The sequence below is a fragment of the Olsenella sp. DNF00959 genome (assembly GCF_001553055.1).
Classification (GTDB): Bacteria; Actinomycetota; Coriobacteriia; order Coriobacteriales; family Atopobiaceae; genus Olsenella_I; species Olsenella_I phocaeensis.
In genome coordinates this window covers 256548-312955 of record NZ_KQ960133.1, presented here as the reverse complement: position 1 = coordinate 312955, position 56408 = coordinate 256548, and the positions used below count along the sequence as shown (strand labels likewise).

Genomic DNA, 56408 nt, shown 5'->3' with positions numbered 1-56408 from the left:
CGGGTAAAAGGAGTCCTGACGCGTTTTTCGACCCGCTCGGACGAGGGAGGTGGAGCGATGGTCCACGCTCGCGAAGGCGAGAGGGACGCTGCGGACACGGCCCGCAAGGTCGAGCTCATCCGTCAGGAGATCCGCGACGACCCCCAGAACGCGGACTACACGAGACGTGGGATCGACCCGCTCTTCGTCGTCGGGGCCGACGCGCGCATCGTGATCGTGGGGCAGGCGCCCGGCGTGCGCGCGCAGGACAGCGGCATGCCATGGAACGACCGCAGCGGGCAGCGCCTGCGCTCCTGGATGGGCGTCGACGACGAGACCTTCTACGACTCCGGCAAGATCGCCATCATGAACATGGACTTCTACTTCCCGGGGACGGGGCGCTCGGGAGACCTGCCGCCTCGCGCCGGCTTCGCCCAGAAGTGGCACCCTCGCCTGCTCGAGTTCATGCCACGCGCGGAGCTCATGCTGCTGGTGGGAGGCTACGCGATGCGCAGGTACCTGGGACTCCCCTCGTCCGCCCGGCTGGGCGACGTGGTACGGGACTTCCGCCGCTATGCGCCGGGGCGGTTCCCGCTGGTGCACCCGTCGCCGCGCAACCAGCTGTGGATGGGCAGGAACCCATGGTTCGAGGAGGACGTCGTCCCGGCGCTACGCAGGCGCGTGGCGGAGGCCTTGCGGGATTAGCGCGCCGTCAGCCCCCGCTCCTGCCGCGCCGAGCGCGAAGGCTACCCCTCGTGCGCGGCGACGAACTTCTCCATGTAGACCATGTCATACCAACGGTCGAACTTGCGTGCGCACTTGTTGAAGCGCCCCACAAGACGGTACCCCATGCGCTCGTGGAAGCGCACGCTCGCCTGGGTGAGGTATTCGTCCTCGGGTTCCACGTAGGCGATGCAGGCGTAGAGGTTGGTGATGCCGCGCGCGGCGCAGGCGACCTCGAGGTCCTGGTAGAGCCTGCGGCCCACGCCTTTGCCACGCTGGTCGCGCCTCAGGTAGATGGCCGTCTCGACGCTGCAGGCGTAGGCCTCGCGCGCGTGGAACTCGCCCACGTAGGCATACCCCACGGGCTCGCCGCCGGCCTCGGCCACCAGATAGGGATAGCGCGCGCCGATGGCCTCGATGCGTCGGCGGAACTCGTCCAGGCTGGGTGGCTCGAGCTCGAAGGTGATGGCCGTGTCGCTGACGTAGGGGGCATAGATGGCGAGAAGGGCCTCCGCGTCGTCTGGTACCGCGCTGCGAATCGTGATGTCCATGCGCCTCTCCCCCAGACGATTGCGTGCGCCCGGCACGTCTGGCGCACCAGATGCGCCCGGCACGTCTGGCGCACCGGATTAGTGTACACAAACTCAGCATTTTGCCAGGATAAGCTCGATATGGGTGGTTTTTGAAGCTCTCCGACGAGTCCATGTACACTAATTTGCCGTGAGGGGCATGCGAACGCCGCCATGCAACCGGGGGCGAGGCCGTCGCTCGGGGTCCCTTCACCCAGGTCCCGTCACTCTGGCCAGAACAGCTCGTCCAGGCTCCGGCCCAGCCTCTTGCATATTGCGACGCAGAGCCTGATGGTGGGGTTGTAGTCTCCCCTCTCCACCGCGTTGATGGTCTGACGCGACACTCCCACGGCATCGGCAAGCTCCTGCTGCGACAGCCCCGCCTCGGCGCGCGCCCGCTTCATGGGGAGGTTGTTCATGCCTCCCTGGCCTCCCGGCGCCCCTCTTCCCGCAGGCGCCAGACGCGCGCCAACGCGACCAGGGACTCGAGCACCCAGCACACGTTGATCAGCAGCGTGCCGTCGCCAAAATCGAGCCTGGCTCCGGCGGCGAGCTTGGACATGAGGCCCGGTAGCCCGAGCGCCAGGGCGATGACGCCCAGAACGAGCAGGAGCACGACCCCCGGCAGGTAGTTCCTGCGCATCCCAAAGTAGGCGTCGTGCCAGATCGCATAGGTGGCAAACGCACAGAGGTCCACGCACAGTACCAGCACCATGAGGAAGCCGGAATCGAAGGGGGCGTCCTTCCAGGACTCGGCCACGAACGCCGCAAGGAGGAGGAGCACGGAGTTGAGGATGAAGCCGACCTTGTATGCCTTCCCCATAACCGCGGTCTGGCGCTCGTCATAGCTCCTATCGCCCTTCTCGTTGGCGACGCACAGCATGACCGCGACCATCGAAACCACAAGAAGGATCATTCCCAGGGCGAGCATGCGAGCCTCCCTACCTCAGGTGGGAAAATGTCGTATATATTTGACTCGATTGTACGACAGCAAGCACATTTGTCAAATAAACACGACATCCCCGAGAAGGGCTAAGTGCCCTCCACGGCAGCTCGGCATGGCCCCGTACCCTACGCCGGAAGCTGGAGCCCGTCGTAATGGCAGCGCAGCTTGTGGCCCGGCGAGACCTCGCGCATCTTGGGGAACTCCTTGACGCAGCGCTCCGTGCAGTGCGGGCAGCGGGTGTGGAAGGGGCAGCCCGTTGGCGGGTTCATGGGGCTGGGCAGGTCTCCCTCGATGAGCACGTGGCGGCGCTTGGACTTGGGGTCGGGCACCGGCACGGCCGAGAGCAGCGCCTGCGTGTAGGGGTGGCACGGCCTCGCGTACAGCTCCTCGTTGGGCGCCATCTCCATGATGGTCCCCAGGTACATGACGGCGATGCGGTCCGAGATCATCTCGACCACCGACAGGTCATGCGAGATGAAGAGGTAGGTGAGCTCGTAGCGCTCCTGCAGGTCGCGCAGGAGGTTGAGCACCTGGGCCTGGATGGACACGTCGAGCGCCGAGACGGGCTCGTCGGCGATGATCAGCTTGGGCTGCACCGAGAGGGCGCGGGCGATGCCGATGCGCTGGCGCTGGCCGCCGCTGAACTCATGCGGGTAGCGCTCGCCATGGGCGGGCGAGAGGCCCACCGTGCCAAGGAGCTCGTGCACCCTCTTGAGCCGCTCGCCTGCGGACATCCTGGTGTGCACCAAGAGTGGCTCGCCGATGATGTCCTGCACCTTCATGCGGGGGTTGAGCGAGCCGTAGGGGTCCTGGAAGACCATCTGCATCTTGGCGCGCAGGGGGCGCATCTGGCGCTCGCTCAGCGCCGTTACCTCGTCGCCGTCGAAGAATATCCGCCCCTCGTCGGGCGTGATCAGGTGGTCTATCAGGCGGCTCGTGGTGGACTTGCCGCAACCGGACTCGCCCACGAGCGAGAAGGTCTCGCCCGGCATGACGTCGAACGAGACGTCGTTCACGGCATGGACGTAGCCGGTTGGGCGGCCGAGGAGGCTCTTGCCCACCGGGAAGCGCTTCGAGACGTCCTGCACGGAAAGCAGCGGCTCACTCATGCGTGGGAACCCCCTTCGCGTCTTGTGCCGACACATCACCGGCGACCACCGACGCAGCGACAGTGGCATCGGCCGCGCCGGCGCCGTCAGCCAGACCGCCGATCCCGGCCGCGTACTCCACGCTGGCACCGGCCGCGGCGTATGGGCAGGCGCAGCGATGGCCCTCCCCCACCTGCACGAGCGCGGGCACCTTGGCCTCGCAGGCCGGGCGCGCCATGGGGCAGCGCGGGGCGAAGCGACAGCCCGCGGGCATGGCCGCGAGGTCGGGAACGCTGCCGGGAATGGACGGCAGGCGGTGCACGCGTCGGCCAAGCCGGGGCACGGAAGCGATGAGCCCCTTGGTGTAGGGGTGGCGCGGACGCTCGAAGAGCTCCTCGACCGGTGCCTCCTCCACGATGCCGCCGGCGTACATCACGATGACGCGGCTGCAGGTCTCGGCCACGACACCCAGGTCGTGGGTGATCAAGAGGATGCCGGTGTTACGCTCGGCGCGGATGCGCTCCATCAGCGCCAGAATCTGGGCCTGGATGGTCACGTCGAGCGCCGTGGTGGGCTCGTCGGCGATGAGCAGCTTGGGCTCGCAGGACATGGCCATGGCTATCATGACGCGCTGGCACATGCCGCCCGAGAGCTCGTGCGGATAGTTGCGTAGCGTCACTTCGGGCTCGGGGATGCCCACCAACCGCAACGCCTCGACCGAGCGCGCGTGGATCTCCTCGCGGCTCAGGTCGTTGTGCAGCCGCAGGGCCTCAGCGAGCTGCTCGCCTATGCGCATGATGGGGTTGAGCGAGCTCATGGGCTCCTGGAAGATCATCGAGAAGTCGTTGCCGCGTGCGTCTCGCATCTCCCGGTCGCTCAGCTCGAGGATGCTGCGGCCGTCCATGACCACCGAACCCGAGGTGCGGCTGGTGTCCTTGCTCAGGAGGCGCATCACGGCCAGCGAGGTGACCGACTTGCCGCAGCCGGACTCCCCCACCAGGCCCACGATCTCTCCGGCGTGGATGGAGAACGACACGCCGCTCACGGCGGTGATCCATGACTTTCGGTCGCGCTTGAACTCGACCTTGAGGTCCCTGACCTCAAGCAGGGCGTCTTGCATCTGCGCCTCCTATTTGAGCTTGGGATCGAGGGTGTCGCGCAGGCCATCGCCGAAGAGGTTGAACGCGAGCACGGTGAGGAAGATCAGGAGACCTGGGAACAGCACCAGGTGAGGTGCCGTGGCCAGGTAGTTGCGGCTCTGCGAGAGCATGGCGCCCCACTCGGGCTGGGTCACGCTGGCGCCGAAGCCAAGGAACGACAGACTCGAGGCCGAGAGGATCGCGCCGCCCACGTTCATTGTGAAGTTGACGATGAGCGCCTGCATGGTGCCGGGCAGGATGTGGACGAACATGATCCGTCTGGACGAGCAGCCCACCGAGCGCGCCGCCTCGACGTAGAGCTCGCTCCTGACCTCGAGCACGGCGCCGCGGATGATGCGTGCGAACGACGGCACGGTGAACACGGCCACGCCAATCATCACGTTGGTGAGGCCGGGACCGATGATCGCGACGACAGCGATGGCCAGCAGGATGCCGGGAAAGGCGAACATCACGTCGCAGACGCGCATGATGAACGCGTCCACGAGCCCACCGCAGAAGCCCGCGATGAGGCCGAAGACCACGCCTGCGGCAGTGCCGATCACCGACGCCGTGAGGGCCGTCCCCAGCGAGAGCTGGGTGCCCGCGACGAGGCGGCTGAACACGTCGCGCCCAAACTCGTCCGTGCCCCAAATGTGGGCGGCCGTGGGGCCCGAGAGCAGGGCCGAGTAGTCGTACTGGTTGGGGTCGTAGGGCACCACGGAGGGGCCGATGACGGCTATGACCAACATGAGCACGATGAAGACGAACCCCGCCACGGCGGTCTTGCGACGCAGGAACTTCTTGAGGAACTGCCTGGCCGGACTCTGCGCGCGGGGGAGCTCCTCACCGCGGGCGAACTCCGAAGCGCCCGCCCCTGCGGTCGCGGCGGTCGCGTCCCCTTCGCCCGGGGCCCCCTTCAGCTTGGTCTTTTCTGCCATGTCGCACGTCCTCCTAGTCGAAGCGGACGCGGGGGTTGATGACCCCGTACAGCACGTCCGCCAAGAGGTTGATGACCATGTACTCGAGCGAGAAGAACATGATGAGCGCCTGCACCACCTGGTAGTCGCGGTAGTTGATCGAGTCGACCAGGAGGCGTCCCATCCCCGGGATCGAGAAGACGGTCTCGATGACCACGGAGCCCGCGATGAGGGCGCCGATCTGCAGGGCGGCCACCGTGACCACGTCGATGGAGGAGTTCTTGAAGGCATGGCGCATGATGACCTTGGACTCGGGCAGGCCCTTGGCGCGGGCGGTGCGGATGTAGTCCTTGCCCAGGTTCTCGATCATCGAGGAGCGGGTGACGCGCGCCAAGATGGCCATGATGCCGGCGCCCATTGCCAGCGACGGCATGATGTAGCCGCGCCAGTCGTCCACGCCGCCTGTGGGAAGCCACCCCAGGGCGACGGAGAAGAGCTGCATGAGCTCGAGGCCCAGCCAGAAGCTGGGGATGGAGAGGCCCGAGATGGCCACGACCATGCCCACGAGGTCCAGGGCCTTGCCACGATTGATGGCAGACACGACGCCCAGGAAGATGCCGATGAGCGCCGACCAGGTGATCGAGCAGATGGTGAGGTAGATGGTTATGGGGAAGCGCGGGACGAGCAGCGACCAGACGGTCTGGCTGTTCTTGTACGACATCCCCAGGTTTCCGGTGAAGAGGCCACCCATGTAGTCCAGGTACTGCCGGAGCAGGGGCTTGTCCAGGCCGAGCTGCTGGCGGATGAGCTCTATGTCCCCACCCGTCGCGTTCTTGCCGGCGATCATGCGTGCCGCGTCACCCGGGATCAGGTGGATGAACAGGAACACGACGATCGAGATGACGAAGAACAGGGGGATCATCGAAAGCATGCGCTTCAGGAAGTAGCGCCCCATCTTCCGCCTCCTCATTTGCTCCAAAAGGGCTTGCCGGCCTTCGGGGGCCGGCAAGCCCGATCCGTTTCCTGACGTGTGAGCCGGGACGCGCCCGGCCCCGCGCCCGCGCTAGCGCTCGAGCGTCGCGTGGGTGGCGTCGATGCCCATGGGGATCATGCGGACGCCCTTGAGGTACTCCTTGTACGAGAAGAGCGAGTCGTCCGTGGCAAGGAAGAGCCAGGGGCAGTTCTCCCAGGCAATCTTCTGGCACTCGCGATAGTACTTGTCCTGCTCGTCCTGGGTCGGTGCGGCGTTGCCCTTCTCCAGGTTGGCGTCGAACTCGTCGTCCTTCCAGAAGGCGGTGTTGTAGCCCGTGGGGGGCACCATGCCGCTGGAGAGCAGCGAGCGCAGGAAGCCGTCGGCGTCGTTCTGGGACCAGTTGACGTACCACATCTGGAGCTCGGTCTCGTCGGCGGGGAGGGCAGTCTTGTCGGCCACGGTGGCGGGCTCCATGGGCTGGACGTCCACGGTGATGCCAATCTGGGCCATCTGCTGCATGACGAAGGTCATGCCCTTGGTCTCCTGCGTGGAGTTGTCGCCCCAGAGGGTGAGCTTGAAGCCATCGGGGTAGCCGGCCTCCTTGAGGAGGGACTTGGCCTTGTCGAGGTCCACGTCGTAGGGCGTCTGCGCCTCGTAGGAGTGGAGCTTCTCGGGCAGGACGGAGGTCGCGGGGTCCGCGAAGCCGGAATAGAGGACCTCGGCGTACGCCTTCTGGTCGAAGGCGTAGTTCATGGCCTGGCGCACGCGCACGTCAGAGAGCTCCTTCACGTTGGTGTTGAGCGTGACGTAGCGCATGGTGGTTGACTTCTGCGCCTTGAGGTTGATGTCGCCCGCGCCCTTGATGGTGGCAATCTGGTCGGACGGGGTGGGATACACGAAGTCGGCCTCGCCGGTCTGGAGCATGGCGATGCGCGCGCCCGCCTCGGGCACCTCGCGGAAGGTCACGGAGTCGACCGTGGGCTTCTCTCCCCAATAGCTGGGGTTGGGCACCATGGTGGTGTGGTCGCCGTTGACCCACTCCTTGAGGGTGAAGGCACCGGTGCCGGCAGACTGTGCCAGGTAGTTGTAGTTGGGGTCCACGGCGGCGCTGGGGTTGATGAGGTAGAACTGCGAGATGCTGTTCATGAACGGCGAGTAAGGCGCGGACAGGGTGAAGACCACGGTGTTGGCGTCGGGCGCCTCGACCTTGGCCACGCGGTAGTTCTCGCTCCCGTCGTCCAGGGTCTGCACGAAGGTACGGCGACGACGCCAGCCGTTCTCCTTCTTGACCGCCTCGTTGTAGTTGGTGACGACGACCGAGGAGTCGAAGGGGGTGCCGTCACTGAAGGTGACGCCGCTGCGCAGGTGGAAGGTGTAGGTGAGGGCGTCATCCGAGACGTCCCAGCTCTCGGCCAGCATGGGGACGAAGTTGTAGTCCTCGTCGTGGGCGACCATGGTCTCGTACATGTAGTAGCAGACGTTGCCGGAGTTGCCGTCCGACCAGTTCATGGGGTGCAGGTTCTGGATGGTGCCCTCGATGGCGATCACGAGGTCGTTGTCCGCGGACTTGCCGTCGGTCTTGGTGGCCTTGACGACGAAGCCGTCAGCGTCGACCTCCGCGGCGGCAGTATCGGAGCCGGACTCGACGGGCGTGGTGGCATCGCTCCCCTTCTTGCCGCAGCCGGCAAGGGAAGCGCCCAGCAGGCCGGCGCCGATGGCGCCATAGCCCAGGAACGAACGACGGCTCATTCCCTTCTCCGAAGCGGAAACCTCGTGATTCTGAAGCATGCGACTTCCTCCTTGTGGACGACGCGCCCGGCCCACCCCGACGGGACGGGCCCCTCCTGACCTGTCCCCGTCCGCGGTCGCGAGGCAGGGCCGTGCAAGATGACCGAGGGGAGACGAACCTCTGCGCGCTCTCCGGGAACTTTCACCTTCTGGGCGACGGACCCATGCGGCACTGCCCCCTCATGACTCATATAGATTCATACTCGGAACCGGCTTCGCTTGGCAACAGTTCGCCCAACGGCAACCCGCCGGAGGGGAGAGGTTTTCGCCAAGCGTGATGATGCGCGTGACGAGGGGAGCACGGTTGTACGAGTTCGACAGGGAGCGCTACGACAGGCGCATGGCATGGTGGCTCCACGACCGCTTCGGCATGTTCATACACTGGGGCCTCTACGCCATCCCCGCGCGCGGCGAGTGGGTGCGCAGCACGGAGGAGATGGACGGCGCCTCCTACCGGCCCTACTTCGACGAGTTTGACCCTCGCGAGCTCGACGCGCGCGCCTGGGCCCGCGCCGCGCGCGAGGCGGGCATGCGCTACGTGGTCATGACCGCAAAACACCACGACGGCTTCTGCCTCTTCGACACGGCACAGACCGACTACAGCTCCGTACACGCACCGCTCGGCCGCGACGTCGTGGCCGAGTTCGTCGAGGCCGTGCGCGCCGAGGGCCTGAGGGTGGGGCTGTACTTCTCGCTCATAGACTGGCACCACCCGGACTTCCCGCAGCACGGCGACCGCCAGGCACCGCTGCGCAACCATCCCGAATGCGGCAACGAGGGTCGCGACTGGGGGCGCTACCTGCGCTTCATGCACGCCCAGGTGAGGGAGCTCTGCAGCAACTACGGCAGGCTCGACCTGCTGTGGTTCGACTTCTCGTACGACGACATGCGCGGCGAGCGCTGGGGCGCCACCGAGCTCATGCGCATGGTGCGCGAGCTCCAGCCCGACGTAATCGTGAACAACCGCCTCGAGGTGAGCGGCGAGGGCATGGGCTCCCTTGCCGAATGCGCGCCCACCCCCTACCACGGCGACTTCGTGACGCCGGAGCGCATCATCCCGCCCTGGCGGCTCACGGACGCCGAGGGTCGCCCCCTGGCCTGGGAGTCCTGCCTGACCATGAACGACAGCTGGGGCTACACCGCCCGCGACAACAACTGGAAGTCACCGCGCACGCTGGTGCGCTCGCTCGTGGAGTGTGTGTCGAAGGGCGGCAACCTCATACTCAACGTGGGTCCCGACGCGCGCGGACGCATTCCCCGCGCGTCGATGGAGCGTCTGCGCGAGCTGGGACGCTGGATGGGAGAGAACGGCGCGAGCGTCTATGGCTGCGGCAGCGCCGAAGGAGGTGGCGTCGACCTTGCTCGCTTCGACCAGGGACGCGTGACGCGCAGGGGCAACCACTACTACCTGCACCTGCACGAGCCCCACGTGGGCCCCGTGCCGCTTTTGGGCGTGCCCAAGGCGAGCATCCGCAGTGTGAGGATACTCGCGGACGGCAGCGAGGTGCCCCTCTCGTCCAGCTGGACCCACAGCGACTACGCCGACGTCGCGTTTGCGGACCTCGGTGCGGCGACGGAGCTTCCCGACCCGCTGGACACCGTGCTGGAGCTCGTTTTGGACGAGTAGGGCGCGGGATGTCCGCCCACGCAAGGGACGAAGGCGCGTGGGCCGCGTCCACCCAAGGCCTCGCAACCACAAGCCGAACCACAAGCCACCGACACACCCAGGCGAGAGGAGCCTCATGCTCGGCAAGGAACTCCAGGACTACGCGCGCGACCGCTTCGAGGGGCGTCTCGCCCTGCTCGACGACGTCACCCGCGCCCGTGCCACCGCGACCGTGGACGCCAGCGCCGACGAGGACGAGGCCTGCCTCCTGCGCTACCTCTTCGGCACGCTGCCCCTCTCCGACGTCCTCGACGTCGAGCCGGGAGTCCTCGTCTCCTACGTGCGTCACGCCCTCATGCTGCGGCGCGGCCTGGGCTGGACCCGCGAGCTGCCCGAGCCCCTCTTCGTGCACTTCGTGCTCTGTCCCCGCGTCAACAACGAGCCCCTCACCGACTGCCGCCCCCCGCTCTGGAGTGAGCTGCACGAGCGCGTCACGGGGCTCAACGAGCATGAGGCCGTGCTCGAGATCAACTACTGGTGTGCCCAGATGGCCACCTACCAGGCGTCGGACGGCCGTACCCTGGGGCCGCTCGCCGTGCTGGCAAGCGGGGACGGCCGCTGCGGGGAGGAGTCGACCTTCCTGGTGAGCGCCCTGCGCAGCGTGGGCATCCCCGCGCGCCAGATCTACACCCCCTGGTGGGCGCACTGTGACGACAACCATGCATGGGTCGAGGCCTACGCCGACGGCGGTTGGCACTACCTGGGCGCCTGCGAGCCCGAGGAGGTGCTCGACCGCGGGTGGTTCACCAACGCGGCGGGACGCGCCCTCATGATGGGCTCCACCGTCTATTCCGACTTCGCCCTGGACCAGCTGGGCGGGGAGGACGCCGGACGCAACGGCTGCACCCACCTGATCGGCGTGACGCCCTCCTACGCCAAGACGACGCGCCTCGTGGTGCGCGTGAGGGACGAGGCGGGCGCCCCCATCGAGGGCGCCACCGTCTGTCTGGAGATCCTGAACTCCGCACAGTGGGCCCCCGCGACCTGCCTGGTGACCGATGCCACAGGCCAGGCGGGAGTGAGCGTGGGCCTGGGCGGCCTGCGCGTGCGCGTGAGCTCGGGCGGCCGCATGGCCTGGCGCACCGTCGACACGGCGGAGCTCTCCGAGCTCGACTTCGTCCTGGGCGAGAGGGGCGCCGGCGTCGGCGCAGATGCCGCGGGCGGATCTGACGGCAGCTACCGGCCCGAGCCTGGCAGCTGGCAGTGGCCCTGCGCCGTGACCAGCGGCGATGCCCTGAGCTGGTGCGACGTGGACGTGCGGGCGCCGGAGGACCACCCCGCCCCCTCCTGCCGCCCCACGCCGGAGCAGCTCGAGCGCGGACGTGGGCGCAAGGCCCAGATGGACGAGCTGCGCCGCAAGCGCGTGGCGGGCTTCCTCGCCGAGGGCGCGCGACTGGCGGAGGACCTGACGGCGCGTGCGTCGCAGGAGGACCGCGAGCTCGTCGAGCACTTCATGCGCCTTGCCTTCGGCAACACAGACGAGGTCGCGCGCTTCCTCGCGGGCGACTCGGCAAGCGGCGGCGCCACGGGAGGTGGCGCACGCAGTGCCGCGGGCACGCTCGAGGCGGACCGCCTCGAGCTCCTCTCCACCTTGTCCGACAAGGACTTCCGCGACCTCAGGGCCGATGTCCTCGAGGAGCAGCTCCAGGGAGCCCGCGTCGTCCGCGAGCGCACGCTGGCATATCTGGCGGCACAGGGCATGGGACCCGACGAGGCGCAGGGGATCTACGAGCGCGACGTGCTCTGTCCCCGCGTGAGCCTGGAGCACCTGACGCCCTGGAGGACTCCCCTGCAGGCCTGGCTCCGAGACGAGCTCGACCCGAGCGAGCTTGCGTCCATGCGGGACGACCCGCGCGCCGTCTGGGACTGGCTCACGCGCAACGTCGGCTTCGACGAGCACCAGGACCTGGCAAAGCTCGCGGGAGGTCCCGTCGGCGCGCTGCGCGGCCGCCACGCCTCCCCCGTCACGCGCGCCACGCTCTTCGTGGCGCTCTGCCGCTGCCTGGGCCTCCCCGCCCGCGTGAACCCCGAGTCGCTGGCTCCGGAGCTCTTCGAGGACGGACGCTTCGTCCCCGTGCAGGAGCCGCCTCGTCCCAGCTCCCGCAAGTTGCGCCTGCTTGCCTCGGAAGGCACCAAGTCCTGCTTCGTCGACTGGACCCTGGGAAGGCTCCAGGCCTACACCGAGCGAGGAGGGCAGGGGTCCTTGGGCTTCCCCTCGCTCGAGCTTTGGGGCACGAGCGCGGACGAGGGCGGCCTGACACTCGAGCTGCCATTGGGAACCTGGCGCCTAGTGAGCACCACCCGGCTCCCCAACGGGAACCAGCAGGCCTCCGAGGCGATATTCCGCCTCGGAGAAGGCGAGGGCGAACTCGAGCTGCCGCTGCGCACGCGCGTGCCCAAGGCCTCCGACATGCTGCAGGACATTCCCCTGCCCGAGCTTGAGCTGCATGCCGCGGACGGATCTGCCGCCCGCGCGAGCGACGCGCTGCGGCGCGGTGGCACGGGACGAGGCATCATCGCCTTCCTGGAGGAGTCGGAGGAGCCCACCGAGCACCTGCTCAACGAGCTGCGCGAGCAGGCCGGGCAGTTGCACGAGGCGGGCCTGGGCCTGCTCCTCGTGTGCCGGAGCCCGAAGGCCTACGACGACCCCACGCTCATGCGCGCCCTTGGCGCGCTGGGATCCGCGCTGGTGCTCTTCGACGACTTCGACGGGCTGCCCGAGCGACTTGCCCGACGCATGTACGCCAACCCAGAGAAGCTGCCCCTCATGCTCCTGGTGCAGCCGTGCGACAAGGCCGGAGAGGACGGGACGGCAGGCGCAACGGACGACGGTGCCGTCTTCCGCGGACTCTATGCGGTGGGGGGCTACAACGTGGGCAGCGTGGCCCTCGCCCTGCGCCTGGCGCAGCTGACCTAGGGACTGGGAAGCAGATGATGCCACAAGACGGACAGCAACCGGCAGGCGGGGCACATACCCTCTCCGGGCCATTGCCCACTCCCGCCGCGCTGCCCGCGCAAGCGGCATCATCGCCAGCCGAGTCACCGGCGCCCGCGCCTCCCGTGCACTTCGCACCCGAGTCCTGTCGCATGGCCGCGAAGGAGGTCGCCTCTCACCTGGGGTCCGAGCTACTGGCTGGCACACCAGAGGATGGGGATTCTGGTCCCAGCCTGCTCATGGACGAGTCAGGCCTCTGGCTCTGCGGGGAGGACATGAGGATGCGAGGAGACTTCGCGCGGCTCATCCCGCGCCTCAGGCCTCACGCCCTGGCGCGGGAGCTGCTGGTCAAGGCGGCGCGGGTCAAGGGCGTCGAGCGCCCGTGCGCCGTCGACGCCACCGCCGGCCTGGGAGAGGACTCTCTCCTCCTGGCTGCAGCCGGGTTCGAGGTCGACCTCTACGAGCGTGACCCGGTGATCTGCGAGCTACTACGGGACGCGCTGCTCCGCGCGGAGTCGCAGGCAGGGCTCGCGCCCTTCGTGGCGCACATGCACCTGCACGAGGGCGACAGCATGGTCGCGCTACGGGCCCTCAACGAGGGTGGCGCTCGTCCAGACGTGGTCTTCCTGGACCCCATGTTCCCCGCCCGGCAGAAGAGCGCCCTGGTGAAGAAGAAGTTCCAGCTCATCCATCGGATCGAGGCGCCGGCTTCGGACGAGGACGAGCTGCTTGCGGCGGCCTTGGCGGCGCGTCCCAGAAAGGTCGTCATCAAGCGGCCACCCAAGGGCCCCTTCCTCGCGGGGAGAAAGCCCGGTCACAGCGTCGTTGGCAAGGCCGTCCGCTACGACGTGATTGTGCCCCCGCCCCAAGCCTAGGGGAGGACGGGCACCGGGACCCCGCCACCAGGGGCCCTGCAAGCCCGGAGCGCGGCCTCTCGCTTGTCGGTACTTTTCTCCCGTGGAACCACCGACGATCAGCCACCTCGGGGTGAAGTCGGACCGAACTTCAACGATTGTCGGCACTTCTCGTCTTCCAAACCACCGACAAACGGAGCTTCCGGGCGAGAATGGCGCCGCTGCCTCAGTTTGCTTGTACTTCTCGGCTTCCTGAACACAAGGAAATTGCCCATTTTGGACGAGGACGGCTCTGACGCATCAAATTGCTTGCACTTCTCTAAGTCAGAAATGCAAGCAAATCGACGGTTCGAAGCAAAAACGCCCCGTGACCCGAATTTGCTTGTGCTTCTCGGCATCAGCCGGCGGGAAAACACAAGCAAACGAGCGCCTCCGGACGAGAATGACTTCAAAAAGTCCCCCACCCTGGCGGATGGGGGACCCGACGTTCGCACTGGCGGTGACTCGCTCCCTAGAGCTCGACACCGGACTTCTTGGCGAAGCGGACCTTCTTGCCGTCCTCGTTGAAGCGATAGCCGACGCGGGTGGGCTTGTCGGTCTGGGGGTCGACGATCGCGACGTTGGAGACGTCGATGGCCGCCTCCCTCTCCACGATGCCGCCCTGCTGGCCCTGCTGGGTCGGACGCTGGGCCTTCTTGACCATGGCGACGCCACGGACGACGACCTTGCCCTCGGCAGGCATGGCCTTGATGACCTCGCCGCGCTTGCCCTTGTCCTTGCCGGACAGGACCTCGACCTGGTCACCCTTCTTGATCTTCATCTTTGCCATCTGCTACTCACTCCCTACAGCGTCTCAGGCGCGAGCGAGACGATCTTCATGTACTTGTGGTCGCGCAGCTCGCGGGCGACGGGCCCGAAGATACGGGTGCCCTTGGGCTCGCCATCCTTGTTCACCAGGACGCAGGCGTTCTGGTCGAACTTGATGTAGCTGCCGTCCTTGCGGCGGGTCTCCTTGACCGTGCGCACGACGACGCAGCGGACGACGTCGCCCTTCTTGACGGATCCGCCAGGGGTGGCCTCCTGGACGGCGCACATGATGACGTCTGCAAGGCCGGCGTAACGACGCTTGGAGCCACCAAGTACCTTGATGCACTTCACACGCTTGGCGCCGCTGTTGTCAGCGACGTTGAGCATGGTCTCCATCTGAATCATTGCTTGTTCCTCCGAACGCTCACCCCTGCCAGAGGTGCGGCCTCGCGTGCGCCGCACATGGCTGGGAATGGGTTGTATAGGTCGTTACTTGGCACGCTCGACGATCTGGGTCACGCGCCAGCGCTTGGTCTTGGACATGGGACGGGTCTCCATGACAGTGACGGTGTCGCCCAGGCCACACTCGTTCTTCTCGTCGTGGGCGTGGAGCTTCTTGTGGATCGTCATCATCTTGCCGTACTTGGGGTGGTGCTTGCGGTACGTGACCTGAACGGTGACGGTCTTGTCGCCGGAGATCGAGATGACCTCACCGGTGCGGACCTTGCGCGCGTTCCTGCTTTCGGTATCTGCCATTTCCTGTTTCTCCTGCGATCTAGTTCTGCGCAGCGGCGTTTTCCGCTGCGATCTGGCGTGCGCGAATCTCGGTCTGGACGCGGGCGATGTCGCGCTTGACCGTGGTGACGCGGGCGGTGTTGTCCAGCTGGCTGGTCGCCATCTGGAAGCGGAGGTTGAAGAGCTCGGCCCTGCCGTCCTCGAGCTTCTGGGCAAGCTCCTCGTCGCTGAGCTCACGGATGTCCTTGTACTTCATTTACTTAGCCTCCCCGTCCTGGTCGGCGCGGGCGATGATCTTGGTCTTGATGGGGAGCTTGTGCTGGGCGAGGCGCAGGGCCTCCTTGGCGACGGACTCCTCGACGCCGGCGATCTCGAACATGATGCGGCCGGGCTTGACGACGGCCACCCACTCCTCGGGGTTGCCCTTGCCGGAGCCCATGCGGGTCTCGGCGGGCTTCTTGGTGATGGGCTTGTCGGGGAAGATGGTGATCCAGACCTTGCCGCCACGCTTCATCTGACGCGTCATGGCGATACGGGCGGCCTCGATCTGACGGTTGGTGATCCAGTGGGCCTCGAGGGCCTGCAGGCCCCACTCGCCAAAGTAGAGCTTGGTGTTGCCCTTGGCCTGGCCCTTCATGGAGCCACGCTGGACCTTGCGGTGCAGAACGCGCTTGGGTGCGAGCATTAACGGCCCCTCCTCTCGTTACGGGAACGGCGAGGACGGCTGCTGCCCTCGAGCGCGGGGTTGAGCGCAGGCTGGCCGGGAAGCTGCTCGCCGAGGTAAATCCAGACCTTCACGCCGCAGGCGCCCATGGTGGTGCGGGCGGTAGCCTCGCCGAAGGCGATCTTGGCGCGCAGGGTGTGCAGGGGCACGCGGCCCTCGCGGTACCACTCGCGACGGCCCATCTCGGCGCCGTTGAGGCGGCCGGAGCACTGGATGCGGATGCCCTTGGCGCCGGCCTTGCGGGCGGACTGGACCGCCTTGCGCATGGCGCGGCGGAAGGCGATGCGGCCCTCGAGCTGCTCGGCGATGGACTGGGCGACCAGCTGGGCGTCGAGCTCGGGACGCTTGATCTCGATGACGTCGACGTTGATGTTGCCCTTGGTCACGCCGGCGATCTTCTCGAGCTCGCCGCGGAGGGCGTCGATCTCGGCGCCCTTCTTGCCGATGACGATGCCGGGGCGGGCGGAGTAGATGATGACCTTCACCTTGTCGCCGGCACGCTCGATGTCGACGCGTGCGAGGGCGGCGGAGGCAAGACGCTTCTCGAGGAACTTGCGAATCTCGAGGTCGTTGCCAAGGCTCTTGGCGTAGTCCTTCTTATCGGCGTACCAACGGGAACGCCACTCCTCGGTGATGCCGAGGCGGAAGCCGGTAGGCTGAACCTTCTGTCCCATGCTTTCCCTACGCCTCCTTTCCAGGTGCGACGACGACGGTGATGTGGCTCGTGCGCTTGTTGATGCGGGATGCGGAGCCCTTGGCGCGAGGACGGATGCGCTTGAGCGTGGGACCCTCGTCGACGTAGGCGTACTTGATCACGAGGCCGTCGGCGCGCATGCCGTTGTTGTTCTCGGCGTTGGCGACGGCGGAGCGCAGGACCTTGGCGACCGGCTCGGCGGCGGCGCGGGTGCTGAACTGGAGGGGCTCGAGGGCCTTCTCTACGGACTTGCCGCGCACCTGGTCGACGATCATGCGGACCTTGCGAGGGGCCATGCGGACGTACTTCGCAGTAGCCGAGACCTCGTTTGCAGCGTTGTTCTTAGCCATTGTTCTTCATGCCCCCTGTTAAGCCTTGTGGCCGCGGAAGGTGCGGGTGGGCGAGAACTCGCCCAGCTTGTGACCAACCATGGACTCGGTGATGTACACGGGGACGTGCTTGCGGCCGTCGTGGACGGCAATCGTGTGCCCGACCATCTCGGGGAAGATGGTGGAGGAGCGCGACCAGGTCTTCACGACCTCCTTCTTGCCAGCCTCGTTCATAGCGGTGACACGCGCAAGGAGGCGAGTCTCCACAAACGGGCCCTTCTTGAGACTTCTGCTCATTCTTGGGATCTCCTAATACTCGTGTTCCGACTACTTCGAGCGACGACGACGGATGATGAGGCGGTTCGACGCCTTCTTCGGGTCGCGCGTCTTCTTGCCCTTGGTCGGCTTGCCCCAGGGGGTGACGGAGGGACGTCCGGAGGTGTGGTTCTTGCCCTCGCCGCCGCCGTGCGGGTGGTCGACGGGGTTCATGACCGTGCCGCGGACGGTGGGACGGACGCCACGCCAGCGCTGGCGGCCGGCCTTGCCGATGACGATGTTGCCGTGCTCGGCGTTGCCGACCTCGCCGATGGTGGCGCGGCAGGTGAGGAGCACGCGACGGAGCTCGGAGGAGGGCATGCGGAGGACGGCGTAGCCGTTGTCCTTGCCCATCAGCTGCACGGAGGTGCCGGCGGCGCGGGCCATCGCGGCGCCCTTGCCGGGCTGGAACTCGACGGCGTGGACCAGGGTGCCGACGGGGATCTGCGAGAGCGGCATGCAGTTGCCGGGCTTGATGTCGACGTCCTTCTCGCCCGAGAGGACCACGTCGCCCACGTGAAGGCCCTCGGGAGCCAGGATGTAGGCCTTGGCGCCGTTCACGTAGTGGAGCAGGGCGATGCGAGAGGAGCGGTTGGGGTCGTACTCGATCGTGGCGACCTTGGCCGGCACGTCGTCCATGCGACGCTTGAAGTCGATCCTGCGGTACAGGCGCTTGTTGCCGCCGCCCTGGTGACGGGTGGTGATGCGGCCGTTGTTGTTGCGGCCCGCCTTCTTGGGCAGGGGCTCGAGAAGGGACTTCTCGGGCTTGGTGGCGGTGATCTCCTTGAAGTCAGAGATCGTCTGCCAGCGCCTGCCTGCGCTCGTGGGCTTGAGGTGCTTGACTGCCATTGCTTTCCCTTTCTTTCCGTTGGCCGACCCCCTCGGGAATAGGAGGCGACACCGGATTACCACGGTACCGCGCGTATCCATCCTGCGCGGCATAACAGCCCGGCCTCCCTGGGGAGGCGCGGGCGAATTACCTACTCCTCGGCAGCGGCCTGCTGGTTGGAGAAGATCTCGATCTGCTCACCATCGGCGATGGTGACGACCGCCTTCTTCCAGGTGCGGGTCTTGCCGGTGACATAGCGGACGCGCTTGTTCTTGGGACGGACCCAAAGCGTGTTCACCTTGAGGACGTGAACGCCGAACAGCTTCTCGACGGCAGCCCTAATCTCCTCCTTGGGAGCGTTGCGGGCAACCTCGAAGGTGTACTTGTTGTTCGACATCAGGTCGAAGGAACGCTCGGAGACGACCGGGCGGATGATGACCTCGTAGGCAGAGTTCATTACGCGAGCACCTCCTCGAGCTGCTTGGCAACCGCACAGGACATCACGAGGGCCGCGTTGTCGAGCAGGTTGCGGGTGTTGGCCTCGCAGGAGGCGATGATGGTGACCTTGGGCAGGTTGCGGAAGGCCAGGTAGGTGTTGACGTCATCGTCGGGAACGACGATGGTGACGCGCTTGCCCTCGAGGCCCAGGGCGGCCAGGACGGCCTTGGCCTGCTTGGTCTTGGGCTCAAGGGAGAGCTCGTCAATCAGGAACAGCTGGGAGTCGGCAAGCTTGCCAGAGAGCGCAGAGCGCATGGCGAGCTTCTTCTCCTTGTTGTTCGCGCGCAGGGCGTGGGAGTGGGGGGTAGGCCCGAAGACGACGCCGCCGCCGGTGAACTGCGGGGCGCGGATGGTGCCCTGGCGGGCACGGCCGGTGCCCTTCTGGCGGAAGGGCTTGACACCGCCGCCGGAGACGGCGGAGCGGTTCTTGGTGGAGTGGGTGCCCTGGCGCAGGGACGCCTCGTAGGCCACCACGACCTGGTGCATCACGGGGATGTTCGGCTCGATGCCGAACACGTTGTCGGAGAGCTCGACGGTGCCGGCCGCCTTCCCCTCAACGTTCTTGACTTCAATGCTGGACATTTGTCCTCCTTGTTAGCCTTAGGGCTCTTCTTACCTCGGCCCTTTAGGCCATGCGGACCTGGACGAGACCGTTCTTGCCGCCAGGGACGGCGCCCTTGACCAGCAGGAGGTTCTGCTCGGCGTCAACGCGGACGAGCTTGAGGTTCTTGACGGTCACGCGCTCGTTGCCCATGTGGCCAGCCATGTGCAGGCCCTTGCGGACGCGCGCGGGATAGGCGCACTGGCCGATGGAGCCGGGCTTGCGCTGGTTGCGCGAGCCGTGGGCCATGGGGCCACGAGAGAAGTTCCAGCGCTTGATGGTGCCCTGGAAGCCCTTGCCCTTGGAGGTGCCGATGACGTCGACCGCCTTGACGTCGGCGAAGTCCGCGACGGTGACCTGGTCGCCGCACTTGTGCTCCTCGCCGTTCTCGACGCGGACCTCGCGCAGGTAGCGCATGGGCTCGACGCCGTGGGCCTTGAAGTGGCCGGCCATGGGCTTGTTGACGTGCTTGGGCGTGATGTCTCCGAAGCCGATCTGGACGGCGTCATAGCCGTCGGTCACCTTCGTCTTCACCTGCGAGACGGTGCAGGGGCCTGCCAGGATGACGGTGACAGGAACGACGTTGTCGTCTTCATCCCACACCTGAGTCATCCCGATCTTGCGGCCAAGAATCGTGCTGACCATGCTCTTTCCTTACCCTCGGTGGTCATGGGACCTGTGGGGGCAAGCCCCCTCATGGCGCATCCGGCGCCACTTCCCCAGCGGACCACAGCTATCGTCTGCCACCTCATCTGCGGTTTTGTCCTGTGCGCTATGGACAGAACTCCCCCACAAAATCGGCAGCTTGATAAGTTTACATGCCCGGAGCGCCTTTCACAATCTCTTCGCAGAAGTTTTTGGAGCTCCTAGCTGGCGCTTTGTCTACCACTGCCTCGGGCGTATCCATGACAGGGCGAACCTTGGAACTGCGGGTGAGAGATGACGGCCATCTTTCGGGCCGCGGCTCCGTTGGCCAAGGGCGTCCAACGGAGCCGCGCGCAAAGTCTTCGAAGGAAAGCGCAACTATTTAGCAGCCAGCTTCCGACGGGTGCCAACAAGGACAAGCCCGATGAGCGCAAGGGCTGCCACGGACGCACCGATGAGCCTCGCCGCCGTCGTCCCCACCCCACCAGTCTTGGGAAGCACGAAGCCAGACGAGGAGTTCGTCACCGTGATGGTGCCAGTCTTGATGCCACCGTTATTGGAGTACGAGACAGTGTAGCCGTTGGGTGCACCAACCTCCTCAATGGTGTAGTAGTAGGCATGGCCCGTGGAGTCGCCTGGCTCGAGGCCATCCCAGTCGTGGGTCCACTGGTTGTTGGCGTTGAGGGTAACGGGGTCCCCCACCGTCTCCTTGTTGGTAAGGGTGTTGTTGGGCTTCGTGTAGTCGGCTATCTTCGCCACGGGATTGTTCTCGTCATGCGTGTTCTGGACCACCACCTCGGTGTCACTCGTGATGTTATCAATCACAATGGGCGGGCTAATATGGCCGTTTGGATCAACGGTCACGGACCTTGCGAGCGCACCGTTGACGTACACGTCAAGGGTCATGCCATTCCAGACATTCCCCATACCAAGCGTGACAGAAGTGCCCTTCTTGACGGTCTCCTGGAGGTGCGTCTCCGGCTTATAGCCCGGATTCGTCTCGTTGCCCTTACTTACAATGTTGATCGTGCAGCTGTCGCTAGGATCTGCAGTCTGTATCTGCCGATAGAGCTGGACCTGCACGCTCGCACCCTCCGGCGCGCTTACCGGTGCACCGCTCGCGTTTGCCCACACCTTTTTGGCAGTGACACGCGTGTAGGTGTTGGGGATGTACATGATACCGCCAACGTTCCTGAAGATCGTCACCTGACTCTGCTGCACGTTAGCACTGGACGCACCGGAAGCATTGTACGAGGAGTTGGCGTTATTGCCGTTGTCCATCCAGATGAAGTAGTGGGGCGTGGTGTCGAGCTTGTAGCCGGGCAGCGCCTTGGTCTCCGTAAGGCGATAGAGCGTGTTGGTCATGAGTGGCGGCTGCGCAACCGCGAGGTCCCACCTGATCTTACCGTCCTGATCGACTGTCAGGGTTTCGTCCTTGGTTACCCAGCCCCCATTCTGCCAGTACTCCAGCTTGAACTCAGTGCCTGGTAGTACCTTCTTGTAGTTGTCGCTGTCGACCTTGTAGATGCTAATTGCCTTCTTCACGGCCGTGGCAGAGGAGCTGGACTCCTTGAGCACCGTCCTCTGCTCGTCCGACCACTTTCCGTTGAGGGTCGCGTGGTTGTTGATCGTCGTGTTGCCGCCAAAGGTCTGATCGAGGGTGTACTCATACGTGAGCACGCAGGCGAGGCTGTCGGGGACAGACACCGTTATCTTGCTGGTGGCAACGTCGTACTGCAGGGTATAGCGGCTGCTGTCAATCTCTGCCCCCAGATGGTGCTCTGCTGAGCTGTCGTACGCATAGAGCTTGACCTTCGAAATGTCCAGCACGGGGTTGTAGCTTCCGGCGTTGCTCAGCTGGTCGGTGAGCTCCAGCGTGTCAGAGCTGGGGTCAAGGTCATCCGCCTTGGGATTGATGTCAACGTAGTACCTGATGGTGCCCGAGGGTGCGACCGTTGGGTTGCCGGCAGCGTTGGTCTTGACGGGATTGCCGTCCTTGTCCAGCTGCTCGCCCGTCTTGCTGATGTTCTTCACGTCGTGCGTGACCTTGGTGTTGGTCGTGGAGGAGTGCCCATTCCAGTCTGCCGTGTTGGTGTAGGTCTTGCTGGCGTTCTTGGGGTCAGCCCATGTCGGGTCGCCGGCGATGGAGACCTTGTAGGTCACCGCTATCAGCGTCCTGGAGTTGAAGTACTTGTAGTTGGGAATCTTTATCTGGAGGTGGGTGGTGCCATCGGCGTTTGTCGACGTCGTGTATGAAAGCTTCTGGTTGCCGTTGAGGTCGCTCTTCTGGTCACCCCATCCGCCGTTATCCGAGTATTCGCCACCACCGTCGGCACTATCCCTGAAGACCGCCTTGATGGAACTCTCGTCGAGCGTCTGGCCGGACGGCAGGTCATCGTTGATGACGATATTCCCCTCATCCGCCTTAGTGGTGTTGAGTAGGAGCCGGTAGGTGAGGATACCGTTCACGTCGTCATAGCCCACGGTCGCATCCCCGCTGGCATACGCGTCGGTCCCGCTCGCCGTCTTGTGCCCCGTGTAGACCTGCTTCTCGAACTTCCGCGGCGTCCTGTGCTCGTGCGTGGCCTCGGAGACCTTGCCCTGGCACTCACCCTTGTTCTTGATGACCCAGGTGGTGCCCTCAGCGGCGCTCGAGGCGTCGGTGTAGGTGACGTAGCTGTCAATCTTGAGGTTTTGGGCCGTGATGCTCTGCCCGGCGGCGGGCGTGACCGTCACCTTGAAGCTCTTGACGTGCGTCGTGGTGTCGGTGGCGGGGACCTCGTTGCCGTTCGCGTCGTAGTAAGTGACGGAGATCTTCAGCTTGTCGGTGTATTCGCGCTCGCTCTCGTAGTAGGAGTTCCAGTAGGTCTTCTGGCCGGCGCCCTTGTACAGGTAGGAGTTGTAGCCGTCCACGTTCAGGGAGAGGTGGTCCACCAGACTCGCCTCCAGGTCGGCGGCAAGGGCGTAGTGGCTGTCAGGCCCCAGGTCGCTGCCATCGCCGTCCTGGGCGTTCTCGATGGTGTCCACGTACTCGAACGTCGAGAGGCTCCCCTCGGGAACCGTCACGTTGGTGCTCCACGTGTTGCGGTAGAGGCCGCCGTCCTTCTCGGTCTCGCCCCCAAAGGACTTGCTCACGTCCCAGGTGCGGTGCTGGATGTCCACGATGCCCGTGTCGCTCTGGTTCTTGCCGTCGGGCGGGTACAGGTACGCCGTGTTGCTTGTCTCGCCGTCAGTGGACGGCACGTCCGCCCAGAAGCCGATGTAGTAGCTTGCCGTCTTCTGCGCGTCGGTCAGGTTGGACGGGAAAGTGAAGTCGATGTATGTGTCTCCGGCCCCTCCGCCCTCGGCCGTGTAGTCGCTCTCGTCACTCCAAACCGTAAATCCGCCCGTCATAGGATACGGAAGGCTGTCGACAACACGCCATCCCGAAATGTCCTTGTGGTTGGGGTTCACCTTGATGCGCCACTGTACCTTGCCAGTATTCTTGTCGTACGTGGTGGCGTACTTGCTGATATCCTTGGTCCACTCGATGCTGTGCCAGTCCCAGGAGTTGTGTGGGCCGCTCGTGGAGCCCGCGGAGTTGGCGACCTTTCCCGCCTCGCTCGTGGCACCGCCGATGTCGGTCGCATAGGTGATGACGTACTTCTCGCCGGCGCCCAGTGCCGGCAGGTTGGAGACCGTGAACTGTGGGTCGCTCCCGCCAGTCCACGACACGTTGTAGTTGTAGGGGTTCCAGGAGCCCTGGATCAGCGTCGTCTCCCCGCCGTTCGCACTGACCTTCACGACCTTGAGCGAGCTCTGGTCGTACGAGTAGGTGACGCCGGACGTACTGTTCCACTTGTCCCACTTGTCCGTGACGGAGACGGGCTCACCTGTGCCCTTGTTGGTGGTGACGGTGACCGTGTAACTCGCCTTGGTGCGGTCGTTATTGGCGAAGGAGCCCGTCTTCTTGGTGGTGATGTCGTGGGAGTCCTGCGCGGGCGTGACGACGGTGATGGGGCTGCTGTCACCGCCGAAGTCGATGGTGCCGGAGGATCCCCCGCTCGTGTTGGAGACCGTCCCGTGGAAGTTGAGGGTGCCCTGAACGGCGCCACCGCCCTGAGCAAAGGCCTGGTCGTACGTGATGGTCACCTTGCCGTTGGTGTCGATGGTGTAGTCACCGACCTCCTTGCCGCCAGAGATGACGCGGCCGCTCTGGACGGAGTCGGGCTTCAGCCCATTGGGCAGCTGGTAGCTGATCGTTCGGTTCGCCTCGGTCACCACGCCGGCCGGGATGTTGTAGCTCAGCGCCACCCTCACGCTGTCACCGTCACTGAACTGGGTGGCGGGTGTCCAGGTGCCGTTCACGAGCTTCTCGACCCTCGTGTCCCCCGTGATGTACGGGGTGAGGTCCGTGCCGAGACCGTTGCCGGAGTCTCGGCGGGGTGCCTTGGTCACGCGGCTGGGCGCCGATGTCGCGGAATCGGAGTCGCCACCAATCCCGTTGTCTGCAACTGAGGACGCGACGTCACTTGCAGCCCCCGCCCCTACCACCTGATCGAGCTGCGTGGTGGGGACAGATGCCTTCTTGACGTCAAGAGAGACGACGTCGTTGAGCCGCACGTGCGCAAGTCCGTCCGCATCTGTCCTGAGCGCGCTGAAGCCAAAGTCGAGGTCCACGAAGGCACCCAGCCTCGCTGCGGTAACAGCAGCCTCCGCATCGGTCGCGTCCCTTCCGACGTTCTTGGTGACACTCGCGGCGTCGAACTCTATCGTCAGAACGCCGTCTTTCACGTTTGCAGAGCCGATGACAACCGCATCCGTCTCGTCCCCCTTCGAGACGGTATCCGCTGCATAGACGGGAATCTTGTCATATGCCGCAGAACTCGTATCAAGCGACACGTCGTCGGGCAGCTTGTACTGGAGCGCGGCACCATCCTTGAGGGCGCCCTCCGGCAACTCGAAAGCAAGGCGCAGCCTGAGGTCGGAGTTCCCGTCCAGCGCATCCGACCCGTCCGTCTTGGCCCACGCGTCCTCCCCTCCGCCGACGGCCCTGTAGAAGAGCGCCGAGTCCCTGGTAATGGCTGACGAGAGGGTCGTGCCGCCCGTCAGGGCCATCGCGGGGTTCATCAGGACAAAGCAGGAAACGGCAACGACAACGGACGCCATCACCCCGACGACCCAGCGCCATGCACGACGCCCACGATTGTCCCTTAGCATGGTCGTCACGTTGTCTAGTAGCGTGCTCATAGTCAGCTCCAACCCATCCAACTGGCTCCACCGCGTGGATTTCTCCGAGACTTCTCCCTCGCTAAGAGGTCTCGGAGCAACCCACCCAATGCCTCTCGCCAAACGCACCCTCGTAGTACATGAGCAAGTCGAAGTCGTCGTCAAAGTCAGACTTCGTCGTGCCCGAGCTTGCCACCTCGTACGTCCTAACAAGACCATCTACCCCGGTAAAGGTAACCGCATCACCATCGCCGAGACCACCTATTCGCCCAATGCCACCTTGATAGGAGGACCCGCAAACGACCAGCTCTCCATCACGACTGCCGATCTGGCATGGCACGAGACTCGCGTCGCTTCCCACCGCACCCACTGGCACGTCAAGCCCTACAGCCCTCGCAGACAGTCGCCCGATGACATCCATTCCCAGCAACTCCCGGGCGGGCAGCTCGTGGTCCTGATCCTTTCCCGTGACTGTCCCGGATGCGTCACCCCCACCTGGCTTTTCAAGCTCACTCAGGATGCCAGAGCATAGTTCTGCGCTCTTCCGTGCCCCGGCCTGCCTTGCCATGAACGACGCGGCTAGCACGGCTCCTGCCAGGGCCAGCAAAGTGACCCCAACGCGCGTCCAGGGAATGTGGCGGCCGCCAGTCCTCCGAACAGGCGCCATATTAGGAACCATCCCCATCACGCCTCTTGTACACACCCACAACGATGCAGGTCAGGCCAACGAGCAGAATCCCCCCGACCAAGGGGAGGTTGAGCGGGTCTCCCGTCTTGGGAAGCTTGCCCGGACCCTTGGGCGTGGTTGGCGTGTGGCTGTTAGTGACCATGAAGGTCGACGTTCTGACGGACCCATCATCACTGCGTGATACCGTTGCCGAGGAGCTGATGGAGCAGGTGTACCCGCCAAGCGTATCGGTGACCTCGCGAACGGACCAATCGCCCTTGCCCTCCCAGGCGTAGGACCAGTCGTTGCTGGAATTGAGCTCCACGGTGTTATAGAGACGTGTTCCATCGAAGATTTGGACAGTGACTGATGACGGACGCGTTCCGCGGGAGTCTCCCTTCCACAGCTTTATTACCTTATTCTCGAAGTGCTCAACTGACACCTTGTCCACCTTGTCAGCTCTGACGGTGCGCGCGTATGCATAAGTGCCATCCGCTTTCATTGCCGGAACGCTTATCAGGTACGGTTTCGAGATATACGTCGTTCCGTCAACTGTCGTGGTGTCGGCAATGATGAGATACATGCCCGGCTTCAGGCCGGTCAAGCTGGCACTGCCGGACGCCGCTACCGCACTTGCGCTCTCGAAGCCAGATGCGCCAGCGACAACATAGCCGCTATATGTCTGGGCAATGGCCTCCAGAGTTGCTGCGCTTGTCTCGTCCGTGAGGTCTGCGGGGTCATAGCCTGATGCAGAGACTGCCTCTGCCAATGCGGGAACCGCAGAAAGCTTGCCGTCGGCACCCATGGACGCCACGCGATACGCCGTGAACCTCTGTCCTTCCGCCTTGCAATCGCTCAGCGTGATGGTGCATGACGCATCGGTATCGACCACCCCAGCCGCATATGTCCGCGCAGGCAGCAAGAGCCCCACGACACAGGCCAAAAATAGAAGGGCAAGCGCACGAAGCCCACGCACCTCGTGCCTGCGCATGATGTCGTCCTTCAACTTTCTGCCCTTCCTTTCCTATCTGCCCGCCCCGCGCTCCGAGTACCCCGCGCAAGTGACCGGTTCCGTACGAGGCCCACGACCGAGACCACCCCGATCACCGCTACCGAAAATACCGTGGCGACGAGCAGCGGGTCAATGCGCTCTGCGTCAGCGGTGACGTCCGTGACCGACTCATTGGGCACCCTATGCCCACGTACGAGCAGCCGATGGGTGTTGACCCCATAGGGAGTGCATGTAACGAGCGTGCAGTAGTCCTGTCCATCATCAATTGCAAGGTCTTCCAACTGGTCGGGTAGGACAGTCCTAATCTGGTCCACCTGGTAGGTCAGCGTCTGATCCACCACGTGCAACGTGAACAGGTCACCCTCCTCGAGTTGGTCTATGTCTGTAAACAAACGCGCCGACGGAAGTCCACGGTGGCCGGAGATCACGGTGTGCGTGCCCTCCCCACCAACAGGAAGCGAGGAGCCCGGAATGTGTCCGATGGCAACTTGCAGGATGGTGTCATCGGTACCGTGGTAGATGGGCAGGTTCACTCCTATCCTGGGAATCTTGATATAGCCCATGATTCCCGTGCCCGTGACGTCGAGGAGGCCCTCGTACTCGGCGCGCTCCTCGTCGCTGAGGCGGAACCGGTCCTTCCCGTGCGAGAGCCCCTCGTTATAGGAGACGGCGGCATCCCACAGCTCCTGGTTCCTCTCTGCGGAGTTGCCCCTCACGGCCTCCTCGTACGTCGCGATGGCCTGCGACTGGTGCATGCCGTTCCACCAGTCGCCCACGCTGGGATAGAGCAGCAGGCCGACGCCGACCACGAGGACAAGCGCGAGGAGTGTCTCTGGAATCCTCTTCTTCATGTGCGTCTGACCGACCTGCCCGCTCCGCCTTGCCCGAACACCTTGCCAAGAAGCCCCTCGCGCGGGGTGGGGGGTACCCCACCCCGCCGAAGTCATGGGGGGACGCGCCCCGCCTATCCCTCGAGCCCGTTGTTGCGACGGCGGACGGCAAAGCCGACGCCGGCGGCGACCACGAGCACGATGCCCGCCACATAGAGGACGGTGGTGCCCATCCCGCCCGTGGAGGGCAGCGTGGAGCCGGACTTGTTCACCACGGTGGTGGTGATGGAGCCAGCGTCCTTGTCGACGGTCGCCTTCTGGGTGCCAAGATCGACCTGGCCCGTGGTGGCAACGCCGTTGATGCTGGTCAGCGTCTTGCCCGCGTCGTCCTTGACGGAGGTGACGCTGAACTCGACGTCCGCGAGCTTGTTGTAGCCAGACGGGACGGTGGTCTCCTCGAGCTTGTAGTCGCCATCATCCAGGCCCTTGAACTCGAAGGTCGTGCCAGCGCCCGCGACGATTTCCTTGACCTTGTTGTAGGCGCCCTGGGCGTCCTTCTTGTACAGGGTGAAGCCGGCGCCGGCAAGCGGCTGGCTGGCCTCGTTGACCTTGTTCACGACGACCTTGTACGTGAACACGATGACGGTGTCCTCGGGCGTCTTGCCGTGATGCTGATCGTTGTTGGAGTCGTTGGAGAACTCGATGTTGCTGGAGTTGACGTTGCCCGCAGAGCCGATGTTGGCACCGGTGAGCAACTCGGAGGTGTACTCGACCGTCACCGTGGAACCGGCGTGGGCAGCGGTCTGCTTGAGGTCGCTGAAGACGACGTCGAAGCCGGCGGGGGTGACGTTGACGGAGTACGCGCTGGAGTCGACCTCAGTGCCGTCGATCTTCACGACGACGCTCTGGGGGTCGCCCAGCTGGCTCTTGTTGTACGTGTCGTGGAACGCGAAGTAGTACGGCTGCGTGTAGCTGGCGTAGTCGGAGGCGACGGTGCCGGTCAGCTTGAACGGCACGGCATCGCCGATGTCGTAGTCAGCCGTGTTCTGCCACTCGGAGGTCGTCCCGGTGGTGTCGTTCGTGTCCTTGACCTCCTTCTTGGAGGTCGTGGTGGTGTCCTTGGCGGTCACTGCCGTGTCGCCCACCACCTGCAGCATGTACTTGGAGTACGTGTCGCTGGTCAGCGACTCGGTGACGTCCTTGATGAAATAGTAGCCGTCGCCGACGACGTCAATGCTGCCATTGTCGGAGGCGAACTTTGTCGTGGACAGGTTGGCCGCGATGACCTTTGCCAGCGCCTCGGCGTCGGTGGACTTGTCGGTGATGCCGCTCATGGCCGCCGCCGCGGTCACGGCGTCGGTTGCGTCGGCGAACTTGGAGCCGATGACGGGGTCGGCCTTCAGGGCGGCGAGCAGGGCGTCGCCGTTCACGCCGGAGCCCCACGTGATGTTCTGCAGCTGCTTGCTCGCACTGTCATACGTACCCGTGAACACCTGGTAGGCCTCGTAGGAGTGCGTGTCGACCTGGCCGCTGGGCTCGCTCACCGTGACGGTGTGGAGAGTCGTCGCGTCAGCGAACGCGGAGGCGGGGACCAACGCGAGCGCCATCACGACCGCGGCGACCACGGCGAAGACCCCCGTGAGCCTCTTCCTTAGTTCTCTCATTCGTACCTTCCTTCTCTCTTTCCACTTGCCGCATGCGCTCGGCATGCCTCGAACCTTGGTGGGCCCCAGGGACCCGGTCGCGTACCTTGCCAAGCTAAGGCCCATGACCTCGTGCACCCCTCATCCGACTCCACCTCCCACGCCTCTTCCACTCCCGTGCCTCTTCCATCCAGCCACCGGTCGCGGTCCACCCCCGTTCGGGCCTTCGTCACAGGGACCCGAGCCCCGAGGGGGGCCACACGCGCAGGGCCAACCTGCCCTCCACCTGGTCGGCGGAGATGCAGCCCACCTGGGACGTGCGGGAGTCCACCGACACGCTGCGGTGGTCGCCCATGACGAAGTACCTCCCCTCGGGCACCTGGTAGGGAAGCGCGATGTCGCACTGGCCCTTGCTCTTGGCGCCCGCCTGGAGGTAGGGCTCGTCCATGGGCTGGCCGTTGACGCTCACGTTGCCGGCCTCGTCGATGTCAACCCAGTCTCCGGGACCTGCGATCACCCGCTTGACCAAGGACTTGTTGTTGTAGCTGAAGGCGACGAGGTCCCCCGTCCCGATGTCACCGCCCTTGGTGGCCAGCACGACGTCGCCCTCGGAGAGCGTCGGCACCATCGAGTCGCCGTAGATCCTGAAGAGGGGGAACACGAGCAGCGATCCCAGGACAGATGCGGCGAACACGATGCCCAGGACCGCGACGGCGTTCTTGGCCGCGCGGCCCCTGCCGTGCTGGCGCCGCACGCGCTCGTACTCCCGCCTGACCTGGTCCGTCGTCGGCAGGACGGCTACGGCGAGCGTCTCGCGCAGGTGCGCGGCGCGCCTCGGGGACGCGGACGGGCCTTTGGGGACGCCGGAGGCGCCGTCCCGACTCGTCGTCATCGCCGCACCTCCGTCCCCGCCTCACCCGACCGGGGCTCCACGCCGCCGGTGGCGCCTTCCCCGGAAAGGGGCATCCCGATGCTGCGCTTGTAGATGTCTATGGCACGCTGGGCGTCCTCGAACATGCCCGCCAGCCTCAGCGACGCCTCGGCCAGGGACTCCGAGTCGGCAGCCGTGACGCTGCACTCCCTGACCCTCCGCTGCGCCTCGTCGAGCTGGCCGCGCAGGCGCTCGTTCTCCTCCATGGCGTCCTCGAGCAGCTGGAGCAGCTGCAGGCGGCTGAGGCCCCTGAGGTCGACCCCCTGGGGCTCGGTGCGCGAGGCTTCGGGGGCGGACATGCCCACGAACCTGCCAAGGCGTCCGCCGAGCGGCCAGCGGGAGGGCGAGCCGGCGCGTCCATGCGCCGACCGCTCCGCCTCGCCGTTCCTCTGGAACCTGTTGCCGCCCATGCCCCGACACCCCTCACGACTGGAGCTTGCGTGTGTCACCTCTGCGGGCCGGGCCCCGCAGGTGGCCTTGTCTCGCACGCCAGGAAAGCCGCCACGCCAGACGCGCCCCTGCTGGCGCGACACCCCGGCGCGACATCATGAATTCGCTTGGTTTCTTCGCTAATAGGAAACAGTCAGACACCTCCCCTCTGCGCGAGAACGGATGCAGCTGGCTGCCATTTAAGGCCCTGTAGCTTTGCGTCGCTACCTTTCGATAGCTTTGCCACGCATAGAATAGAGTCTTTTTTTTTTTTTTTTTTGTCAATCGCCCCCCGCACGTAAGTTCCTCAGGCGGCCTCGTCGTCCACACAAAGCCGACAATGGGCCCTCGCCTTCCGCTCCCCCGTCGCCTTGTGGCCGACTTGGCGGGTGCCTTGGCATCCCTTGCACGCGGCTGTGGCTACGGATATGATTCGTCCTTAACACGGGTCGTTTTGCCTGGCATTTCCAACGGGACCCATGCCCCTTCGGCCTGGCGGGCCCGGGTGTCGGGAGGCCGTCGGGACCCCGGCCGTCCCGTCCGTTTGCCCCGCCAGCCAACGACCCGCATCGCCATGGGGAGAGCACCTTGGACATATCCACGCTGGGCGTACCGTTCTACCCCGGGGCCACCCCCAAGGACCACCTGATGGTCGCCCTCGGCCTCACCCGGCTCACGGACGGGGAGCGGCGCTACGTGCTCGACTTCAACCTGCTGGGCGGGGCCATCCTCTCCCTGAGCACCGTCGTCCTCGAGGTCATCATGCTCGCGCAGAACTTCTCGCGCGGGATGCAGCCGAGGTGGTCCAAGCCGTCGGGTGGGCCTGGATCATCCAGCACCGCGTGGCCTACGCAGTGCAGCTCGCGAGCGCGCTCGTCCTCCTCGCGGGAACGGTGCGCCACTACTTCGGGAGGCCCCTCGGGACGGGCGCAAGCTGGGTCCTGCTTGCGCAGTACATAGTCATCGCCCTGGCCTTCGGGATGTTCATAGCCCGCTGGGATGCGAACCGGGGGCATGGGGTGTACGCCCTTCTCACGCAGATGGTGGCCCTCGCCTGCATCTTCTCCATCAGGCCCTCCATCTTTGTGCCCGGCTGCCTGCTTGCCATGCTCGTAACCACGCATCACGCCAACGAGCTGGGCCTGTTGAGCCATGGCGACAGGGTCAACCTGACCATGCTCTTCGTGATCATCGTGGTGTCCTGCTGCATGAAGTACTACTCGACGGTGCGCATAGCCCGCGACCGCCTGCTCCTCCAGGAGCAGGCGCACAGCGACGGCCTGACCGGCCTGGGCAACGTCCATGCCCTCAGGCAGGACATGCCGCGCCTCGTGGGAGGCCGAATCAGCGCCTCGGTGCTGGATGTGGACGGCTTCAAGCTCTGCAACGACAGGCTCGGGCATGCCGTGGGCAACACGATCCTCGCACTGCTGGCCGACGCCCTGCTCGAGTCCTTTGGCCCCCAGGGCACCTGCTATCGCACAGGCGGGGACGAGTTCGTGGTGATATCCGTCGACCTGCCGGAGAGGGAGCAGAGGGCGCTCGTCGACGACGCCCTGGCACGCTTCCACTCCAATGCCTCCGCGAGGGGGATCCAGATTGACGGGAGGCCCATCACGGTGTCCGCCGGAACCGCCCATGGGTCCGTGGGCAAGGCCTCTGACGTGGACGACCTGCTGCAGCTTGCCGACCAGTCAATGTATCGCATGAAGGAGAGGCGCCGGGAGCTGCTTGCGGGCGCGGGCCACCAGGAAGTTGGTGGCGGCACGAGCTAGGGGCCGGGCCCGCCCAGGGCCAGGGCGGCGTCAAGGGACACCAGGACTCCCCTGCCGCCGTCACGGGCGCGGCCACGCCCTGGCCGGTCGCCCGCAACCGCACGGCCACCGCCAGAGGATGCATGCATCATGACCGCAAAAAGCAAGAGGGACCCCGGCTTGTCCGGGGTCCCTCTTGCGTCACCGCTGCCGACGAGGCGTGGGACTAGAGCTTGATCTCGATGTCCACGCCCGCGGGAAGGTCGAGGCGCATGAGCGAGTCGACGGTCGAGGAGCTGGGGTCGAGGATGTCGATGAGGCGCTTGTGGGTGCGCATCTCGAACTCCTCGCGCGAGTCCTTGTCCTTGTGGGGCGAGCGGATGACCGTGTAGAGGTTGCGCTCGGTGGGCAGGGGGATGGGGCCGGACACGCGGGCGCCGGTCTTCTGGGCGGTGTCCACGATGAGCTTTGCGGACTGGTCCACTACCTCGTGATCGTAGCCCTTGAGGCGAATCCTGATCTTCTGGCTTGACACTTCAAATACCTCCATCGAATAGCGGCTGCGAGTTGCTCGCGCTGCCATTGGCTACTTTTGCTTACGAGGCGCTTCCGCCGTTCTTGCTGACGATCTCCTCGCGGACGTTCTTGGGAACGGGCTCGTAGGAGTCGAACTGCATGGTGTAGGAAGCACGGCCCTGGGTCTGGGAGCGCAGGTCGGTGGCATAGCCGAACATCTCGCCCAGGGGTACCTTGGCCCTGATGAGCTTGGTGTTGGCGCGATCCTCCATGCCCTCGATCTTGCCGCGACGGCCGCTCAGGTTGCCCATGACGTCGCCCATGTACTGCTCGGGCGTCTCGACCACGACGGACTCGACGGGCTCGAGGAGCACGGGGTCGGACTTGGCGAGGGCGTTCTTAATCGCCATGGAGCCGGCGATCTTGAAGGCGGCCTCGGAGGAGTCGACCTCGTGGTAGGAGCCGTCGACCAGGGTGACCTTCACGTCCTGGACGGGGTAGCCGGCGATGACGCCGGTCTCCAGAGCCTCCTGGATGCCCTTGTCCACAGAGGGGATGTACTCCTTGGGGATGGAGCCGCCGACGGTGGCGTCAACGAACTCGTAGCCAAAGCCGGCCTCCATGGGCTCCAGGTCGATGATGGCGTCGCCGTACTGGCCGCGGCCGCCGGACTGGCGGACGAACTTGCCCTGCACGTGCTGCACGGCCTTGCCGGCGGTCTCGCGGTAGGCGACCTGGGGCTTGCCCACGTTGCACTCGACGTGGAACTCGCGGCGCAGGCGGTCGACGATGATCTCGAGGTGCAGCTCGCCCATGCCGGCGATGATGGTCTGGCCGGTCTCGTGGTCGGTGTGCACCTGGAAAGTCGGGTCTTCCTCGGCGAGCTTGGCCAGGCCTACGGACATCTTGTCCTGCTCGGCCTTGGACTTGGGCTCGACCGCGACGTCGATGACGGGCGCGGCGAACTCGATGGACTCGAGCACGATGGCGTGCTTCTCGTCGCAGAGGGTGTCGCCGGTGGAGGTGTTCTTGAGGCCGACGCAGGCGACGATGTCGCCGGCGGAGCACTCCTCGCGGTCGACGCGGTCGTTGGCGTTCATCTCGAGGATGCGACCCAGGCGCTCACGGTTGTCCTTGACCGAGTTGTAGACGTAGCTACCGGACTCGGCCTGGCCGGAGTACACGCGGATGTAGGTGAGCTTGCCGACGAAGGGGTCGGTCATGATCTTGAAGGCGAGGGCGGAGAAGGGCTCCTTGGGGTCCGCGTGACGGACCTCGTCCTCGCCCTTCAGGTTCTTGCCGTCGATCTCGGTGACGTCGAGGGGGCTGGGCAGGTAGTCCACGACGGCGTCGAGGAGCTCCTGGATGCCCTTGTTCTTGTAGGCGGAGCCCACGAAGACGGGGTTCATCTCGCCGGCGAGGACGCCCTTGCGAATGGCGGCCTTGAGCTGGTCGACGGAGATCTCCTCCTCCATGAGGATGGCCTCCATGAGCGCGTCGTCGAAGTTGGCGGCGGCGTCGAGGAGCTCCTCGCGCTTCTCTGCCGCGAGCTCGGCGAACTCGTCGGGGATGGAGTCCATGACCTCGGGATAGATCATCCCCTTGGCGTCCTCCTTGAAGTCCCAGGCCTCCATGGTGACGAGGTCGATGAGGCCCCAGAAGTTGGACTCGGCGCCCATGGGAATCTGGGCGGCCACGGCAGCGGCGCCCAGACGGTCCTTCATGGTCTCGATGGCGTGGAAGAAGTCGGCGCCAACGCGGTCGTACTTGTTGATGAAGGCGATGCGGGGCACGCCGTAGTTGGCAGCCTGGCGCCACACGGTCTCGGACTGGGGCTGGACGCCTGCGACGGCGTCGAAGACGGCGACGGCACCGTCGAGGACGCGCAGGCAGCGCTCGACCTCGGCCGTGAAGTCAACGTGGCCCGGGGTGTCGATGATCTGGATGACGTGGTCCTTCCAGAAGCAGGTGGTGGCGGCGGAGGTGATGGTCACGCCGCGCTCCTGCTCCTGAACCATCCAGTCCATGGTGGCGGCACCGTCGTGGACCTCACCGATCTTGTGGGTCTTGCCGGTGTAGTAGAGGATGCGCTCGGTAGTGGTGGTCTTGCCCGCGTCGATGTGGGCCATGATGCCGATGTTGCGCAGGTCTTCGAGTTTGTACTTAACTTTCGCCATTTCGCTACTTCCTCGAGCCTTCGATTAGAAACGGTAGTGCGAGAAGGCGCGGTTGGCCTCTGCCATCTTGAAGAGGTCCTCGCGACGCTTGACGGAGGCGCCGACGCCGTTGGCGGCGTCCATGATCTCGTTGGCGAGGCGCTCGGCCATGGTCTTCTCCTTGCGGGCGCGGGAGAAGTTCACGATCCAGCGGATGGCCAGGGTGGTGGCACGACGGGAGTTGACCTCCATGGGCACCTGGTAGGTGGCGCCGCCGACGCGCTTGGGCTTGACCTCGAGGGTCGGGCGCACGTTGTCCATGGCCTTCTTGAAGACGGAGAGGGCGTCCTGCTCGGTCTTGGCGGCGACCATGTCGAAGGCACCGTAGACGATGCGCTCGGCGGTGGCCTTCTTGCCATCGAGGAGGACCTTGTTGATGAGCTGGGTCACGAGACGGTTGTTGTAGACGGCGTCGGGGATGACCTCACGACGAACTGCTGCTGCACGACGCGGCATGTGTATCTCCTAAGAACTGGAAAGGCTGATTCAGGATTTGGGGTCTTACTCCTTGGGGCGCTTCGCGCCATAGCGGGAGCGGGCCTTCTTGCGGTCCTGAACGGCAGCGCAGTCATAGGCGCCGCGGACGATCTTGTAGCGCACGCCGGGGAGGTCGCGGACGCGGCCGCCACGGATGAGGACGATGGAGTGCTCCTGCAGGTTGTGGCCCTCGCCGGGGATGTAGGCCGTGACCTCGATGCCGTTGACGAGGCGCACGCGGGCGACCTTGCGCAGCGCCGAGTTGGGCTTCTTGGGCGTGGTGGTGAAGACGCGGGTGCAGACGCCGCGCTTCTGGGGGTTGTGCTGCAGGGCTGCGTTCTTGGACTTGGCCTTGTGGGACACGCGGCCCTGGCGGACGAGCTGGTTGATGGTAGGCAAAGCTTTCTCCTTCGTAGAGCGTGCGAGTAGGCGGTGCGCGAGCACCTATGTATCAAGGACGGCGCAGCACCGTCGTCCCGGATTGTCATGCGCATGACAGTCGCGCCGGGAAACATTACGCCCAATAAGGGCAGATGTCAAAATACCACGGGTCCGGGCGTATCCTTGATTCATCCATATTACACAGGCGAGAGACGAGCCGGAACGCCGGCGGAGAAGCAGTGTGCAACGAGGCGGGCGGCGCCCGTCGCACGCAAACGTGCTGCAGATGGCCACCCGCCCCCCCACGCGCGACCGTCGTTCTCTATGCCAATCTATGAAACCGAGGATACAAAACCCCAGTTGACGAGCCTCTCGATTCAGGAGAAGGCATAGAGAACGCATGTGGGCGGGGGCGGGGCGGGGGGACTACGCAGAGGCCTAGGAGACGGACTCCTCCGCGGCGTGCTTGAGGCCCGTGGCGATGAGGGCGCTCACGTGGTCGTCTGCCAATGAGTAGATGACGCGCTGCCCGTCTCGCCTGGAGCTCACCAGGCCTCGGTCCCTAAGCAGCCTGAGCTGGTGCGATATGGCGGATTGCGTCACATTGCACGCCTCGGTCAGCTCACTCACGCTCCTCTCGCCCATGACCAGGACGCCAAGGATCTGGAAGCGCGTCGAGTCGCTGAGCGCGTCGAAGATCTGCGTGGCACGGTACACAATGTCGTCGCTGGCAAGGCACTCCTCGAGCGTGCGCGTCGTTTCTTCCATGGGACCTCCCCTCATAGGGCGCCTGTCCTCCCCCACCGATTCTAGGCAAGAGGGACCTCGCGCACGAGAGGGGCCCGCCACTCTCGTGACGGGCCCCGCGCCAAGCATCCGGACGAGAGCTACTCCTCGTCGCCGTCCTCGCTCTGCTCCACCTGCGAGAGCAGGTCGTGCAGGGAGCCAAGGTCCTCGTTGATGACCTGGTCGCCCTCGTCGTCAGAGGTCTCGCTGCTGCCACCGATGAGCTCGTCGTCGAAGCTGTGCTTCGCGGGAGCCGCGGTGCCCAGCATGATGTCGTTGTCGGCATCAGGCGAGAACACCATGTTGAGCAGTTGCGAGAGGTCCTCGCTGTCCGCCTCGTCCTCGTCGGGCTCGAGGATGTAGAGGAGGTTGCGGGCCTCGAGGCCGTCACGGAGCTCCTCGATCGCCTTGGCGCCGATGCCGTCGATGCGCAGGAGGTCGTCCTCGGTCTTTCCGATGAGGTCACCCACGGTCTCGATGCCGACCTCGCTGAACTTGTTGGTCCAGCGCTGCGACACCCCGAGGTCGTCGAAGAGGTAGAGCTTGGCGTCCTCGCTGGAGAGGGTGCGGCCGTTCTTGGAGTAGACGCCGCCGAAGCCGTAGTCGTCGCCGATCCAGTCGAGCTGCTTGGGCAGCTGGTCCTCGATACCCTTGAGCTTCTCGGGAGCCCAGTCGGGCAGGCTCTTCGCCATGGGCGAGGTGGGGCCGTCGATGACCTGGCCGTGGTAGGTGAGCTTGACGTCGCCGTACGCCTTGAGGCCGGTGCCTGCGGGAATCTTCTTGCCCACGATGACGTTGGACTTGAGGTCCAGCAGGTGGTCGACCTCGCCCTTGATGGCGCTCTCGGTGAGGACGCCGGCGGTGCGGATGAACGACGCGCTCGACAGCCAGGAGTCGATGGAGCTGGCCACCTTGAGGGTGCCCAGGATGACCGGCTCGGCCTCGGGGGGCGTGCCGCCCGCGAGGGCGATGTTGCGCACCGTGTTGGCGAAGACGTAGCGGTCGACGTACTGGCCCAGCAGGTAGGTCGAGTCGCCGGGGTTGGTGACCTGGACGCGACGCAGCATCTGACGCGCGATGACCTCGATATGCTTGTCGTTCAGGTCGACGCCCTGGGAGGTGTAGACGTCCTTGACCGACTTGACGAAGGTGTGCATCGTCGACTCGATGTCGGTGAGCTTGCGCAGCTTGCGGAAGTTGACGAAGCCGCGGGTCACCTGGTCGCCGGCGCGGACCTCGGCACCGTCCTCGACGCCCGGCATGAAGCGGACGGACGCGGGGACCCTCCACTCGGCCAGGATGCGGCTGGGGTCCTCGGTGTCGAGGATGCGCAGCTGGTACTCGGTTTGCTCGGGAGTGATCTGGAGCGTGCCGGTGTAGGGCGCCAGGTCGGCCTCGCGGCCCAGGATCTTCTCGTTGACGTTGCCGACGACGTCGAACATGCGAGCGACGGTGGGCAGGCCCTGCGTGATGTCGTCCGCACCGGCGACGCCGCCGGAGTGGATCGTACGCATGGTCAGCTGCGTGCCGGGCTCGCCGATGGACTGTGCGGCGATGATGCCCACGGAGGTGCCAATGTTGACGGGCCTGCGGGTCGAGAGGTCCCAGCCATAGCACTTCTGGCAGACGCCGTACTTGGACTTGCAGGTCAGAAGGGCGCGGAGCTGGACCTTCTTCAGACCGGCCTCGACCATGGCCTCCAGGTCGGCCTTGGACTCAACGTAGCCGTCCCTCGCGACGATGACCTCGCCGGTCTGGGGGTTGACGATGTCCTCGAGCGCGCAGCGGCCGATCAGGTCGGTGTCGACGTCTGTCTCGCCCGGCTTGACGAGGTCGTAGGTGACGGCCTCGTCGGTGCCGCAGTCTTCCTCGCGCACGATGACGTCCTGCGCGACGTCGACCAGACGACGGGTCAGGTAGCCGGAGTCGGAGGTGTGGGACGCCGTGTCGACCAGGCCCTTGCGGGCGCCGTAGGTCGAGATGAAGTACTCGAGCGGCTCCAGGCCCTCGCGGAAGTTGGCCTTGATGGGCAGGTCGATGGTGTCACCAGACATGTCGGCCATGAGGCCTCGCATGCCCGCGAGCTGCCTGAGCTGCGTCTTGGAGCCTCGGGCGCCGGAGTCGGCCATCATGTAGATGGGGTTGTCCTCGGCGAAGCCCTCGAGCATCTTGGTGCCCAGGGTCTCGGTGCATTCGGTCCAGGCGTTGATGACCTCGGCGTGGCGCTCGCGCTCGGAGAGGAAGCCGTCCTCGTAGTACTCGTTGATCTGGTCGACCTTGGCCTGCGCGTCCTCGAGCAGCTCGGGCTTGTCATCGGGAATCGCGGCGTCCCAGACCGAGATGGTCAGGCCGGCGCGGGTCGCGTAGTGGAAGCCACTGTGCTTGATGGCGTCCAGGATGGGCTCGACCTCGGCGGTGCTGTAGCGGTCGCAGCAGTCGTTGACGAGCGCCGAGATATCACCCTTGGACATCTTGAAGTTGATGAAGGGGTAGTCCGCGGGCAGGCACTGCCGGTTGAAGATTACGCGGCCGACGGAGGTCTCGATGCGCACGGGACGCTCGGTGACGTCGTAGTCCTGGAACTGGCCACGACCCTCCATGACGCGGAAGACCCTCCTGTCGCCCTCGACCACGTTGGCGTCCTCCGAGGAGACGCGCACCGTGACCTTGGCCTGGATGTCCACCCTGTCGCGGCAGTCGTAGGCATTCATGGCGTCGTCGAAGTCGGCGAAGACGCGCCCCTCTCCCTCGACGCCGTCCTTCTGGGTGGTGAGGAAGTACACGCCGAAGACCATGTCCTGCGAGGGGACGGTGAGGACCTTGCCCGACGCGGGCGAGCGCAGGTTGTTGCTCGAGAGCATGAGCACGCGGGCCTCGGTCTGCGCCTCGGTGGAGAGGGGCACGTGGACCGACATCTGGTCGCCGTCGAAGTCCGCGTTGAAGGGAGCGCAGACGAGCGGGTGCAGGTGGATGGCCTTGCCCTCGACCAGCACGGGCTCGAAGGCCTGGATGGAGAGGCGGTGCAGGGTCGGCGCGCGGTTGAGCAGCACCAGGCGACCCTTGATGACCTCGTCCAGGACGTCCCAGACGGCCGGGGCGCTGCGGTCGATGGCGCGCTTGGCGCCCTTGATGTTCTCGACCTTGCCCAGCTCGACCAAACGACGCATCACGAAGGGCTTGAAGAGCTCGAGAGCCATGGTGGAGGGCAGGCCGCACTGATGCAGCTTGAGGTGCGGGTCGACGACGATGACCGAGCGGCCGGAGTAGTCGACGCGCTTGCCCAGCAGGTTCTGGCGGAAGCGGCCCTGCTTGCCCTTGAGCGCCTCGGCGAGCGACTTCAGCGGACGCCCGCCACGGCCGGTGACGGGACGGCCGCGGCGGCCGTTGTCGAAGAGCGCGTCCACGGACTCCTGGAGCATGCGCTTCTCGTTGTTTACGATGATCGCCGGGGCGTCGAGGTCGAGCAGGCGCTTGAGGCGGTTGTTGCGGTTGATGACGCGACGGTAGAGGTCGTTGAGGTCGGACGCGGCAAAGCGGCCGCCGTCGAGCTGCACCATGGGGCGCAGGTCGGGCGGAATCACGGGCACGACGTCCAGGATCATGTTGGCGGGGTCGTTGTTGCCCTTGAGGAAGGCGTCGACCACCTCCAGGCGCTTGACGGCCTTCTCCTTCTTCTGCTTCTGGGAGTCGGGAGAGGCGACGATGGCGCGCAGCTCCTCGGCCTCCTTGGGCAGGTCGATGGAGCGCAGGAGCTCACGCACGGCCTCGGCGCCCATGCCGCCCTTGAAGTAGATGGAGTAGTAGCGCTTCATCTCGGTGAAGAGACCCTCGTCGGAGATGAGCTCGCGCTCCTGGAGCTGCATGAAGCGCTCGTAGGCGTCGCGACGGAGCTGCTTCTCCTCCTCGTACTCCTCCTCGAGGTCGGCGATGCCCGCGCGGACCTCGTCGGCCGAGAGCGGCTCGATGTCGCTGAACTCGTCCTCGGAGGGCTCGCCCTGGGCCTTCAGGCGCTCTATCTCGTCGTCGCGCTCGGCGTCGAGCTCCTCGAGGTCCGCTGCCAGCTCCTCCTTCAGCTCGTCGGCGTCGGCCTCGCGGGCCTCGGCGTCGATGGAGGTGATGACGTAGCTCGCGAAGTACAGGATCTTCTCCAGGTCCTTGCTCTTGATGTCGAGCAGGCGGGCCAGGGGGAAGCTCGTGGGACTCTTGAAGTACCAGATGTGGCTCACGGGAGCGGCGAGCTCGATGTGGCCCATGCGCTCGCGTCGCACCTTGGCGCTGGTGACCTCGACGCCGCAGCGCTCGCAGACGATGCCCTTGAAGCGGATGCCCTTGTACTTGCCGCAGGCGCACTCCCAGTCCTTGGTGGGACCGAAGATCTTCTCGCAGAAGAGGCCGTCCTTCTCGGGCTTGAGGGTGCGGTAGTTGATGGTCTCGGGCTTCTTGACCTCGCCGTGCGACCAGCTGCGAATCTCGTCGGCGGAGGCGAGCGAGATCTTTATAGCGTCGAAATCGGTGGTATCGAAATCTGCCACGTTCGCTACTCCTTATCGTTGGTGATGTCGCCGACAAGCGCGTCCTCGCCCTTGTCGAGGTCGGCGGAGAGGCCGCCGATCAGGTCGTCGGCGCTCTCGGCGCCCGCGAAGACGTCCACGGGGCTGACGGTCGCTTCGTCCTGCGCGCCGGCCTCGTCCTCGCCGACCTTCTTGTAGGTGATCGGCTCGATGTCCAGGGCCAAGGAGCGAATCTCCTTGACGAGGACCTTGAAGGACTCGGGGATGTCCGGATTGGGGACGTTCTCGCCCTTGACGATGGACTCGTAGGTCTTGACGCGGCCGTTGGTGTCGTCGGACTTCACGGTCATGAGCTCGTGCAGCACGTTGGAGGCGCCGTAGGCATAGAGCGCCCACACCTCCATCTCGCCGAAGCGCTGGCCGCCGAACTGGGCCTTGCCGCCCAGCGGCTGCTGGGTGACCAGGGAGTACGGGCCGGTCGAGCGCGCGTGGATCTTGTCGTCGACCATGTGGCCCAGCTTGAGGATGTAGGAGGTGCCCACGGTGATGGGGCTCTTGAAGGCCTCGCCGGTGCGACCGTCGTAGAGCGTCGTCTTGCCCTTCTCGTTGAGCTGGGGGACGAAGTCTATGTCCATGTGCTTGCCGTACTCGCGCATGGCCTTGTTGACCAGGTTGATGTTGGTGCGGCGCAGGGCCTCGGCGACCTCGACGTCGGTCGCGCCGTCGAATACGGGCGTGGCGACGCGCATGTTGCCCTCGACGACCCTCTTCGAGTCGGGGTCCTCGGTGTCCCAGCCGTGGGCGGCGGCCCAGCCGAGGTGGCACTCGAGCAGCTGGCCGACGTTCATACGAGAGGGGACGCCCAGGGGGTCGAGGAGCACGTCGACGGGGGTGCCGTCAGTCATGTAGGGCATGTCCTCCACGGGCAGGACGTTGCAGACGACGCCCTTGTTGCCGTGGCGGCCGGCAATCTTGTCGCCCTGCTGGATCTTGCGGCGCTGGGCGACGAAGACGCGGACGAGCTCGTTGACTCCTGGCGGGAGGTCGTCGCCCGCCTCGCGGCTGAAGCGCACCACGTCGACGACGCGGCCATAGGCGCCGTGGGGCATCTTGAGGGAGGTGTCGCGGACGTCGTGTGCCTTGGCGCCGAAGATGGCGCGGAGCAGCCTCTCCTCGGCGGTGAGGGCCGTCTCGCCCTTGGGGGTGACCTTGCCCACCAGGATGTCACCGGGGCCGACCTCGGCGCCAATGCGGATGATGCCGTCATCGTCTAGGTTGGCGAGCATCTCCTCGGACTGGTTGGGGACCTCGCGGGTGATCTCCTCGGGACCGAGCTTGGTGTCGCGGGCGTCGATCTCGTGGCGCGAGATGTTGACGGAGGTCAGCAGGTCGTCGCGGACGACGCGCTCGGAGACGATGATGCCGTCCTCGTAGTTGTAGCCCTCCCACGGCATGTAGGCCACGGTGAGGTTGGCGCCGAGGGCAAGCTCGCCGTGGTCGACGGAGGGGCCGTCGGTCAGGGGCTCGCCCTGGGCGACGTGCTGGCCCACCTTGACCACCGGGCGGTGGTTGCTGCAGGTGCTCTGGTTGGAGCGCTGGTACTTGGGGAGGTCGTAGCGCTCGGGGCCCCTCTCGGTGTTGACCACCACGTGGGCGGCGTCGACCTCGGTGACGACGCCCTCGTGGGAGGCGCTGATGAGCTCGCCGGAGTCGAGCGCGGCGCGGGCCTCGAGGCCGGTGCCGACGAGGGGGGCGTTGCAGGTGATCAGGGGCACGGCCTGGCGCTGCATGTTGGCACCCATCAGGGTTCGCTTGGCGTCGTCATGCTCGAGGAAGGGGATGAGGTTGGCAGCGACGGAGAGCATCTGGCGAGGCGACACGTCCATGTAGTCGACGGCCGAGACCTCAATCTGGGCGGGCGCGCCGAAGGAGCCGTCGAAGTTGCGGGTGCGCGCGACGACGGTCTCGGGCGCGTAGATGTTGCCCTTGGAGTCGACGGCCACGAACTTGCCTGTCTTGGGGTCCACGGGCACGTCGGCGGGGGCGATGTTGTGGAGCTCCTCCTCGTCGGCAGTCATCCAGTCGACCTCGTCGGTCACCTTTCCGTCAACGACGCGGCGGTAGGGCGACTCGATGAAGCCGTACTCGTTGACGTGGGCGAAGAGGGCCAGCGAGCCGATGAGGCCGATGTTGGGGCCCTCGGGGGTCTCGATGGGGCACATGCGCGCGTAGTGCGAGTTGTGGACGTCGCGGACGGCCGTGGGCACGTTGGTGCGGCGGCTGGAGCCGGACTTGTGGCCGGCGAGGCCGCCGGGGCCGAGGGCCGAGAGGCGCCTCTTGTGGGTGAGCCCGGCCAGGGGGTTAGACTGGTCCATGAACTGCGACAGCTGGGAGGAGCCGTAGAACTCCTTGATGGCCGCGACAATGGGGCGGATGTTGATTAGCGACTGGGGCGTGATGTCGTCAGCGTCCTGGGAGGCCATGCGCTCGCGGATGACGCGCTCCATGCGGCTCATGCCGATGCGGAACTGGTTCTGTACCAGCTCGCCCACGGTGCGGACGCGACGGTTGCCGAAGTGGTCGATGTCGTCCAGCTTCTTGGTGGGGTCACCCTCGTGCAGCGCGAGGAGGTAGCGTAGGGCGCTGACGATGTCCTCGCTGGTGATGACCTTCTGCTGGGCGTCGATCTCGAGGCCGAGCTTCTTGTTGATCTTGTAGCGGCCCACGCGCGCGAGGTCGTAGCGCTGGTTGTTGAAGTACAGACTGTCGAGCAGCGAGCGGGCGGAGTCCACGGTGGGGGGCTCGCCGGGGCGCTGGCGGCGGTAGATCTCGATCAGCGCGTCGTCGCGGGTGGTCGCGACGTCACGCTCGAGGGTGGAGCGGACGACCTCGGAGTCGCCCAGGAGGTTCATGATCTCGTCGTCGGACTCGGCGATGCCCAGGGCGCGCAGGAGGACCGTGGCGCTCTGCCGGCGCTTGCGGTCGATGGAGACCACGAGGTGGCCGTGCTTGTCAATCTCGAACTCGAGCCAAGCGCCGCGCGCGGGAATGAACTGCACGTGATGCACCTGGACGCCGTTGTCCAGCTCGGACGAGAAGTAGACGCCGGGCGAGCGCACGAGCTGCGAGACGACGACACGCTCGGTGCCGTTGATGATGAAGGTGCCGCGGTCGGTCATGAGCGGGAAGTCGCCCATGAAGACGAGCTGCTCCTTGATCTCGCCGGTCTCCTTGTTGACGAAGCGCACGTCGACGAAGAGGGGCGCCTGGTACGAGATGTCCTTGGCGCGGCACTCGGCCATGCTGTTGGGGGCATCGCCGAACTGGTGGTCACCAAAGGAGACCTCCATGGTCTTCGCGGAGTTCTCGATGGGAGAGAACTCGGCAAAGGACTCGGCGAGACCCTCGCCCATAAAGCGCTCGAACGACTCCTTCTGCACGGAGATGAGGTTTGGCAGCTCCATAGCGCTGGGGATCTTGCTAAAGCTCATGCGCTCGCGCTGATCCGCCTGTGCGGCTTGGGAAGACTTTGCGGTAGGCACCAGGCACTTCCTCCTTCAACGGTTAAATAGCGGCAGTTGTCGCAATCTAATAAAGTACCTAAGGGCTGCCATTTGGTCAATGAAAAGCCTTGACATATTCGTCATTATTTTGTATGGGAGAACCACGCTCCGACTACCTGCGGTTTTGCCACGGCAATTGTGGAGCGGCTGTGATGGGACGTGAGAGGCTCCTGGAGTTGGCTTGCCCGATCTTGTGGGTGTGGACGGTCTTCTCGCCTAGAGGGAGCGATTCTGTCCACAGGCACAAGAACGAGCGCAAGAACGGGGCTCCGTCTGTGCCTCGAGAGGGTAGCGACGTTCTTTTCTCGTCTGCTCCAGAGGCTTTCACTCGCGGGAGCCTCGTACGGAACGGCTCTCGGCGGGTTTCCCCAGGAAACCGCTCGCCGCGCGTTCCTTGCCGGTGGCTCGTTGGGACTTTCGCGCCATCGGCGTTACGAAAGAATACGTCAGGCGAGAAAACGGGTGATTCCGACACGGAGACGTTCTCCATTCCGTCGCTTTCGTCAGTTGATGCCCCAGCCAGCCGGCAAAGATTGTCCACGCGCGCTGTTGTGGCGGACGGGCGACGCCCGCTTCGGACGAAAAAGGGTCCGGGCATATGCCCGGACCCCGAGCGACCTGAGTCGCTGAGCTAGCGTGTCAAGACCCCAGTTACTTCAGGGTGACGGTGGCGCCGGCCTCCTCGAGCTGCTTCTTGGCGGCCTCGGCGTCCTCCTTCTTGGCACCCTCGAGGAGCACCTTGGGGGCACCCTCGACGGCCTCCTTGGCCTCCTTCAGGCCAAGGGAGGTGAGGGCGCGGACGACCTTGATGACGGCGATCTTGTTGGAGCCGAAGGAGGTCAGCTCGACGTCGAAGTTGGTCTTCTCCTCCTCCTCGGCGGCAGCCGCGGGAGCGGCGGCGGCGACGGCGACGGGAGCGGCGGCGGAGACGCCGAAGACGTCCTCCAGCTCGTGAACCAGCTCGGAAAGCTCGAGGGCGGGCATCTCCTTGAGGGCCTCGATGATCTCATCCTTGGTGACAGCCATGTCAATTCTCCTTTGTGTGAGGGCACGGGCGTGCCCTGCGACCTTTGCTTGGTGCGATGGGGCTTACGCGGCGTTCTTCTGGTCGACGACGGCCTGGAGCGCAGTGGCGAGGCCACGGGCGGGACCGGCGCAAACCTGGGCGATGCCCGAAAGCGGGCTGGCGACCACGTAGACGAGCTTGGCCATGAGCTCCTCGCGGGAGGCGAGCTCGGAGTAGGCCTTGGCCTCGTCGGCGTCGAGCGCCTTGCCATCTGCGATGGCGCCGATCCACTCGATCTTCTTGAGTGCCTCGGCCTCCTTCTTGATGACCTTTGCGGCATCGACGGGGTCGTTCTCGTAGAAGACGTAGGCGCAGGTGCCGACGAGCTTCTCGCTCACGTCGGGCAGGCCGGCCTCCTTGAGGGCGATGTTCACGATGCTGTTCTTGTAGACCTTCATCGTGGCACCGGCCTCGCGCAGGGCGCGACGCAGCTCCTGGGTCTCCTTGACTGAGAGGCCGCGATAGTCGATGAAGAAGACGCCCTTCGACGCCTCGATAGACTTGTTGACCTTCTCGAGCATGTTGATCTTGGACTGTGCTGGCATTGAATACACCTCCTTGGAACGCGCTAGGGCACGAGCCGCCGACACGGGCGGGCCTTCACGCGAAAGACCCCGCTAGGCGCGCGGCCAAAGCGGGGTCCAAGAAGACGTTTCTTTAGACCACCTCGGCAGGCGGGTCTCCCCTTTGAGCCTTGCGGCACCGACTGTCTTTGGCAGCGGACGTGCGATGTATGGTTTGCTCTTTCGAGCATTGTAGATTCTTGCACCCAAGAATCGGGCTGTCAAGCTCACCTGTGCCGCACGGCCCTCTTCACAAGAAAGCCCCATGGCCGCTGCCATGGGGCTTCGTCAAATCAGGCTTTGCCTCGACCTACGCGGTGAAGTCGCGCGTGACGGAGGAGTCGACCCTCACGCCGGGGCCCATCGTGGAGGACACGACGACGCTCTTGACGTAGCGACCCTTGGCGGTGGAGGGCTTGACGCGGAGAAGCTCGGAGTACAGGGCCCCGTAGTTCTCGGCCAACGCCTCGGCGGTAAAGGACACCTTGCCCATGGGGACGTGGCAGATGCCGTAGCGGTCGGCGCGGTACTCGACACGGCCTGCCTTGAGCTCCTTGACCATCTTCTCGACGTCCATGGTCACGGTGCCCAGCTTGGGGTTGGGCATCAGGCCGCGGGGGCCGAGGATGCGGCCCAGGCGACCGACCTTGCCCATGAGGTTGGGCGTGGCGATGACTGCGTCGAAATTGATGTTGCCGGCCTGGATGTCGGCGACGAGCTCGTCGGAGCCGACGATGTCTGCGCCGGCGGCCTCGGCCTCGCGCGCCTTCTCGCCCTCCGCGAAGACGGCAACGCGCACGTCCTTGCCCGTGCCGTTGGGCAGCGAGATGGAGCCGCGGACGTTCTGGTCGGCCTTGCGGGTGTCGACACCCAGGCGGACGGCGACCTCGACGGTCTCGTCGAACTTGGCAGTCGAGAGCTCCTTGACGAGGGCCATGGCCTCCTTGGGGCCGTAGGCCTTGCCGGCCTCGACCTTGGCGGCGGCTCCCGTGTAGTTCTTTCCGTGCTTAGGCATGCTTTCCTCCTATGTGGTCAAGCGGGCGCGAGCCCTCCCACGTGGTAGTTGCCAGGTAGCCCGTGCTACTCGGCGATGGTGACGCCCATGGAGCGGGCGGTACCGGCGACGATGGCCTTGGCGGCCTCGATGTCGTTGGCGTTGAGGTCGGGCATCTTGATCTCGGCGATCTTGGTGAGCTGCTCCTGGGTGAGCTGACCGACCTTGTCGCGCTGGGGGACGCCGGAGCCGCTCTTGAGCTTGAGCTCCTTCTTGATGAGCTGGGCCGCGGGAGGGGTCTTGGTCACGAAGTCGAAGGAGCGGTCCTCGTAGACGGTGATCTCGACGGGGATGATGTCTCCGGCCTTGTCCTGCGTGGCCGCGTTGAAGGCCTGGCAGAACTGCATGATGTTGACCTGGGCGGCACTGAGGGCGGGGCCTACCGGAGGCGCGGGGTTGGCCTGGCCGGCGGGAATCTGAAGCTTGATGAAGCGAGTGACCTTCTTCTTGGGCATCTCTGTCTCCTGCGTTCGACGTGTGCGTGCGGCATATCTAGTTCCGGCCCCGAGAAGCAATCCTCACCGATACCGGGGTCGAAGGGAAATCTAGGCGATGGTGACGACCTGGTCCAGGGTGAGCTCGACGGAGGTCTCGCGGCCAAAGATCGCGAGCATGACCTTGACCTTGCCGGCCTCGGGCATGACCTCGGCCACCTGTCCGTCGAAGTCTGCGAGCGGGCCGTTGACGACCTTGACGGCCATGCCGGGCTCGAGGTTCGTGGTGGTGTGCTTCGGGACCTCCTGCGCGCCGCGCGGGTTGGTGCGGCGCATGATCTTGTTGAACTCGCTGCGACGCAGGGGCGTGGGCTTGCCGTCGATGCCGACGAAGCCCGTGACGCCGGGGGTGTTGCGGACGACGGCCCAGGAGTTGTCGTCCACCTCCATGCGGACGAGGACATAGCCGGGGAAGACCTTGTTCTCCTTGGTCTCCCTCTTGCCGCCGTCCTTGATTTCGGTCACCTGCTCGGTGGGAATCTGGATGTCGACGATCTGGTCCTCGAGGCCGTAGGTCTCGATGCGGTGCTCGAGGTCGGTCTTGACCTTGTTCTCGTAGCCCGAATAGGTGTGAACGACGTACCAGCGCTTAGCCATGCCCTACCCCCTCAGTCCGGTGAAGCCGACGAGAAGGGCGACGAAGCCGGTGTCCACGAGCCAGACCAGGATGCCGAAGACGATCAGCATCACGATGACCGCGACGGAGTAGCTCTTGAGCTCGGGCTTGCTCGGCCACACGACGCGGCGCATCTCGGTCTTGACGTCAGAGAGGTAGCTCCGGAGCCTGGACCTCTTCTTGGCCTTGGCCGGCTTCGACGCCTTGGACGAAGACAGGTTGGAGGACTGGCCGGACTTCTTGGAAGTCGACTTGGCATCCTCGGCGGAGGCCGAGGCCCTTGCGGCCTCGCGCTCGGCACGCTCCTGCTGGCGTGCCTGGCGTGCGCTCCTCTTCTGACGCTCTTTCTTTGCCATCCTCAAACCCCTCTGGGGCAAATGCCCCTTCTCATAGAAACCGGCTAACCTCCGAGGAGGAAAGCCGGTGGTGTTAGCTGGCAGGCCAGGAAGGACTCGAACCCTCAACAAACGGTTTTGGAGACCGCCGCTCTACCATTGGAGCTACTGGCCTATGTCGACTCTATTTTAGCGAGTCTCCCTGTGAAGGGTATGCTTGTGGCACCACGGGCAATACTTCTTCAACTCCATGCGATCGGGAGTGTTGGACTTGTTCTTGTCGGTGGTGTAGTTGCGACGCTTGCACTCGGTGCATGCGAGGGTAACCATTGTGCGCATAGATCCTCCTGTAGGACAGCCGCCTTCGAGACTATCTCGATGGCGACGCGATGGAATACGTTACTATCCGTCAGCCGATTCTGTCAACTATTTTGCTCTTCGCGCCTGGCCTCAACAAAACCACCAAAAGTGGGGCTGCTCTCGCCTGGCGCTCGGCCCAGGGACAGAGAAGGGCCCGGCACCCTCCGAGGAGGGCACCGGGCCCAAAGGACGTTCTAGAGACTAGGAGGCCTAGCTACTCGACGATCGTGGAGACACGGCCGTCGCCGACGGTGTGGCCGCCCTCGCGGATTGCGAACTTGAGGCCCTGCTCCATGGCGATGGGGTGAATGAGCTCGCAGGTGACGGTCACGTGGTCGCCAGGCATGGCCATCTCGACCTTGGCGCCGTTGGCGTCGGTGAGCTCCTGGATGTCGCCCGTCACGTCAGTGGTGCGGAAGTAGAACTGGGGACGATAGCCGGAGAAGAACGGGGTGTGACGGCCACCCTCCTCCTTGGTGAGGACGTAGATCTCGCCGGTGAACTTCTTGTGGGGGGTCACCGAGCCGGGCTTGCAGAGGACCTGACCGCGCTGGATGTCCTCGCGCTTGACGCCGCGGAGCAGGATGCCCACGTTGTCGCCAGCCTCGCAGAAGTCCATGGTCTTGCGGAACATCTCGATGCCGGTGGCGACGGAGGTCTGGGTCTCCTTGATACCGACGATCTCGACCTGGTCGTTGAGCTTGAGCTCGCCGCGCTCGACACGACCGGTGGCGACGGTGCCGCGGCCGGAGATGGTCATGACGTCCTCGATGGCCATCAGGAAGGGCTTCTCGTTGTCACGGGCGGGCGTGGGGATGTAGGAGTCGACCTGGTGCATGAGCTCCACCACGGAGTCGACCCACTTCTGCTCGCCGTTGAGGGCGCCCAGCGCGGAGCCGCGGATGATGGGGAGGTCGTCTCCGGGGAAGTCGTACTCGGAGAGGAGGTCGCGGGTCTCCATCTCGACGAGGTCGATGAGCTCGTCGTCGTCGACCATGTCGCACTTGTTCAGGAAGACGATGATGTAGGGCACGCCGACCTGACGGGCGAGGAGGATGTGCTCGCGGGTCTGGGCCATGGGGCCGTCGGTGGCGGCGATGACGAGAATCGCGCCGTCCATCTGGGCGGCACCAGAGATCATGTTCTTGACGTAGTCGGCGTGGCCGGGGCAGTCGACGTGGGCGTAGTGGCGCTCCCAGGTCTCGTACTCGACGTGGGCGACGGAGATGGTGATGCCGCGCTGGCGCTCCTCGGGTGCCTTGTCGATGTTCTCGAAGGCGGTGTAGTCGGCCTTGCAGCCCTCGGTCTCGGAGAGGACCTTGGTGATGGCCGCGGTCAGCGTGGTCTTGCCGTGGTCGACGTGACCAATGGTACCGATGTTTACGTGCGGCTTGCTACGATCGAACTTCTGCTTGGCCATTGCCGTCCTCCTTTAGAAACAACCCTTACGGCCTTTGCTGCTTTTATACTTCAAACGGGGCCGAAGCCCCGTAAGAATTCTGGTACCGGTGACTGGATTCGAACCAGTGACATCGCGGGTATGAGCCGCGTGCTCTAACCAGCTGAGCTACACCGGCAGGTGCCTGCTTGAAATGGAGCCCGCGACCGGATTCGAACCGGTGACCTCTTCGTTACCAACGAAGTGCTCTACCGACTGAGCTACACGGGCTTGGAATGGTGGGGATGCCTGGACTCGAACCAGGGAACCCAGAGGGAGCGGATTTACAGTCCGCCGCAGTTGCCGCTGTGCCACATCCCCATTCCAATTTTCAAGCCGCCTGCCTGGGTTACCCCCTGCAAGCGGAAGTGATATTACGACGCCAAAAAAGCGTTGTCAACGGAATATGCTCTAATCCACGCACCCGGGCGTATCTCACGCACGAATCCTGCACAAACGTTTTGCCGAAAGCCATTTTTGTGGGGGATTCCGGCACGCATGACTGGTGGTGGGACAGATATTTTTTTGCCCCGTCGCATCGGGCCCGACGCATGAAGGGGGCCCGTCCGAATGGGCGGGCCCGCGCGCGCGTGGAGCTGGTGGCCGGGCTCGAACCGGCGACGACTAGTTTACAAGACTAGGGCTCTACCAACTGAGCTACACCAGCGTGCGCATAGATGATAGCGAAAGCGCGACCCGGCGTGGGCCTGCGCGGCCGAGGGCAGGTCGAGAGGGGGCTACGACCTCCCCAGCAGCTCGTCGAGCCTCGCGCGCGTCCTGGCGTCGAGGCGGTCCTCGAGCGTGAGCTTGGCATGGGTGCGGTCGGCGAGCTCGCGCCCGATGTCCGCGTTCATGTGGGCGACGTTGGCCACCAGGACGTCGCTCGAGACCCTGGTGACGGGAATCCCGCCCACCGTGGCGCGGATTGTGTTGTCGGAGGTGATGACCGTGACCTCGCGGGGCTGCAGGCGCGCACCCGTGACCAGGCGCTCTATGACGGAGTCGGCAGACTCGCCCGCCTGCGAGAACATCACGCGGATCCCGGCCTTGCCCAGGTTGGGGCGGTCGGGAGAGACGTTGCCCGCCGCGTCGAAGACCACGACGGCGTCGTAGCTCCCCTGGGCGTAGGCGGCCACGTCAGCTATGAGAAGCTCGCGGGCGCGGTCGAAGGGATCGCCTTCCCCTGCGGTCTCGTCCACGACGGCCATGTAGCGGCTGGACTTGAAGATGACGTTGTAGCCGTCGACCACCAGGAGCTCGGAGGGCCTACTCATCCGCCTCTCCCGCCATGGTCCGTCGCAGCCACTCGTAGCAGAGGGCGGTCGTGGCCTGGGCCACGTTGAGCGACTCGACCCGCCCGCGCTGCGGCAGGCGACACTCGAAGTCGCACTTCTCACGTACCAGACGGGAGATGCCATCCCCTTCCGAGCCCACGACTAGGGCGAGCCTCCCCTCGAGGGGCGCGTGCCAGAGGTCCTGCTCGGCATGCTCGGTGCCACCCGCGACCCAGAAGCCCGCCCCCTTGAGGCGATCGAGGGCTGTGGCGAGGTTGGGCACCTGTACGATGGGCAGGTGCAGGGCAGCCCCGGCGGAGGTCTTGTAGGCGCCCACGCCCACGCCAGCCGAGCGCACCTTGGGGATGACGACGCCCGCGGCGCCGACGACCTCTGCGGAGCGGACTATGGCGCCGAAGTTGCCCTCGTCGGTCACGTGGTCGAGCACCAGCACCAGGGCGGGACCCTGGCCGGAGGCCTCGACCACGTCCTCGAGGCTGGCATACGTATAGGGTCTCACCTGCACGGCTATGCCCTGGTGGGCACCATGCGAGCTGATGGCGTCGAGTTTGGCGCGCGGAACCGTCTGGACCGGGACGCCGGCGTCGGCGAGCCTGCCCACGAGCGAGGCGAGGGTCAGGTCCGCGCCATCGCTCCCCGCGCTAACCAGAGCGCGCTTGAGGGGGAGTCCCACCTCGAGGGCCTCGGCGCAGGCGCGTCTGCCTTCGATGTAGTCGCCCGTCGGACGAGGCGCCTGACCATTGGGGCGAGGGGCACGTGCGGGCTGGGACCTGCCGGAGCCGCCCCTCTCGGGACGCTCGACACGCCCCTGGCGACCGGTCCCACGGCCTCCGGGACGCGTCTGTCCGGCACGTCCGCGCGACGCCTGCGACCCGCCACGCTGGTAGTCTCCCTTGCCCTTGCCGCCGCGAACGTCGCGGCCGGGGATGCGAGCCTGGTTCTTTGCCATGGCGCTTCCCTAGTCCCTGGCGCGCAGGCGCGCGCCGGCGGGGGTGTCCTCGACCACGAGGCCCAGGGCGGCGATGCCGTCGCGGATGGCGTCGGCGGTGGCCCAGTCCTTGCTCGCGCGAGCCTCCTGGCGGGCGGCGAGAAGGGCGTCCGCCGCAGAGGCGGGGTCGTCTCCCCCGAAGCCCGCGTGCTCGCGCGCGAGGTCGACGAGCTCGACGGGAAGCCCCTCGTCGGCAGCCCCCCTGGCCAGGTCGATGCCCAGCACGCCGCAGAGCTCGCTCAATGCGTCGGCGGCGCGCAGGGTCACGGCCGTGGAGGCGTTGCCCGCAGCCTCGGCGAGGTAGCGGTTGGCGGACCCCACCAGGCCGAAGATGGCGGCCATGGCGCCGGCGGTGTTGAAGTCGTCGTCCATCTGGGCCACGAACTCCGCCTCGGCCTCCTTGGTCGCGGCCGAGAGGCTACGGTCGAGCTCGTTGAGCTCTCCGTCGAGGGGCGCGTTGCCCGCCGCCCAGCGGAGGTTCTTGACGCAGCTGGCCAGGCGGCCCAGGGTGCCCACCGCGCCCTCGAGGCGCTCGAACGAGAAGTCGAGCGGTGCACGGTAGTGGGTCTGGAGCATAAGCAGGCGCACGGCGTCCGCGGGATACTTGTCCAGGACCTCCTTGAGCGTGTAGAAGTTGCCCAGGCTCTTGGACATCTTCTCCCCGTCGACGCGGAGCATGCCCGCATGCATCCATGTCTTGGCGAGAGGCTCGCCCCAGGCGCACATGGCCTGGGCAGTCTCGTTCTCGTGATGGGGGAAGACGAGGTCGGCGCCACCGCCGTGGATGTCGATGGGCGTGCCCAGGTAGCGGTGAATCATGGCACAGCACTCGGTATGCCAGCCGGGACGACCCTCGCCCCAGGGGCTCGGCCAGCTGGGCTCGCCGGGCTTGGCGGCCTTCCAGAGGGCGAAGTCGAAGGGGTCGCGCTTCATGTCGTTGACCTCGACGCGCTCGCCGGCGCGCATCTGGTCGAGCTCGCGGCCGCTCAGCACGCCGTAGTCGTGGTCGGAGCGGACCGAGAAGTAGACGTCGCCGTTGGGGGCGACGTAGGCGTTGCCCTTCTCGATCAGGACCTCGATCATGTCCTGCATGGCCTCGATCTCGCGCGTGGCGCGGGGGCGGATGTCGGGATCGAGGATGCCGAAGCGATGCATCTGCTCGATGAAGGCGGCGCTGAACTCCTCCGCCACCTCGGCGGCACTGCGCCCCTGCTCGTTGGCGCGGTTGATGATCTTGTCGTCCACGTCGGTCAGGTTCTGGGCGAAGGTGACCTCGTAGCCCTTGTACTGCAGGTAGCGGCGAATCACGTCGAACGAGAGGAACGTGCGCCCGTTGCCGATGTGAATCTGGTCATAGACCGTGGGGCCGCAGACGTACATGCGGACCTTGCCGGGCTCGAGGGGCTCGAACTCCTGCTTGCGGTGGTTCTGGCTGTTATATATGAGCATCGCTGGCTTCTCCTTGCGCGGGGGTCAGTGCGTGATGACGAGACGTCGTTGCGCAAGATGCTATACCCATCGCGGCGCACGGGACGCCGAGAACGCGAGAAGGCCCCCTGGCACATGGCCCGGCGCGCCTGCCGCGAGGGGCCCGAAGTGGGTGGTCGGGTCGCCGCCACAGCCCCGATGTGGGTGGTTTTCTCACCTGGAGCCGACCCGAAACCACCCACATCAAGGCTCCTGCGACCGCGGGTCCCTTCTCGCGGCCGCGGACCCCCGCCCTGCTGCCGCGTGCGACGCCTCGGCATCGTTGCCAGCTCGACCTTTAGCGTGCGGGGGGGGCAATATGACCTAAAGTTGGGCCAGGGACGACTTGCTCCGGACGAATGCTAGGAGGCGGCGAATGGGAGAGATGCTCGGGTACTTCTGGAGGTCGGTCGACGACAAGGCGAGGCTCTTCCTGTACATGGCCCTCGCCCTCCTGTTGAGCGCCATAGAAGTTGTCATCCCCCTGCTCACGGGCTTCGTGATAAACCTCCTGGTCGCCGGAGAGGGACTGGGCCGTGTGGCATTTTGGAGCGCAACGATCGCCGTGCTCGGAGTCGCCGCGGGACTTGCCCAGTACGGCATCGCGATGCTCTACACGAAGCTGCACTTCGACGCCTCCTTCGCGCTCACCTCCCGAACCCTGCGGCGCATGCAGCGCTTCCCTGCCGACTTCTTCAAGGACTTCGACGCCGGCTATTACTCCAAGCGGGTCAACGGCGACTCCGAGGAGCTCTCCATCTTCTTCCTTTGGACGGGCAACCAGGCGCTCGCGAACGCGACGACCTCAGTGTTGGTCCTCGTGCTCATGTTTCGCGCCAACGCCTGGCTCGCCATCCTCTGCGCCATGCTCGCCGCGGTCGTCGTGCTCTCGTACACGCTCACCAGCAAGGAGATATACAGGAGGAGCATGGCCTTCAAGGAGGCCGAGGCCCAAGAGATGTCGATGCTCCTGCACCAGCTCAGTGACGTGGCGTTCATTAGGAGGCACGTCCTCTTCGACCGTTACGCCCAGACGCTCGAACGTGCCTACGGGGTCACCAGGACGTGCGTTTACCGCACGAACCGGCTTGGTGGGGCGGTCGACGGGGGCGTCGAGGCCACCAAGACGGCTCTGCTCGCCGTGGTCATCCTCGTCAGCGCGCAGCAGGTGGCGGCGGGCGCCCTTGAGGTGGGCTTCATAGCCACGGCGGTGGGGTACTTCAACGCACTGGCGCAGGCCGCGAGCTTCTTCTCGGACTTCGGGACCCAGTACCAGGGCTGCAGGGCGAGCTTCGAGCGGCTGCGCAAGCTCGCCGACGCGCCCCTGGAGAAGAACGGCCCGGGCAAGGCTGCCCCTGACGTCCGCGCCATCACCTGCCATGACCTGAGCTTCACCTACCCCGGAAACGAGGAGCCGACCCTACGCGGCCTCGACATGAGCTTCTCGGGGCGGGGACTCTATGGGCTCGTCGGTGGCAACGGCAGCGGGAAGTCGACCCTCCTCAAACTCGTCAGCGGCGAATGGAGCGACTTCTACGGAGGGGACATCCGCTATGACGACGCGGAACTGAGGGAGATGGATCACTACGACCTGCGAGAGCATCTCGTCGGGTACGTGGAGCAGGAGCCCGGCGTCATCGAGGGAAGCCTGTGGGACAACCTGACCTTGCTCTGCGACGTCCAGCCGCCACGAGAGCGAGTCATGGAGCTCTGCGGGCGCCTGGGGCTCGGGCGGCTTGTCGACGAGTCACCCAAGGGTTTGGACACGATGGTCGACGGGACGCACGCGAGCCTGTCCGGAGGCGAGAAGCAGAAGGTAGCGATCATCCGGATGCTGCTCGAGGACCCAAAGGTCATGCTCATGGACGAGCCAAGCTCCGCACTGGACGCGAAAAGCATCGACTCCCTCGTGGGAATCCTGGGGCAGCTCAAGAAGGACCACCTGATCCTCTTGGTCTCGCATGACGACCGACTCATCGATGCCTGCGACCACGTGATACGGCTGTAGGGATGGCCCGCAGCCCGGCGCGCCTGCCGCGAGGGGCCCGAAGTGG

Annotated in this window: 51 protein-coding genes, 5 tRNA genes and 1 riboswitch; of the genes, 6 read left to right on the top strand and 50 right to left on the bottom strand. The window is 65.3% G+C overall.

Annotated elements, in window-relative coordinates; all coding sequences use genetic code 11:
- Nucleotides 1-57 precede the first annotated feature (57 nt).
- Entirely contained in the window at nucleotides 58-684 is a 627-nt protein-coding gene (locus tag HMPREF1868_RS08300; RefSeq protein WP_009278433.1) for a uracil-DNA glycosylase family protein, read from the top strand.
- A 41-nt stretch (nucleotides 685-725) separates the two neighbouring features.
- Here the strand turns inward: HMPREF1868_RS08300 and HMPREF1868_RS08295 are convergent, their stop codons facing one another.
- The 8 genes from HMPREF1868_RS08295 to HMPREF1868_RS08260 all read right to left on the bottom strand — a co-directional run bounded on the left by HMPREF1868_RS08295 (nucleotide 726) and on the right by HMPREF1868_RS08260 (nucleotide 8122).
- Nucleotides 726-1253 (bottom strand): GNAT family N-acetyltransferase, encoded by a 528-nt coding sequence (locus tag HMPREF1868_RS08295; protein ID WP_062531636.1) that lies wholly within the window; start codon nucleotides 1251-1253, stop codon nucleotides 726-728.
- A 242-nt stretch (nucleotides 1254-1495) separates the two neighbouring features.
- On the bottom strand, nucleotides 1496-1690 hold the full coding sequence (locus tag HMPREF1868_RS08290) for a helix-turn-helix transcriptional regulator (protein ID WP_062531635.1): 195 nt from the start codon (nucleotides 1688-1690) through the stop codon (nucleotides 1496-1498).
- On the bottom strand, nucleotides 1687-2202 hold the full coding sequence (locus HMPREF1868_RS08285; protein WP_062531634.1) for a hypothetical protein: 516 nt from the start codon (nucleotides 2200-2202) through the stop codon (nucleotides 1687-1689). The genes HMPREF1868_RS08290 and HMPREF1868_RS08285 overlap by 4 nt, the downstream gene beginning before the upstream one ends.
- A 140-nt stretch (nucleotides 2203-2342) precedes the next feature.
- The gene (locus tag HMPREF1868_RS08280) at nucleotides 2343-3326 is read right to left on the bottom strand and encodes an ABC transporter ATP-binding protein (RefSeq protein ID WP_062531633.1); all 984 of its coding nucleotides are present in this window, start codon (nucleotides 3324-3326) and stop codon (nucleotides 2343-2345) included.
- Entirely contained in the window at nucleotides 3319-4425 is a 1107-nt protein-coding gene (locus HMPREF1868_RS08275; RefSeq protein ID WP_062531632.1) for an ABC transporter ATP-binding protein, read from the bottom strand. Before HMPREF1868_RS08275 ends, HMPREF1868_RS08280 begins: the two co-directional genes overlap by 8 nt.
- Nucleotides 4426-4434: 9 nt before the next feature.
- The gene (locus HMPREF1868_RS08270) at nucleotides 4435-5382 is read right to left on the bottom strand and encodes an ABC transporter permease (RefSeq protein ID WP_156439447.1); all 948 of its coding nucleotides are present in this window, start codon (nucleotides 5380-5382) and stop codon (nucleotides 4435-4437) included.
- A gap of 13 nt (nucleotides 5383-5395) precedes the next feature.
- Nucleotides 5396-6316, bottom strand: coding sequence for an ABC transporter permease (locus tag HMPREF1868_RS08265; RefSeq protein WP_009278426.1), 921 nt, complete (start codon nucleotides 6314-6316; stop codon nucleotides 5396-5398).
- Nucleotides 6317-6424: 108 nt separating this feature from the next.
- Nucleotides 6425-8122: an ABC transporter substrate-binding protein gene (locus HMPREF1868_RS08260; RefSeq protein ID WP_009278425.1), complete on the bottom strand. Its 1698-nt coding sequence runs from the start codon at nucleotides 8120-8122 to the stop codon at nucleotides 6425-6427.
- A 304-nt stretch (nucleotides 8123-8426) separates the two neighbouring features.
- On the opposite strand from HMPREF1868_RS08260, the gene HMPREF1868_RS08255 reads away from it, so the two are divergent.
- From HMPREF1868_RS08255 to HMPREF1868_RS08245, 3 genes are all read left to right on the top strand, one after another.
- The gene (locus HMPREF1868_RS08255) at nucleotides 8427-9749 is read left to right on the top strand and encodes an alpha-L-fucosidase (protein ID WP_082719596.1); all 1323 of its coding nucleotides are present in this window, start codon (nucleotides 8427-8429) and stop codon (nucleotides 9747-9749) included.
- Between the two features lie 115 nt (nucleotides 9750-9864).
- Entirely contained in the window at nucleotides 9865-12705 is a 2841-nt protein-coding gene (locus tag HMPREF1868_RS08250) for a transglutaminase domain-containing protein (protein WP_062531631.1), read from the top strand.
- A gap of 170 nt (nucleotides 12706-12875) precedes the next feature.
- Nucleotides 12876-13598, top strand: a complete 723-nt coding sequence (locus tag HMPREF1868_RS08245; protein ID WP_062531630.1) for a class I SAM-dependent methyltransferase — start codon at nucleotides 12876-12878, stop codon at nucleotides 13596-13598.
- Nucleotides 13599-14088: 490 nt separating this feature from the next.
- On the opposite strand, the gene rplX is transcribed toward HMPREF1868_RS08245, so the two are convergent.
- From rplX to HMPREF1868_RS08150, 19 genes are all read right to left on the bottom strand, one after another.
- Nucleotides 14089-14406 (bottom strand): 50S ribosomal protein L24, encoded by a 318-nt coding sequence (rplX, locus tag HMPREF1868_RS08240; protein ID WP_009278421.1) that lies wholly within the window; start codon nucleotides 14404-14406, stop codon nucleotides 14089-14091.
- Nucleotides 14407-14420: 14 nt separating this feature from the next.
- Nucleotides 14421-14789 carry a 50S ribosomal protein L14 gene (rplN, locus tag HMPREF1868_RS08235; RefSeq protein WP_009278420.1) on the bottom strand — a complete coding sequence of 123 codons (369 nt, stop codon included), beginning with the start codon at nucleotides 14787-14789 and terminating at the stop codon, nucleotides 14421-14423.
- Nucleotides 14790-14873: 84 nt separating this feature from the next.
- Nucleotides 14874-15140, bottom strand: a complete 267-nt coding sequence (rpsQ, locus tag HMPREF1868_RS08230; protein WP_062531629.1) for a 30S ribosomal protein S17 — start codon at nucleotides 15138-15140, stop codon at nucleotides 14874-14876.
- Between the two features lie 19 nt (nucleotides 15141-15159).
- Entirely contained in the window at nucleotides 15160-15375 is a 216-nt protein-coding gene (rpmC, locus tag HMPREF1868_RS08225; protein WP_009278418.1) for a 50S ribosomal protein L29, read from the bottom strand.
- On the bottom strand, nucleotides 15376-15804 hold the full coding sequence (rplP, locus tag HMPREF1868_RS08220) for a 50S ribosomal protein L16 (protein ID WP_062531628.1): 429 nt from the start codon (nucleotides 15802-15804) through the stop codon (nucleotides 15376-15378). It lies immediately after the preceding gene.
- The gene (rpsC, locus tag HMPREF1868_RS08215; RefSeq protein WP_062531627.1) at nucleotides 15804-16517 is read right to left on the bottom strand and encodes a 30S ribosomal protein S3; all 714 of its coding nucleotides are present in this window, start codon (nucleotides 16515-16517) and stop codon (nucleotides 15804-15806) included. Before rpsC ends, rplP begins: the two co-directional genes overlap by 1 nt.
- 7 nt (nucleotides 16518-16524) lie before the next feature.
- Nucleotides 16525-16887: a 50S ribosomal protein L22 gene (rplV, locus tag HMPREF1868_RS08210; protein WP_062531626.1), complete on the bottom strand. Its 363-nt coding sequence runs from the start codon at nucleotides 16885-16887 to the stop codon at nucleotides 16525-16527.
- 18 nt (nucleotides 16888-16905) lie between these two features.
- Nucleotides 16906-17163 (bottom strand): 30S ribosomal protein S19, encoded by a 258-nt coding sequence (gene rpsS, locus HMPREF1868_RS08205; protein WP_009278414.1) that lies wholly within the window; start codon nucleotides 17161-17163, stop codon nucleotides 16906-16908.
- A 30-nt stretch (nucleotides 17164-17193) separates the two neighbouring features.
- Nucleotides 17194-18030: a 50S ribosomal protein L2 gene (rplB, locus tag HMPREF1868_RS08200; protein WP_040656716.1), complete on the bottom strand. Its 837-nt coding sequence runs from the start codon at nucleotides 18028-18030 to the stop codon at nucleotides 17194-17196.
- A gap of 131 nt (nucleotides 18031-18161) precedes the next feature.
- Nucleotides 18162-18467 carry a 50S ribosomal protein L23 gene (gene rplW, locus HMPREF1868_RS08195; protein WP_009278412.1) on the bottom strand — a complete coding sequence of 102 codons (306 nt, stop codon included), beginning with the start codon at nucleotides 18465-18467 and terminating at the stop codon, nucleotides 18162-18164.
- Nucleotides 18467-19090, bottom strand: a complete 624-nt coding sequence (gene rplD, locus HMPREF1868_RS08190; RefSeq protein WP_009278411.1) for a 50S ribosomal protein L4 — start codon at nucleotides 19088-19090, stop codon at nucleotides 18467-18469. Before rplD ends, rplW begins: the two co-directional genes overlap by 1 nt.
- 43 nt (nucleotides 19091-19133) lie before the next feature.
- A complete protein-coding gene (rplC, locus tag HMPREF1868_RS08185; protein ID WP_062531625.1) occupies nucleotides 19134-19754 on the bottom strand; it encodes a 50S ribosomal protein L3 in 621 nt (206 codons plus the stop codon).
- 378 nt (nucleotides 19755-20132) lie between these two features.
- Nucleotides 20133-24983 carry a SpaA isopeptide-forming pilin-related protein gene (locus tag HMPREF1868_RS08180; protein WP_197414985.1) on the bottom strand — a complete coding sequence of 1617 codons (4851 nt, stop codon included), beginning with the start codon at nucleotides 24981-24983 and terminating at the stop codon, nucleotides 20133-20135.
- Nucleotides 24984-25044: 61 nt separating this feature from the next.
- Nucleotides 25045-25548, bottom strand: coding sequence for a hypothetical protein (locus HMPREF1868_RS09905; protein WP_231782280.1), 504 nt, complete (start codon nucleotides 25546-25548; stop codon nucleotides 25045-25047).
- An 82-nt stretch (nucleotides 25549-25630) separates the two neighbouring features.
- Nucleotides 25631-26635, bottom strand: coding sequence for a Cna B-type domain-containing protein (locus HMPREF1868_RS08170; protein WP_062531622.1), 1005 nt, complete (start codon nucleotides 26633-26635; stop codon nucleotides 25631-25633).
- On the bottom strand, nucleotides 26632-27492 hold the full coding sequence (locus tag HMPREF1868_RS08165) for a class C sortase (RefSeq protein WP_062531621.1): 861 nt from the start codon (nucleotides 27490-27492) through the stop codon (nucleotides 26632-26634). The genes HMPREF1868_RS08170 and HMPREF1868_RS08165 overlap by 4 nt, the downstream gene beginning before the upstream one ends.
- A 113-nt stretch (nucleotides 27493-27605) precedes the next feature.
- On the bottom strand, nucleotides 27606-29135 hold the full coding sequence (locus HMPREF1868_RS08160; protein WP_062531620.1) for an isopeptide-forming domain-containing fimbrial protein: 1530 nt from the start codon (nucleotides 29133-29135) through the stop codon (nucleotides 27606-27608).
- 208 nt (nucleotides 29136-29343) lie between these two features.
- On the bottom strand, nucleotides 29344-30006 hold the full coding sequence (gene lepB, locus HMPREF1868_RS08155; protein ID WP_082719594.1) for a signal peptidase I: 663 nt from the start codon (nucleotides 30004-30006) through the stop codon (nucleotides 29344-29346).
- Nucleotides 30003-30455, bottom strand: coding sequence for a hypothetical protein (locus HMPREF1868_RS08150; protein ID WP_062531619.1), 453 nt, complete (start codon nucleotides 30453-30455; stop codon nucleotides 30003-30005). Before HMPREF1868_RS08150 ends, lepB begins: the two co-directional genes overlap by 4 nt.
- Nucleotides 30456-30655: 200 nt before the next feature.
- Nucleotides 30656-30729, bottom strand: a riboswitch (cyclic di-GMP riboswitch).
- 545 nt (nucleotides 30730-31274) lie between these two features.
- On the opposite strand from HMPREF1868_RS08150, the gene HMPREF1868_RS08145 reads away from it, so the two are divergent.
- Nucleotides 31275-32249, top strand: a complete 975-nt coding sequence (locus HMPREF1868_RS08145; protein WP_062531618.1) for a GGDEF domain-containing protein — start codon at nucleotides 31275-31277, stop codon at nucleotides 32247-32249.
- A 205-nt stretch (nucleotides 32250-32454) separates the two neighbouring features.
- On the opposite strand, the gene rpsJ is transcribed toward HMPREF1868_RS08145, so the two are convergent.
- The 23 genes from rpsJ to cysS all read right to left on the bottom strand — a co-directional run bounded on the left by rpsJ (nucleotide 32455) and on the right by cysS (nucleotide 54336).
- Entirely contained in the window at nucleotides 32455-32763 is a 309-nt protein-coding gene (gene rpsJ / locus HMPREF1868_RS08140; protein ID WP_009278409.1) for a 30S ribosomal protein S10, read from the bottom strand.
- A 61-nt stretch (nucleotides 32764-32824) separates the two neighbouring features.
- Nucleotides 32825-34921 (bottom strand): elongation factor G, encoded by a 2097-nt coding sequence (gene fusA / locus HMPREF1868_RS08135; RefSeq protein ID WP_009278408.1) that lies wholly within the window; start codon nucleotides 34919-34921, stop codon nucleotides 32825-32827.
- A 24-nt stretch (nucleotides 34922-34945) separates the two neighbouring features.
- On the bottom strand, nucleotides 34946-35416 hold the full coding sequence (gene rpsG, locus HMPREF1868_RS08130; RefSeq protein ID WP_062531617.1) for a 30S ribosomal protein S7: 471 nt from the start codon (nucleotides 35414-35416) through the stop codon (nucleotides 34946-34948).
- A 45-nt stretch (nucleotides 35417-35461) separates the two neighbouring features.
- Nucleotides 35462-35836 (bottom strand): 30S ribosomal protein S12, encoded by a 375-nt coding sequence (gene rpsL / locus HMPREF1868_RS08125; RefSeq protein ID WP_009278406.1) that lies wholly within the window; start codon nucleotides 35834-35836, stop codon nucleotides 35462-35464.
- Nucleotides 35837-36256: 420 nt separating this feature from the next.
- A complete protein-coding gene (locus tag HMPREF1868_RS08120; RefSeq protein WP_062531616.1) occupies nucleotides 36257-36586 on the bottom strand; it encodes an ArsR/SmtB family transcription factor in 330 nt (109 codons plus the stop codon).
- Nucleotides 36587-36705: 119 nt separating this feature from the next.
- On the bottom strand, nucleotides 36706-41136 hold the full coding sequence (locus HMPREF1868_RS08115) for a DNA-directed RNA polymerase subunit beta' (RefSeq protein ID WP_062531615.1): 4431 nt from the start codon (nucleotides 41134-41136) through the stop codon (nucleotides 36706-36708).
- 5 nt (nucleotides 41137-41141) lie between these two features.
- The gene (locus tag HMPREF1868_RS08110) at nucleotides 41142-44657 is read right to left on the bottom strand and encodes a DNA-directed RNA polymerase subunit beta (RefSeq protein ID WP_009278403.1); all 3516 of its coding nucleotides are present in this window, start codon (nucleotides 44655-44657) and stop codon (nucleotides 41142-41144) included.
- Between the two features lie 672 nt (nucleotides 44658-45329).
- On the bottom strand, nucleotides 45330-45704 hold the full coding sequence (gene rplL / locus HMPREF1868_RS08105) for a 50S ribosomal protein L7/L12 (protein WP_009278402.1): 375 nt from the start codon (nucleotides 45702-45704) through the stop codon (nucleotides 45330-45332).
- Nucleotides 45705-45767: 63 nt separating this feature from the next.
- Nucleotides 45768-46289, bottom strand: coding sequence for a 50S ribosomal protein L10 (gene rplJ, locus HMPREF1868_RS08100; RefSeq protein WP_009278401.1), 522 nt, complete (start codon nucleotides 46287-46289; stop codon nucleotides 45768-45770).
- A 328-nt stretch (nucleotides 46290-46617) separates the two neighbouring features.
- A complete protein-coding gene (gene rplA / locus HMPREF1868_RS08095) occupies nucleotides 46618-47322 on the bottom strand; it encodes a 50S ribosomal protein L1 (protein WP_009278400.1) in 705 nt (234 codons plus the stop codon).
- 65 nt (nucleotides 47323-47387) lie between these two features.
- A complete protein-coding gene (gene rplK / locus HMPREF1868_RS08090; protein ID WP_062531614.1) occupies nucleotides 47388-47816 on the bottom strand; it encodes a 50S ribosomal protein L11 in 429 nt (142 codons plus the stop codon).
- A gap of 90 nt (nucleotides 47817-47906) precedes the next feature.
- Nucleotides 47907-48452 carry a transcription termination/antitermination protein NusG gene (gene nusG / locus HMPREF1868_RS08085; RefSeq protein ID WP_009278398.1) on the bottom strand — a complete coding sequence of 182 codons (546 nt, stop codon included), beginning with the start codon at nucleotides 48450-48452 and terminating at the stop codon, nucleotides 47907-47909.
- Nucleotides 48453-48455: 3 nt separating this feature from the next.
- Nucleotides 48456-48827 carry a preprotein translocase subunit SecE gene (gene secE, locus HMPREF1868_RS08080; RefSeq protein ID WP_062531613.1) on the bottom strand — a complete coding sequence of 124 codons (372 nt, stop codon included), beginning with the start codon at nucleotides 48825-48827 and terminating at the stop codon, nucleotides 48456-48458.
- Between the two features lie 78 nt (nucleotides 48828-48905).
- Nucleotides 48906-48981 (bottom strand) — tRNA-Trp (locus HMPREF1868_RS08075).
- 14 nt (nucleotides 48982-48995) lie between these two features.
- Nucleotides 48996-49145, bottom strand: a complete 150-nt coding sequence (gene rpmG, locus HMPREF1868_RS08070) for a 50S ribosomal protein L33 (protein ID WP_009278396.1) — start codon at nucleotides 49143-49145, stop codon at nucleotides 48996-48998.
- A gap of 235 nt (nucleotides 49146-49380) precedes the next feature.
- Nucleotides 49381-50586, bottom strand: coding sequence for an elongation factor Tu (gene tuf / locus HMPREF1868_RS08065; RefSeq protein ID WP_009278395.1), 1206 nt, complete (start codon nucleotides 50584-50586; stop codon nucleotides 49381-49383).
- Nucleotides 50587-50666: 80 nt separating this feature from the next.
- Nucleotides 50667-50743, bottom strand: a tRNA-Met gene (locus tag HMPREF1868_RS08060).
- A 16-nt stretch (nucleotides 50744-50759) separates the two neighbouring features.
- Nucleotides 50760-50835: transfer RNA gene (locus tag HMPREF1868_RS08055), tRNA-Thr, on the bottom strand.
- A 6-nt stretch (nucleotides 50836-50841) separates the two neighbouring features.
- A tRNA-Tyr gene (locus HMPREF1868_RS08050) sits at nucleotides 50842-50925 on the bottom strand.
- A gap of 270 nt (nucleotides 50926-51195) precedes the next feature.
- Nucleotides 51196-51271, bottom strand: a tRNA-Thr gene (locus tag HMPREF1868_RS08045).
- A gap of 70 nt (nucleotides 51272-51341) precedes the next feature.
- Complete coding sequence (locus HMPREF1868_RS08040) at nucleotides 51342-51878, bottom strand: NYN domain-containing protein (protein WP_062531612.1); 537 nt, start codon at nucleotides 51876-51878, stop codon at nucleotides 51342-51344.
- A complete protein-coding gene (gene rlmB, locus HMPREF1868_RS08035; protein WP_082719592.1) occupies nucleotides 51871-52848 on the bottom strand; it encodes a 23S rRNA (guanosine(2251)-2'-O)-methyltransferase RlmB in 978 nt (325 codons plus the stop codon). Before rlmB ends, HMPREF1868_RS08040 begins: the two co-directional genes overlap by 8 nt.
- A 9-nt stretch (nucleotides 52849-52857) precedes the next feature.
- Entirely contained in the window at nucleotides 52858-54336 is a 1479-nt protein-coding gene (gene cysS, locus HMPREF1868_RS08030) for a cysteine--tRNA ligase (RefSeq protein WP_062531611.1), read from the bottom strand.
- Nucleotides 54337-54730: 394 nt separating this feature from the next.
- Here cysS and HMPREF1868_RS08025 point away from each other — a divergent pair, with 394 nt between their 5' ends.
- Nucleotides 54731-56362 (top strand): ABC transporter ATP-binding protein, encoded by a 1632-nt coding sequence (locus HMPREF1868_RS08025; RefSeq protein WP_009278391.1) that lies wholly within the window; start codon nucleotides 54731-54733, stop codon nucleotides 56360-56362.
- Nucleotides 56363-56408: the final 46 nt, after the last annotated feature.

Bases quoted from the DNA above. Each gene is read 5' to 3' on its own strand.
- HMPREF1868_RS08265 (WP_009278426.1), bottom strand. From the start codon at position 6,316: ATGGGGCGCTACTTCCTGAAGCGCATGCTTTCGATGATCCCCCTGTTC.
- rplV (WP_062531626.1), bottom strand. From the start codon at position 16,887: ATGGCTAAGAACAACGCTGCAAACGAGGTCTCGGCTACTGCGAAGTAC.
- rplX (WP_009278421.1), bottom strand. From the start codon at position 14,406: ATGGCAAAGATGAAGATCAAGAAGGGTGACCAGGTCGAGGTCCTGTCC.
- rlmB (WP_082719592.1), bottom strand. From the start codon at position 52,848: ATGGCAAAGAACCAGGCTCGCATCCCCGGCCGCGACGTTCGCGGCGGC.
- rplJ (WP_009278401.1), bottom strand. From the start codon at position 46,289: ATGCCAGCACAGTCCAAGATCAACATGCTCGAGAAGGTCAACAAGTCT.
- HMPREF1868_RS08270 (WP_156439447.1), bottom strand. From the start codon at position 5,382: ATGGCAGAAAAGACCAAGCTGAAGGGGGCCCCGGGCGAAGGGGACGCG.
- tuf (WP_009278395.1), bottom strand. From the start codon at position 50,586: ATGGCCAAGCAGAAGTTCGATCGTAGCAAGCCGCACGTAAACATCGGT.
- rplB (WP_040656716.1), bottom strand. From the start codon at position 18,030: ATGGCAGTCAAGCACCTCAAGCCCACGAGCGCAGGCAGGCGCTGGCAG.
- nusG (WP_009278398.1), bottom strand. From the start codon at position 48,452: ATGGCTAAGCGCTGGTACGTCGTTCACACCTATTCGGGCTACGAGAAC.
- rplN (WP_009278420.1), bottom strand. From the start codon at position 14,789: ATGATTCAGATGGAGACCATGCTCAACGTCGCTGACAACAGCGGCGCC.
- rpsQ (WP_062531629.1), bottom strand. From the start codon at position 15,140: ATGGCAGATACCGAAAGCAGGAACGCGCGCAAGGTCCGCACCGGTGAG.
- HMPREF1868_RS08025 (WP_009278391.1), top strand. From the start codon at position 54,731: ATGGGAGAGATGCTCGGGTACTTCTGGAGGTCGGTCGACGACAAGGCG.
- rplW (WP_009278412.1), bottom strand. From the start codon at position 18,467: ATGAACTCTGCCTACGAGGTCATCATCCGCCCGGTCGTCTCCGAGCGT.
- HMPREF1868_RS08040 (WP_062531612.1), bottom strand. From the start codon at position 51,878: ATGAGTAGGCCCTCCGAGCTCCTGGTGGTCGACGGCTACAACGTCATC.
- HMPREF1868_RS08260 (WP_009278425.1), bottom strand. From the start codon at position 8,122: ATGCTTCAGAATCACGAGGTTTCCGCTTCGGAGAAGGGAATGAGCCGT.
- secE (WP_062531613.1), bottom strand. From the start codon at position 48,827: ATGGCAAAGAAAGAGCGTCAGAAGAGGAGCGCACGCCAGGCACGCCAG.
- HMPREF1868_RS08120 (WP_062531616.1), bottom strand. From the start codon at position 36,586: ATGGAAGAAACGACGCGCACGCTCGAGGAGTGCCTTGCCAGCGACGAC.
- rplL (WP_009278402.1), bottom strand. From the start codon at position 45,704: ATGGCTGTCACCAAGGATGAGATCATCGAGGCCCTCAAGGAGATGCCC.
- HMPREF1868_RS08290 (WP_062531635.1), bottom strand. From the start codon at position 1,690: ATGAACAACCTCCCCATGAAGCGGGCGCGCGCCGAGGCGGGGCTGTCG.
- lepB (WP_082719594.1), bottom strand. From the start codon at position 30,006: ATGACGACGAGTCGGGACGGCGCCTCCGGCGTCCCCAAAGGCCCGTCC.
- HMPREF1868_RS08300 (WP_009278433.1), top strand. From the start codon at position 58: ATGGTCCACGCTCGCGAAGGCGAGAGGGACGCTGCGGACACGGCCCGC.
- HMPREF1868_RS08280 (WP_062531633.1), bottom strand. From the start codon at position 3,326: ATGAGTGAGCCGCTGCTTTCCGTGCAGGACGTCTCGAAGCGCTTCCCG.
- HMPREF1868_RS08160 (WP_062531620.1), bottom strand. From the start codon at position 29,135: ATGAGAGAACTAAGGAAGAGGCTCACGGGGGTCTTCGCCGTGGTCGCC.
- rplA (WP_009278400.1), bottom strand. From the start codon at position 47,322: ATGCCTAAGCACGGAAAGAACTACACGGGAGCCGCCGCCAAGGTCGAG.
- cysS (WP_062531611.1), bottom strand. From the start codon at position 54,336: ATGCTCATATATAACAGCCAGAACCACCGCAAGCAGGAGTTCGAGCCC.
- HMPREF1868_RS08165 (WP_062531621.1), bottom strand. From the start codon at position 27,492: ATGAAGAAGAGGATTCCAGAGACACTCCTCGCGCTTGTCCTCGTGGTC.
- rplD (WP_009278411.1), bottom strand. From the start codon at position 19,090: ATGTCCAGCATTGAAGTCAAGAACGTTGAGGGGAAGGCGGCCGGCACC.
- HMPREF1868_RS08180 (WP_197414985.1), bottom strand. From the start codon at position 24,983: ATGAGCACGCTACTAGACAACGTGACGACCATGCTAAGGGACAATCGT.
- HMPREF1868_RS08275 (WP_062531632.1), bottom strand. From the start codon at position 4,425: ATGCAAGACGCCCTGCTTGAGGTCAGGGACCTCAAGGTCGAGTTCAAG.
- rpmG (WP_009278396.1), bottom strand. From the start codon at position 49,145: ATGCGCACAATGGTTACCCTCGCATGCACCGAGTGCAAGCGTCGCAAC.
- HMPREF1868_RS08150 (WP_062531619.1), bottom strand. From the start codon at position 30,455: ATGGGCGGCAACAGGTTCCAGAGGAACGGCGAGGCGGAGCGGTCGGCG.
- HMPREF1868_RS08285 (WP_062531634.1), bottom strand. From the start codon at position 2,202: ATGCTCGCCCTGGGAATGATCCTTCTTGTGGTTTCGATGGTCGCGGTC.
- rplC (WP_062531625.1), bottom strand. From the start codon at position 19,754: ATGGTCAGCACGATTCTTGGCCGCAAGATCGGGATGACTCAGGTGTGG.
- rpmC (WP_009278418.1), bottom strand. From the start codon at position 15,375: ATGAAGTACAAGGACATCCGTGAGCTCAGCGACGAGGAGCTTGCCCAG.
- rpsS (WP_009278414.1), bottom strand. From the start codon at position 17,163: ATGAGCAGAAGTCTCAAGAAGGGCCCGTTTGTGGAGACTCGCCTCCTT.
- fusA (WP_009278408.1), bottom strand. From the start codon at position 34,921: ATGGCGAAAGTTAAGTACAAACTCGAAGACCTGCGCAACATCGGCATC.
- HMPREF1868_RS08250 (WP_062531631.1), top strand. From the start codon at position 9,865: ATGCTCGGCAAGGAACTCCAGGACTACGCGCGCGACCGCTTCGAGGGG.
- HMPREF1868_RS08295 (WP_062531636.1), bottom strand. From the start codon at position 1,253: ATGGACATCACGATTCGCAGCGCGGTACCAGACGACGCGGAGGCCCTT.
- rplK (WP_062531614.1), bottom strand. From the start codon at position 47,816: ATGCCCAAGAAGAAGGTCACTCGCTTCATCAAGCTTCAGATTCCCGCC.
- rpsG (WP_062531617.1), bottom strand. From the start codon at position 35,416: ATGCCGCGTCGTGCAGCAGCAGTTCGTCGTGAGGTCATCCCCGACGCC.
- rplP (WP_062531628.1), bottom strand. From the start codon at position 15,804: ATGCTCGCACCCAAGCGCGTTCTGCACCGCAAGGTCCAGCGTGGCTCC.
- rpsC (WP_062531627.1), bottom strand. From the start codon at position 16,517: ATGGGACAGAAGGTTCAGCCTACCGGCTTCCGCCTCGGCATCACCGAG.
- HMPREF1868_RS08245 (WP_062531630.1), top strand. From the start codon at position 12,876: ATGGCCGCGAAGGAGGTCGCCTCTCACCTGGGGTCCGAGCTACTGGCT.